Annotated in this window: 48 protein-coding genes and 1 pseudogene (1 of these 49 running past the window's edge); 30 read left to right on the forward strand and 19 right to left on the reverse strand. The window is 70.8% G+C overall.

Annotated features, from left to right (window positions below; all coding sequences use genetic code 11):
• From ACYQ8Q_RS45145 to ACYQ8Q_RS45205, 13 genes are all read left to right on the forward strand, one after another.
• Positions 1 to 537: the 3' portion of an Lsr2 family DNA-binding protein gene (locus ACYQ8Q_RS45145; protein WP_460074095.1), read on the forward strand. 414 nt of this gene lie to the left of the window's left edge; 537 of the gene's 951 nt are visible here — the last part of the coding sequence; its start codon lies beyond the left edge, outside the window; it ends in the stop codon at positions 535 to 537.
• Complete coding sequence (locus tag ACYQ8Q_RS45150; protein WP_460074096.1) at positions 534 to 1,610, forward strand: sigma-70 family RNA polymerase sigma factor; 1,077 nt, start codon at positions 534 to 536, stop codon at positions 1,608 to 1,610. Before ACYQ8Q_RS45145 ends, ACYQ8Q_RS45150 begins: the two co-directional genes overlap by 4 nt.
• Positions 1,610 to 2,392: a hypothetical protein gene (locus ACYQ8Q_RS45155; protein WP_460074098.1), complete on the forward strand. Its 783-nt coding sequence runs from the start codon at positions 1,610 to 1,612 to the stop codon at positions 2,390 to 2,392. The genes ACYQ8Q_RS45150 and ACYQ8Q_RS45155 overlap by 1 nt, the downstream gene beginning before the upstream one ends.
• A gap of 114 nt (positions 2,393 to 2,506) precedes the next feature.
• Positions 2,507 to 3,649 (forward strand): DNA polymerase III subunit beta, encoded by a 1,143-nt coding sequence (dnaN, locus tag ACYQ8Q_RS45160; RefSeq protein ID WP_460074100.1) that lies wholly within the window; start codon positions 2,507 to 2,509, stop codon positions 3,647 to 3,649.
• A 123-nt stretch (positions 3,650 to 3,772) separates the two neighbouring features.
• Positions 3,773 to 4,198, forward strand: a complete 426-nt coding sequence (locus ACYQ8Q_RS45165) for a hypothetical protein (RefSeq protein ID WP_460074101.1) — start codon at positions 3,773 to 3,775, stop codon at positions 4,196 to 4,198.
• The gene (locus ACYQ8Q_RS45170) at positions 4,191 to 5,192 is read left to right on the forward strand and encodes a DUF5131 family protein (RefSeq protein WP_460074103.1); all 1,002 of its coding nucleotides are present in this window, start codon (positions 4,191 to 4,193) and stop codon (positions 5,190 to 5,192) included. The genes ACYQ8Q_RS45165 and ACYQ8Q_RS45170 overlap by 8 nt, the downstream gene beginning before the upstream one ends.
• A 5-nt stretch (positions 5,193 to 5,197) precedes the next feature.
• Entirely contained in the window at positions 5,198 to 5,437 is a 240-nt protein-coding gene (locus tag ACYQ8Q_RS45175; protein ID WP_460074104.1) for a hypothetical protein, read from the forward strand.
• Positions 5,434 to 5,838 carry a hypothetical protein gene (locus ACYQ8Q_RS45180; RefSeq protein ID WP_460074106.1) on the forward strand — a complete coding sequence of 135 codons (405 nt, stop codon included), beginning with the start codon at positions 5,434 to 5,436 and terminating at the stop codon, positions 5,836 to 5,838. Before ACYQ8Q_RS45175 ends, ACYQ8Q_RS45180 begins: the two co-directional genes overlap by 4 nt.
• Positions 5,839 to 5,980: 142 nt before the next feature.
• Positions 5,981 to 6,550, forward strand: a complete 570-nt coding sequence (locus ACYQ8Q_RS45185) for a hypothetical protein (RefSeq protein WP_460074107.1) — start codon at positions 5,981 to 5,983, stop codon at positions 6,548 to 6,550.
• A gap of 49 nt (positions 6,551 to 6,599) precedes the next feature.
• Positions 6,600 to 7,319, forward strand: a complete 720-nt coding sequence (locus ACYQ8Q_RS45190; RefSeq protein ID WP_460074108.1) for a hypothetical protein — start codon at positions 6,600 to 6,602, stop codon at positions 7,317 to 7,319.
• A 69-nt stretch (positions 7,320 to 7,388) separates the two neighbouring features.
• A complete protein-coding gene (locus tag ACYQ8Q_RS45195; protein ID WP_460074110.1) occupies positions 7,389 to 7,817 on the forward strand; it encodes a RapZ C-terminal domain-containing protein in 429 nt (142 codons plus the stop codon).
• The gene (locus ACYQ8Q_RS45200) at positions 7,814 to 8,500 is read left to right on the forward strand and encodes a hypothetical protein (RefSeq protein WP_460074112.1); all 687 of its coding nucleotides are present in this window, start codon (positions 7,814 to 7,816) and stop codon (positions 8,498 to 8,500) included. The genes ACYQ8Q_RS45195 and ACYQ8Q_RS45200 overlap by 4 nt, the downstream gene beginning before the upstream one ends.
• Positions 8,497 to 8,676, forward strand: coding sequence for a hypothetical protein (locus ACYQ8Q_RS45205; RefSeq protein ID WP_460074114.1), 180 nt, complete (start codon positions 8,497 to 8,499; stop codon positions 8,674 to 8,676). The genes ACYQ8Q_RS45200 and ACYQ8Q_RS45205 overlap by 4 nt, the downstream gene beginning before the upstream one ends.
• Positions 8,677 to 8,767: 91 nt before the next feature.
• Here ACYQ8Q_RS45205 and ACYQ8Q_RS45210 read toward each other — a convergent pair whose 3' ends face one another.
• Positions 8,768 to 9,856: a ParB/RepB/Spo0J family partition protein gene (locus ACYQ8Q_RS45210; RefSeq protein ID WP_460074115.1), complete on the reverse strand. Its 1,089-nt coding sequence runs from the start codon at positions 9,854 to 9,856 to the stop codon at positions 8,768 to 8,770.
• Positions 9,853 to 11,001: a ParA family protein gene (locus tag ACYQ8Q_RS45215; RefSeq protein ID WP_460074118.1), complete on the reverse strand. Its 1,149-nt coding sequence runs from the start codon at positions 10,999 to 11,001 to the stop codon at positions 9,853 to 9,855. Before ACYQ8Q_RS45215 ends, ACYQ8Q_RS45210 begins: the two co-directional genes overlap by 4 nt.
• A 456-nt stretch (positions 11,002 to 11,457) precedes the next feature.
• Here ACYQ8Q_RS45215 and ACYQ8Q_RS45220 point away from each other — a divergent pair, with 456 nt between their 5' ends.
• From ACYQ8Q_RS45220 to ACYQ8Q_RS45235, 4 genes and pseudogenes are all read left to right on the forward strand, one after another.
• Positions 11,458 to 11,835, forward strand: coding sequence for a hypothetical protein (locus ACYQ8Q_RS45220; RefSeq protein WP_460074120.1), 378 nt, complete (start codon positions 11,458 to 11,460; stop codon positions 11,833 to 11,835).
• 262 nt (positions 11,836 to 12,097) lie between these two features.
• Positions 12,098 to 12,268: pseudogene (locus ACYQ8Q_RS45225) on the forward strand (excisionase family DNA-binding protein); the annotation flags it as partial.
• A gap of 228 nt (positions 12,269 to 12,496) precedes the next feature.
• Positions 12,497 to 14,269 carry a MobF family relaxase gene (gene mobF, locus ACYQ8Q_RS45230; protein WP_460074122.1) on the forward strand — a complete coding sequence of 591 codons (1,773 nt, stop codon included), beginning with the start codon at positions 12,497 to 12,499 and terminating at the stop codon, positions 14,267 to 14,269.
• Positions 14,266 to 14,613, forward strand: a complete 348-nt coding sequence (locus ACYQ8Q_RS45235; RefSeq protein WP_460074124.1) for a hypothetical protein — start codon at positions 14,266 to 14,268, stop codon at positions 14,611 to 14,613. Before mobF ends, ACYQ8Q_RS45235 begins: the two co-directional genes overlap by 4 nt.
• Before the next feature lie 577 nt (positions 14,614 to 15,190).
• Here ACYQ8Q_RS45235 and ACYQ8Q_RS45240 read toward each other — a convergent pair.
• Positions 15,191 to 15,634 carry a hypothetical protein gene (locus ACYQ8Q_RS45240; RefSeq protein WP_460074125.1) on the reverse strand — a complete coding sequence of 148 codons (444 nt, stop codon included), beginning with the start codon at positions 15,632 to 15,634 and terminating at the stop codon, positions 15,191 to 15,193.
• Positions 15,635 to 16,145: 511 nt separating this feature from the next.
• On the opposite strand from ACYQ8Q_RS45240, the gene ACYQ8Q_RS45245 reads away from it, so the two are divergent.
• The 3 genes from ACYQ8Q_RS45245 (at position 16,146) to ACYQ8Q_RS45255 (ending at position 18,591) form a co-directional block, all read left to right on the forward strand.
• The gene (locus ACYQ8Q_RS45245) at positions 16,146 to 17,363 is read left to right on the forward strand and encodes a hypothetical protein (protein ID WP_460074180.1); all 1,218 of its coding nucleotides are present in this window, start codon (positions 16,146 to 16,148) and stop codon (positions 17,361 to 17,363) included.
• Positions 17,364 to 17,526: 163 nt separating this feature from the next.
• Positions 17,527 to 17,955, forward strand: a complete 429-nt coding sequence (locus tag ACYQ8Q_RS45250; protein WP_460074127.1) for a hypothetical protein — start codon at positions 17,527 to 17,529, stop codon at positions 17,953 to 17,955.
• 120 nt (positions 17,956 to 18,075) lie between these two features.
• Positions 18,076 to 18,591, forward strand: a complete 516-nt coding sequence (locus ACYQ8Q_RS45255) for a hypothetical protein (RefSeq protein ID WP_460074129.1) — start codon at positions 18,076 to 18,078, stop codon at positions 18,589 to 18,591.
• 13 nt (positions 18,592 to 18,604) lie between these two features.
• Here the strand turns inward: ACYQ8Q_RS45255 and ACYQ8Q_RS45260 are convergent, their stop codons facing one another.
• The gene (locus ACYQ8Q_RS45260) at positions 18,605 to 19,438 is read right to left on the reverse strand and encodes an endonuclease/exonuclease/phosphatase family protein (RefSeq protein WP_460074131.1); all 834 of its coding nucleotides are present in this window, start codon (positions 19,436 to 19,438) and stop codon (positions 18,605 to 18,607) included.
• 90 nt (positions 19,439 to 19,528) lie between these two features.
• Here ACYQ8Q_RS45260 and ACYQ8Q_RS45265 point away from each other — a divergent pair, with 90 nt between their 5' ends.
• From ACYQ8Q_RS45265 to ACYQ8Q_RS45275, 3 genes are all read left to right on the forward strand, one after another.
• Positions 19,529 to 20,044 carry an AAA family ATPase gene (locus ACYQ8Q_RS45265; RefSeq protein WP_460074133.1) on the forward strand — a complete coding sequence of 172 codons (516 nt, stop codon included), beginning with the start codon at positions 19,529 to 19,531 and terminating at the stop codon, positions 20,042 to 20,044.
• 73 nt (positions 20,045 to 20,117) lie between these two features.
• A complete protein-coding gene (locus ACYQ8Q_RS45270) occupies positions 20,118 to 21,179 on the forward strand; it encodes a PIN domain-containing protein (protein ID WP_460074135.1) in 1,062 nt (353 codons plus the stop codon).
• A gap of 159 nt (positions 21,180 to 21,338) precedes the next feature.
• The gene (locus ACYQ8Q_RS45275) at positions 21,339 to 21,845 is read left to right on the forward strand and encodes a hypothetical protein (protein ID WP_460074137.1); all 507 of its coding nucleotides are present in this window, start codon (positions 21,339 to 21,341) and stop codon (positions 21,843 to 21,845) included.
• Here ACYQ8Q_RS45275 and ACYQ8Q_RS45280 read toward each other — a convergent pair.
• The 3 genes from ACYQ8Q_RS45280 to ACYQ8Q_RS45290 are packed head-to-tail and all read right to left on the reverse strand — an operon-like array spanning position 21,822 to position 24,639.
• On the reverse strand, positions 21,822 to 22,817 hold the full coding sequence (locus tag ACYQ8Q_RS45280) for a hypothetical protein (protein WP_460074139.1): 996 nt from the start codon (positions 22,815 to 22,817) through the stop codon (positions 21,822 to 21,824). The genes ACYQ8Q_RS45275 and ACYQ8Q_RS45280 overlap by 24 nt on opposite strands.
• A 29-nt stretch (positions 22,818 to 22,846) precedes the next feature.
• Positions 22,847 to 23,392, reverse strand: coding sequence for an N-acetyltransferase family protein (locus ACYQ8Q_RS45285; RefSeq protein WP_460074141.1), 546 nt, complete (start codon positions 23,390 to 23,392; stop codon positions 22,847 to 22,849).
• Complete coding sequence (locus tag ACYQ8Q_RS45290) at positions 23,377 to 24,639, reverse strand: hypothetical protein (RefSeq protein WP_460074143.1); 1,263 nt, start codon at positions 24,637 to 24,639, stop codon at positions 23,377 to 23,379. The genes ACYQ8Q_RS45285 and ACYQ8Q_RS45290 overlap by 16 nt, the downstream gene beginning before the upstream one ends.
• 455 nt (positions 24,640 to 25,094) lie before the next feature.
• On the opposite strand from ACYQ8Q_RS45290, the gene ACYQ8Q_RS45295 reads away from it, so the two are divergent.
• Together ACYQ8Q_RS45295 and ACYQ8Q_RS45300 are read left to right on the forward strand one after the other, a co-directional pair.
• Positions 25,095 to 25,265: a hypothetical protein gene (locus tag ACYQ8Q_RS45295; protein ID WP_460074145.1), complete on the forward strand. Its 171-nt coding sequence runs from the start codon at positions 25,095 to 25,097 to the stop codon at positions 25,263 to 25,265.
• A gap of 100 nt (positions 25,266 to 25,365) precedes the next feature.
• On the forward strand, positions 25,366 to 26,145 hold the full coding sequence (locus ACYQ8Q_RS45300) for a class I SAM-dependent methyltransferase (RefSeq protein ID WP_460074147.1): 780 nt from the start codon (positions 25,366 to 25,368) through the stop codon (positions 26,143 to 26,145).
• A 58-nt stretch (positions 26,146 to 26,203) separates the two neighbouring features.
• On the opposite strand, the gene ACYQ8Q_RS45305 is transcribed toward ACYQ8Q_RS45300, so the two are convergent.
• Genes ACYQ8Q_RS45305 through ACYQ8Q_RS45320 form a run of 4 tightly spaced genes read right to left on the reverse strand, consistent with a single transcriptional unit; the run spans position 26,204 to position 29,246 of the window.
• Positions 26,204 to 27,163 (reverse strand): D-alanine--D-alanine ligase family protein, encoded by a 960-nt coding sequence (locus ACYQ8Q_RS45305; protein ID WP_460074149.1) that lies wholly within the window; start codon positions 27,161 to 27,163, stop codon positions 26,204 to 26,206.
• A gap of 29 nt (positions 27,164 to 27,192) precedes the next feature.
• On the reverse strand, positions 27,193 to 28,425 hold the full coding sequence (locus ACYQ8Q_RS45310) for an aminotransferase-like domain-containing protein (RefSeq protein ID WP_460074151.1): 1,233 nt from the start codon (positions 28,423 to 28,425) through the stop codon (positions 27,193 to 27,195).
• Complete coding sequence (locus tag ACYQ8Q_RS45315; RefSeq protein WP_460074153.1) at positions 28,341 to 28,871, reverse strand: DUF6207 family protein; 531 nt, start codon at positions 28,869 to 28,871, stop codon at positions 28,341 to 28,343. Before ACYQ8Q_RS45315 ends, ACYQ8Q_RS45310 begins: the two co-directional genes overlap by 85 nt.
• A 36-nt stretch (positions 28,872 to 28,907) precedes the next feature.
• Entirely contained in the window at positions 28,908 to 29,246 is a 339-nt protein-coding gene (locus tag ACYQ8Q_RS45320) for a DUF6233 domain-containing protein (protein WP_460074155.1), read from the reverse strand.
• 88 nt (positions 29,247 to 29,334) lie between these two features.
• Here ACYQ8Q_RS45320 and ACYQ8Q_RS45325 point away from each other — a divergent pair, with 88 nt between their 5' ends.
• On the forward strand, positions 29,335 to 30,342 hold the full coding sequence (locus tag ACYQ8Q_RS45325; RefSeq protein ID WP_460074156.1) for a DNA polymerase Y family protein: 1,008 nt from the start codon (positions 29,335 to 29,337) through the stop codon (positions 30,340 to 30,342).
• Between the two features lie 215 nt (positions 30,343 to 30,557).
• The gene (locus ACYQ8Q_RS45330) at positions 30,558 to 32,573 is read left to right on the forward strand and encodes an ATP-binding protein (protein WP_460074158.1); all 2,016 of its coding nucleotides are present in this window, start codon (positions 30,558 to 30,560) and stop codon (positions 32,571 to 32,573) included.
• Between the two features lie 130 nt (positions 32,574 to 32,703).
• Here the strand turns inward: ACYQ8Q_RS45330 and ACYQ8Q_RS45335 are convergent, their stop codons facing one another.
• The 4 genes from ACYQ8Q_RS45335 to ACYQ8Q_RS45350 all read right to left on the reverse strand — a co-directional run bounded on the left by ACYQ8Q_RS45335 (position 32,704) and on the right by ACYQ8Q_RS45350 (position 36,606).
• On the reverse strand, positions 32,704 to 32,949 hold the full coding sequence (locus ACYQ8Q_RS45335; RefSeq protein ID WP_460074160.1) for a hypothetical protein: 246 nt from the start codon (positions 32,947 to 32,949) through the stop codon (positions 32,704 to 32,706).
• 92 nt (positions 32,950 to 33,041) lie between these two features.
• The gene (locus tag ACYQ8Q_RS45340; RefSeq protein ID WP_460074162.1) at positions 33,042 to 33,674 is read right to left on the reverse strand and encodes a hypothetical protein; all 633 of its coding nucleotides are present in this window, start codon (positions 33,672 to 33,674) and stop codon (positions 33,042 to 33,044) included.
• 211 nt (positions 33,675 to 33,885) lie between these two features.
• Positions 33,886 to 35,220 carry a 3'-5' exonuclease gene (locus ACYQ8Q_RS45345; RefSeq protein WP_460074164.1) on the reverse strand — a complete coding sequence of 445 codons (1,335 nt, stop codon included), beginning with the start codon at positions 35,218 to 35,220 and terminating at the stop codon, positions 33,886 to 33,888.
• A gap of 483 nt (positions 35,221 to 35,703) precedes the next feature.
• Complete coding sequence (locus ACYQ8Q_RS45350) at positions 35,704 to 36,606, reverse strand: replication-relaxation family protein (RefSeq protein WP_460074183.1); 903 nt, start codon at positions 36,604 to 36,606, stop codon at positions 35,704 to 35,706.
• A 626-nt stretch (positions 36,607 to 37,232) separates the two neighbouring features.
• Here ACYQ8Q_RS45350 and ACYQ8Q_RS45355 point away from each other — a divergent pair.
• On the forward strand, positions 37,233 to 37,706 hold the full coding sequence (locus ACYQ8Q_RS45355) for a 2'-5' RNA ligase family protein (protein ID WP_460074186.1): 474 nt from the start codon (positions 37,233 to 37,235) through the stop codon (positions 37,704 to 37,706).
• A 6-nt stretch (positions 37,707 to 37,712) separates the two neighbouring features.
• Here ACYQ8Q_RS45355 and ACYQ8Q_RS45360 read toward each other — a convergent pair whose 3' ends face one another.
• Complete coding sequence (locus ACYQ8Q_RS45360; RefSeq protein ID WP_460074165.1) at positions 37,713 to 37,985, reverse strand: hypothetical protein; 273 nt, start codon at positions 37,983 to 37,985, stop codon at positions 37,713 to 37,715.
• Positions 37,986 to 38,152: 167 nt separating this feature from the next.
• Here ACYQ8Q_RS45360 and ACYQ8Q_RS45365 point away from each other — a divergent pair, with 167 nt between their 5' ends.
• The gene (locus ACYQ8Q_RS45365; protein WP_460074166.1) at positions 38,153 to 38,479 is read left to right on the forward strand and encodes a hypothetical protein; all 327 of its coding nucleotides are present in this window, start codon (positions 38,153 to 38,155) and stop codon (positions 38,477 to 38,479) included.
• A 57-nt stretch (positions 38,480 to 38,536) separates the two neighbouring features.
• Here ACYQ8Q_RS45365 and ACYQ8Q_RS45370 read toward each other — a convergent pair whose 3' ends face one another.
• Positions 38,537 to 39,022 (reverse strand): hypothetical protein, encoded by a 486-nt coding sequence (locus ACYQ8Q_RS45370; protein ID WP_460074168.1) that lies wholly within the window; start codon positions 39,020 to 39,022, stop codon positions 38,537 to 38,539.
• Positions 39,023 to 39,292: 270 nt separating this feature from the next.
• On the opposite strand from ACYQ8Q_RS45370, the gene ACYQ8Q_RS45375 reads away from it, so the two are divergent.
• Positions 39,293 to 39,805 carry an AAA family ATPase gene (locus ACYQ8Q_RS45375; protein WP_460074170.1) on the forward strand — a complete coding sequence of 171 codons (513 nt, stop codon included), beginning with the start codon at positions 39,293 to 39,295 and terminating at the stop codon, positions 39,803 to 39,805.
• Between the two features lie 61 nt (positions 39,806 to 39,866).
• Here ACYQ8Q_RS45375 and ACYQ8Q_RS45380 read toward each other — a convergent pair whose 3' ends face one another.
• Together ACYQ8Q_RS45380 and ACYQ8Q_RS45385 are read right to left on the reverse strand one after the other, a co-directional pair.
• Positions 39,867 to 43,004: a helicase associated domain-containing protein gene (locus ACYQ8Q_RS45380; protein ID WP_460074172.1), complete on the reverse strand. Its 3,138-nt coding sequence runs from the start codon at positions 43,002 to 43,004 to the stop codon at positions 39,867 to 39,869.
• Positions 43,001 to 44,329 (reverse strand): hypothetical protein, encoded by a 1,329-nt coding sequence (locus ACYQ8Q_RS45385; protein ID WP_460074174.1) that lies wholly within the window; start codon positions 44,327 to 44,329, stop codon positions 43,001 to 43,003. Before ACYQ8Q_RS45385 ends, ACYQ8Q_RS45380 begins: the two co-directional genes overlap by 4 nt.
• Between the last annotated feature and the right edge of the window lie 448 nt (positions 44,330 to 44,777).

Consider the following 44,777-nt stretch of genomic DNA (forward strand, 5'->3'; position numbering starts at 1 on the left):
GGCACCGAGGACGGCAGCACCGAGGACGGTGCCAGGGACGGCAGCACCGAGGACGGTGCCGGGGACGGTGCCTGCTTCCCCGAGCCCGTAGCGCCCGAGACCGCGCAGACGACTCCGCAGGCCGGAATCGAGGCACTGCTCGCCTGGGGCGAGCAGCACACCGCGAAGGGTGTCCAGGCCCTCGCGGCCAAGGCCCGCAGCGCCCTGGCCGAACTCGCCACGCGCCGTGCCAACGAGCAGGCCGTCACCGACGCCGAAGGCCGCGTCGACCGGCTGGAGCGCGAACTCGCCCGGGCCAGGGAGGAACTGCGGCAGGCCAAGACCGGCAAGCCCGTCCCGGCCCCCGCCACCGCCCCGGCCCCCGACGGCAAGCTCAGCAAGGCGCAGCTGGCCGCGATCCGCACCTGGGCGCGGTGCAACGGCCACCAGGTCGCCGACCGGGGCAACCCGGCCAAGGCCGTCCTGGACGCGTACTTCGCCGCCAACCCGCACGCCCGCGGCCAGCTGGCCGCCACAGCACCGGGGGCCGACGCGTGACCGCCGTCGACACGACGACCCGGCACACCTTCGAGGCGGAAGAGCCGGTGACCGCCATCGTCGACCGCGCACGCCGGGGCGACCGCGAGGCCTTCGGGCTCCTGTACGCCCGCTACCAGCCCCAGATTTACGCCTACCTGCTGCGCCGTACCGGCGACCGGCAGCTGAGCGAGGACCTGACCGGCGACGTGTTCCTGCGCGCCCTGGCCCGCATCAGCGCGTTCACCTGGCGCGGCAGCGACATCGGGGCCTGGCTGTCCACGATCGCCCGCAACCTGCTGTTCGACTACTTCAGGAGTTCCCGGTTCCGCCGGGAGTGGCCGACCGCGGACATGCGCGACCACGACCAAGCCGTCGACGACGCCGTCGAACAGATCACGGAGAAGCTGGCCCTGGCGCCCGTCGTCGGAGAACTCCGTAAGGCGATCGCCGGCCTGACCCCCGACCAGCAGGAGTGCCTGCGGCTGCGGTCGTGGTACGACCTGCCGTTCGCCGAGGTCGGCCGCCGCATGAACCGCTCCCAGCATGCCGCCCAGATCCTCCACCGGCGCGCGCTGAGCAACCTGAAGGCCCCGCACATCAAGGCCGCGCTGTCCTGCCCTACCCGGCCCGATGCCGGGATCCCGTCCGGCGCCTTCGCTGCCGGCGCCGCCTCGCCCGTGCTTCCCGGCCAGAACACCCTCGGAAGGACCCCAGTCATGGCGACGTCCGCCGCCCCCGCCTCCAACGGTTCCACCGCGGTCGTCGCGTTAACGGCCGACCAGGCCGTGGCCCTGGTCCTGCTGCGCGACGGCTACTGCGAACGCAGCATCATCCAGCGCACCGGCATCGACGGCGACACCCTCTATGAGCTGGCCGCCGCCCACGACATCAGCGCCCCGCACGGCACGGTGGAAGGCCACCGCTGCCACGAGGCCGCTGACACCGAACCGTGCGATGAGTGCAGCCTTGCCGACGGCCGCGACCAGGCCCGCGCGCTCGCCCGGCACCGCAAGTCCGTCACTTCCCTGCCCCGCGCCCTGCAGCGCCAGGTCGGCTGCACCACCGGACGCAGGAAGGCGGGAACACGCTGATGGAACCCATCCCGTACGCGCTCACCGGCTACCTGGACAGCGCGGGCATACCCGGCACCGACCTCGAGGCTGCCGCCTGGCGGCTGACCTCCTCCCCTGAGGACTGCACCGACGTGCAAGAGGCGATCATTCCCTGCACCACCAGCCGGCCGGACCTCGCGCACATCCTGCTCACCGAGTGCCAGACCGGCGACCTGCTGCGCGTCACCGGCCACCTCACCCTCCCCGACACCGCCGACGGCCGCATCCAGATGGACGTCGACACCCTGGAGGTCCTGTGGGCGGTGGCGCTCGAACTGGACCAGCTCCAGGAGGAAGAAGACGACGGTGAGGGTGAGGACGCCGGCGTCCCGGAGCCCGCGGACCACGCAGCGCGGGCTCGGGCGATCCACGTCCTGGCCGAAGCCCTCACGGGCCTCGCCTGTGACCCCGCTGCCGGTGAACAGCCAGATGTCCGCATCCACATCGGACCCGTCGGCGGGAACGAACTGGACGCCTACTGCCACAGCATCGATGTCACCACGGCCATGACGCACATGCTCGCCGACGCAGTCGACGCCATGCTCGCCATGGTCAGCAGCCTGCCCCCGCAGGCCGGTGACGGCCTGGACCCGCTGGCCCTCGCCGACCTCGCCGCCTACTTCGACGGCCTGGATCTCACCGAACTCACCCGGGCCGTCCTCGATGAGACCCGGCCCGAGGACCGGCTCGCCGTCACCCGCGCCCTGGACAGCATGTTCGGCGACATCCCGGTCACCGGCATCGACGACAACGACCAGTAGACCGCCGTACCACGGCCTCACAGCAGCATCGACCGGCCCGGGCGGGCCGCCTCCACCTCGAGGCGGCCTGCCCGGGCCCTTTCACGCTCCCGTAGCCACGAGGAATAGGTCCTGATGAAACTCACCATCGACACCGAAAAGCTTGCCGACGCCGCCCAGTGGGCGCTGCGTGCCGTCCCCGGCAACCCGCCCACGCCGGTCATGGCCGGCATGCGGCTCGAAGCCGCCGACGACAACACCCTGGCCCTGGCCGGGTACGACTACTACCGCTCCGCCCGCGCGGCTGAGGACTGCGAGGTGTCCGAGCCCGGCACGCTCCTGGTCCCCGGCCGCGTCTTCACCGACATCGTCAAGGCCTTCCCCAAGGGCAAGCCCACCACGCTGGCCCTGGACGGCACCGACCTCGCCCTGTCCTGCGGCAGCGCGCACATCCTCCTGCCGACCCTGCCGCTGGACGACTACCCGACCCTGCCGACGATCTCCGCCGCGAGCGGCACGGTCGACGGCGCCACCCTGGCCGCTGCCGGCGCCCGGGTCGCGGCGGCCGCCACCACCGACGAGACCCTCGCGGCCCTGACCGGCGTCCAGTTCGGCCTCAGCGACACCACGATCACGCTGTCGGCGACCGACCGGTACACGTTCCACGTCGCCGACTTGGCCTGGACCCCCAACCCGGCCCCCAAGGGCAAGGGCAAGAACAGGCCCCGTGTCGCGGGCAACACGCTCGTACCGGCCGACGCCGTACGCGACGCCGCCCGCATCCTCGCCGACGCCGACCAGGCGGAACTCACCATCACCGAGTCCCAGTTCGCCATCAGCGTTCCCGGCCGGTGGGCCACCAGCAGCCTCATCGAAGGCGAACTTCCCAAGTACGCCGCTCTGTTCCCCACCGAGTTCGAGTCCGTCGCCACCACCAGCACCGAGGCCCTGACCGACGCCATCAAACACATCCAGCCGCTGCTGGGCAAAGCCGACCCGATGCTCCTCGAAGTCGCCGACGGTCAGATCACCGTGCGCGCCGGAACCGACGACAAGGGCCGCGGCCGCGACCAGGTCCACGCCGACCTCGAAGGCGACCCGCTGACCATCGCCTTCAACCCGGGGCTTCTGCTCAGGACCCTCCAGCAGATCGACGGGCCCTTCACCCAGTTCAACTTCACCACCCCGACCAAGCCCGTCCTGCTGCACGCTCCCGAGAAGGCCGACACGTTCCGGGGCCTGATCATGCCGATCCGCCTCACCAAGGGCAGCAGCTGAGCCACCCCGCCCGGACACGGGCGCCACCCTGCCTGCGGGGCGGCCGTCGACATCGCTCCGGCCGCCCCGCAGCACCACCTGTCCCGGCGCATCAGACCCCACGTCTCAGAGACGAGGAATCGCATGACTGTCCGCGCATTCTGGAAAGACGTCCTCCGCCTCACCGCCCTCGGTATCGACGGATACGTATGCGACCAGCAGGCCGCCCGCCGTCCGAGGGTCGTTGTGCTGTGCGGATCCACCAGGTACTGGGAGGAGTTCCAAGAGGCCAACCTGTACGAGACCGCGGCCGGCCGGATCGTCCTCGCGCCCGGCTGCAACCTCAAGCAGCCCCACCCCCTGTGGGCTGACCCCGCCCAGACTGACCGCCTCAAGGAAGTTCTGGACGACCTGCACCTGCGGAAGATCGACCTCGCTGACGACGTCCTCGTGGTCAACCCCGGCGGCTACATCGGCGAGAGCACCCGCCGCGAGATCGACTACGCCCGCGGCCTCGGCAAGTCCATCCGCTACACCCACCCCGTGGACGGCGGAGGCGGCCGTGGCTGACAGTACGTCGATCGAATGGACCGACAGCACCTGGAATCCGGTCACCGGCTGTACCAAGGTCAGCCCCGGATGCGACAACTGCTACGCGGAGACCTTCGCCGAACGGTGGCGCGGCACCGCTGGCCACCACTTCGAGAACGGCTTCGACATCACCCTGCGGCCGGACCGGCTGCGGCTGCCGATGACGTGGCGCACCCCGCGCCGCGTCTTCCTCAACAGCATGTCCGACCTGTTCCACACCGACATCCCCGACCACTACATCGCCCAGGTGTTCGCCGTCATGGCGCTCACCCCACAGCACACCTACCAGGTCCTCACCAAGCGGCACGGCCGCATGAAGACGCTGCTGTCCAGCCCGACCTTCTGGCATCTGGTGGCAGAGCAGGGCCGTGCGCACTTCATCGGCTGTCAGCAGGACTGGCTCGCCGTCGGCGCGATGCTGGGCGGCAAGCCGCTGCCCAACGTGTGGCTGGGCGTCTCGGTCGAAGACCAGAAGTGGGCTGACATCCGGATCCCCGCCCTGCTGGGCACCCCGGCCGCCGTGCGGTTCCTCTCCTGCGAACCCCTGCTGGGGCCCGTAGACCTCAAACGGGCCGTCATCACCATGGGCAGCGAGCGCGGTCACGGTCTCACCGCCTCCTTCGTCCACGCCGACGGATGTTGCGAGAGGGGCCTCCACGGCATCGACTGGGTGATCGCGGGAGGAGAGAGCGGGCCCCGGGCACGCCCCATGCACCCGCAGTGGGCCCGCCACCTGCGTGATCAGTGCGCATGGGCTGGGGTGCCGTTCTTCCTCAAACAGTGGGGGGAGTTCGCACCCGAGGACCACGGACACGACCGCGGCCGTGTCGTCCTCATCGACACCCAGGGCCGGAGCTGGACGGAACGGGATGCACCCGCCCTCAAGGACGCGGTCCGCATGCGCCGCGTGGGCAAGACGAAGGCCGGACGGCTCCTGGACGGCCGGCACCACGACGGCTTCCCGGACCGGTGAGCGGGATGGCCGGCCGCGTGTACCTCGAGCGCGGCCAGCCCGTCACCGTGCTCATCGCGTACTGCGCCCGCCGCGTACCCGACGTCACCGGCGACTGGCTGCACTTCCAGTGGCCCGGCCGGCGACCCGCCGCCGGGCCGCGCAACGTGGCGATCCTCCGCACCGACGGATCGATCGTCGTCCGGCCGTTCCGAGGCCTCACCCGCAGCGCTCCGACCGACAGCCCCCACCCGAGGAACCCATGACCATCCCCCACCTGAGCCCCTACAGCGCGGCCTCCGAGGCGGCCGGCGTCCTGCTCGCCGCGCACCCCGACCTCCCCGCCAGGTCGGTGGACGTCGCCCACGTGCGCGGCCTCGGACCGGCCGCCCTGATCCAGGTCGAGGACAAGCCCGCCCTGCGGTCCTGGGCGCAGGCACTGAACACCACCGCCCGCACCACGGGCGCCAGCGGCTACGGCACCCCCGAGCCCCACCAGCAGACCGGCCTGTCCGAGTGGCTGTGGTGGCGGATGACGTTCATCGACACGACCGTCGACCAGATACCCATCCGGCTGTGGACGCTCGAAACCACCGACCAGCCACGTGCCCTGGCCACCTTCCTCGCCTCCAGCGCGCACACCCCCGTCGGCACCACCACCGAGTAGCAGCCACGACCCCGGAGCGCCGTGCCCGCCATTGTGCGGGCGCGGCGCTCCCCCCTTTCAGCAATGCCTGTGGGGGCGGCCGCCGGTACCGATTCCGGCCGCCCCGCAACACCACCCCATCCGGAAGGAACCCGAGAAGCCGATGACCGCCTCCCCCTCCACCGGCCAGCCCACCGTGCCGGACTGGCTCGCCGCTGCCGAAGCCGCCCACCAGGAACAGCAGATCGACACAGTGGCCCAGGGCCTGCAGCGGGTACAGCGCCACGCCGACCTGATCAACGCCCGCCTCGCCGAACTCGGCATCGAGCCGCTCGAGGCCGCCGGCATCGACAACCACGGCAACCTGCAGCCCGCCCGACTGACCCAGCCCGAGTACGAGCCGTACGCCTACTACGAGGTCCGCGCGGCCTGGAGCGAGGCCGACAAGCAGGTCGAACTCCACACCGCCGACTGGGAGGCCGACCACCCCGAGTTCGGCCGCGTCCGTCTGCTGAATTCGCTCGCCGACGTCGCCGCCGCCCGCCGCGAGTGGCCCAAGATCCCCGCCCCCAGGCGCGACTACCGCCGCGAGGCGCTCCGCGCGATCGACGGCCTCAACGTCGACAGCCTCAGCAGCGCCGACGTCGAAGCGATCGCGAACGCCGTCCACGGCAACACCGCGGCGCTGCTGCACCTCGCCGACACCATCGCCCGCACCAACACGACCGTCTGAACACGCCCCCTCTCCCCGCAGCACCAGCTCACTCACCGAAAGAGCCCTCATGACGGACACCACCGACCTCACCCGCCTGCGCACCCGGCTGCTGAGCGCCGCCTACGCCAACGCGGACTTCTGGACGCAGCGCACGGCGCTCCTCACCGACCAGGCCCTGGCCGCCCTCGCCGACCGCGACCCGGCCGCCGCCGAAGACCTCGCCCACCGCCAGACGGACCCGGACTTCCTCAACGACACCCGGGTCCTGGGCGCGGCCATCCACGCCGGGATCGACACCAGCCACTGGAAGGACCGACGCGACAAGATCCGCGACTACGCCCGGGAGGCCGACTGGCTGAACACGGGGACCGACCCGGACACCGAGGCCAAACGGCTGTGGTCATCGCTGTACGGCCACTACCCCGCCATCGCGCAAGCCCTGGCCGCCTTCCTCACCGCCCTGCCGCCCACCTGGCGCGAGGACCTGTTCACCCGCACCCACCTCTTCCCCGCCCCCAACGGCCCGGCCAAGCCACAGTTCCCCGGACCGGAGACCGCTCCCTACGACGACATGAGCTGGGAGGACTGCCCGGCCTGCGCCGAAGCTCAAGACCAGTGCCGCTTCCACAAGGGCGTCAGCGCCGGCATGGACTACCAGGCCGACCTGATCAAAACCCTCCTGGCCGACCACCAGGCCACCGAGTTCGTCCAGCAGCGCCACGCCGAACTTGAGACGCGCGCTGCCCAGTCGGCGACGGCCGACACGAACACCTCCGCCACCCAGTGAACGCCCGGGGCGGCCGTCGACCTCGAGTCCGGCCGCCCCGGCGCCTCCCGGCACCACGAAGGGAAACCCGTGCCACCGACCCCCATCGAGCTGACCTCGTTCGGCTACCTCCACCAACCGACCGGCACCGACGGACAGCCCGTGCCGCCCACCGCCGACCGCACCGAGGACGTCCGCGAGCGCCTACGCGACCCCGCCGCCGCCCGCCACATCCTGGACCTGGACGGCCGCCACCCCGACGTCCAGGCCGTCGTCCTCGCCACCCCCGGCGCCCCCGAACTGCTCGACAACCTCACCGCCTACGCCCTGCTCCCCGCCGGACCCCGCCGCATCGCGATCGGATGCGCCGGCGGCAAGCACCGCGCATGCGCACTGGTCGAACTGCTCGCCCCGCGAATCCTGGAGCACGGCGTCCCGGTCACCATCCGGCACCTTCACGCCCACCTGCCGCGCGTGCTGGAAACCGCCACCCATCCCAAGCAGGAGCCCACACGATGAAGCGTCTCTTCCGCCGCTGCGGCCACGCGCCCGGCACCCTCACCCCCGAGGACCAGGCCGCCATCGACCAGTTCCGCGCGCTGCTCGCCGCACTGCGCACCCCGCAGCCCTGGACGCCCGGCGGCGCCCAGGACATCGCCGTGCGCGTCGGCCCGTTCATCGAGCGGGCGCACACCCGGCCCGGCGACGACCATGGACCCGACATGGTCGCCGTCGCCCTGGTCCACCCCGACACCCCGCACGCCGGCGCCTACCTCCACGGCCGCCAGCTCGGCTACACCGAACGCGGCTGGCTGCGCTGCAACACGACCGCGATTCTCGGCTTCTGGCAGCCCGGCTACGCGATGCTCACACACGCCGCCGCCGACCTGCCCCTGCCCGACGACGTCGGCATGGACCCCGCGCACTACGCCCTCTACATCGAGGCCCGCAAGCGCGACGACAGCCTCGACGGCTTCACCCTGTTGTGCCTCGGCCCGTACACCCAGACCCGGCACGCCCAGCAGGACTACGACCGGCTCACCGCCGCGCTGGACGGACAGGAGACCACCCTCGTGCCCGGTCACCGCGTCTCCGCGAGGTTCGGGCCGCTCGACGTGAGTGACCACCAGCTGTTCGCCGATCCGTACGAGGCCGACGTCACCGCGCTCCTGGACGCCGCCGTCGCGGGGGTGAGCGCGTGACCTCGGCTCTGTACGAGATCACGACCAGCAAAGCTGACGACTGGCTCATGATCTGGGCACCGCCCACCGAGCCTGGCGCGGTCCCGATCACCGTCATGCGGCACCCCGCCACCCCGGCAACCGCCACGGGCCTCCCCGACCCCGCCCAAGGAGCGCCCGCCGCCTGGGCGCCCTGACGCACACGGCTGAGCATGAAGAAGGCCCGTACTCCCCGCGCCAAGCGCTGCGGGGGGTACGGGCCTTCTTGCGTTTCGGAGCCCTGGTAACTCAGGCAGGCTGCTGCTCTTGCTGGTTCAGTTCCTGGAGCAGCGCGCCGTACGCGTCCGGGTGCTGCTCGCGCAGGATCCTCAGCCACACGCGAGCACCGTCAGCGAAGACTTCCGGCTCCATCTTCAGGTGCAGCTGGGTGACCACCGAGAGAGCATCGCCGTACGGCAGTTGACCCGGCTTTTCGGTCTCGGATTGTGCCGAGCTCTCAGGGGCCTGAGGCTCCTGGGTATTAACGGCGTTAACGGTTGGCGGTGCGGGAGAGCCTGTCGGCGTCCCGCCCTCGGGGGTATTAACGGCGTTAACGGTTGAGGGCTCGCTCGTCTGTTCCACCGTAGGCTTGCGCCGCTGGCGAGGGGCCTTCGCGGCCTCGATGGCCTTCTTCGCCTCGCCCGCCTGCTGAGCCTTGGGAAGTCGGCCGATTCGGCGAGCAGGTTCTACCTTCAGCTCGCCCGTCTCCACCTGCTCCTGGAGATCGGGTGTGAGCTCCAGGAGCGCCAAGCGCTGCGACACCCACGGGGGCGTCTTCCCCAGCCGCCTGGCCACCTCGCCCTGCGACCCGTGCACCTTCACGAGATCCTGGATCGCCTTCGCCTGGTCCATGGGAGCCACATCCTCGCGGTGGATGTTGGCGATCAGAGCGGACTCCAGAAGGTCCGCCGCACTTGCCGCGAGGTCATCGTTGACGTCGATCCGCAGCTCTTCGAGGCCGGCTAGATGAGCGGCAGCCAGACGCCGATTGCCGTCAATGACGACGTACTCGGCTTCAGCGAGCGCGTCTTCCTGCCCGGGGTGCGCCGTCAGGAAGGCAGCTCGCCGAGCCACGGTGACCGGTTGGATCTGTCCCTTGGCCCGCAATGAATCCGCGGTCTCTTCAAGGTTGGTGAGCTCTTCGCGCGGGTTGAACGGATTGTGCGCCAGCAGCTTCAGCGCCACCGAGGCCGGGGGCCTCTTGCCTTCCCCGTTCATGATCTGCGAGCGGGTCCGGATGCGACGGGGAGCTTCTTTCTCTCCGCCTTCCCCGTTCTCGTCAATGCTGAAGCCGCGGGTAACACGCGGCTGGCCGTCCTTCTTGCTGGTGTTCCTCATACCGCCAGTTCCTTCGCCAGCTCGCGCATCGCCTGCGCATGTTCACTGTCCGGTGCGTACTCAAGCAGCGGGATCTCGCCGTCCGCGGCTTCGCGGCCTTCCTTCAGGTCGCCGATCACGGCCAGAACGGGCGGGGAACTGCTCTTCTCCCACTCATCCTTGTTCTCCTTGACGAGCTTGCCGCGGCGACTGTCGTACGCGTTGATGATCAGCCCCAGGTAGTCGACCTGGATCCGGCCCTTCTTGCACAGGTCGTCCTTCTGAGACTTCAGCAGGCGGAAGGCACGGTGAGACGCCTTGTTGGCCCAGACCGGGGTGATGAGGCCTGATCGGTCCGCGAGCTCACCTTCGCGGCGGCGCACGTAGTACAGGGCGGTGTCCATGTTCAGACCGAGGCTGGGCGGGCCGTCGATGATGATGACGTCGTAGTCCTCTTCCAGCGGCTCCAGGGCGCGTTCCAGGGCGGCCTCGCTGAAGCTCACCTTGGACAGGGCGACGTCCCGGAGGAACGCGTCGTCGGACGCGGGAAGCAGGTGCAGCCGCTCACCGAAGCGCTTCTGGTCCAAGGCGACCAGCAGGTCGTGGATGTCACCCTTCGCGGTGCCGTCCATGTGCATCATCAGCGTCTCAACGTCGTCCTCGTACATGAGGTCTTCGAAGCCGAGCTCGGCAGTGAGGTGTCCCTGCGGGTCGTAGTCGATGATCAGGACGCGATGGCCGGCCTCCGCGAGAGCCTGGGCCATGCCGGAGGAGATGAACGTCTTGCCGACGCCGCCCTTCTGGTTGGCCACTATGACCCGCAGGACCGGCTGTGACACCAACGGGGTCGTGGGGGAGGGGTGGTTGCCGAGCCACAGGGTCAGTGCCTGTGCGAGCCCCTGTACGTAGGTGATGCCGCGCTGCGAGCAGATGGTCTTGAATTCGTCAGGGCCGCCGACTGGAAGGAACGTCCCCCAGGTCTTGGCTCCGTCGGTGTCGACTTCGGGGACGTCGTCGGCTTCGTACCAGGCCTTGATGGCGTGCTCGGTCGCGTCCTGGATGTCCATTCCGTGCTCAAAGGCGCGGATCTTCAGGTGCCTGCGTAGCTTCGGAGTGAGAGCAGTAACTAGCTTCTCTCGCTCTCCTCTGGGGCTCGGGATGCTCATGCGGCCGAACTTTACTAGGTCCGCTGCGAGCTGAGAGAGATGCCGGCTGACGCCTCACCCGTTGAGGCTTGCGCAGCGGGCGCACTGCCGGGGAAGCGAGGAACCGCCAACGACGGGTAGACACCCGAAATGACGTTGCCGCAGCGCGTGTTGACACAGCCCTCTCAACTCCGGCCGCAGGGGTGCGCTGGGTGGCAGTGGAGTCGACTTCTGGGGGTCGGCACAGCAGGTGTGGCGTGGGTGGCTGATTGCTCCGCAGTATTCGCACGATGCCGTCGACTGTCGCCGCAGAGCGTTCAGGAGCAGAGACGCGATCACCGTCTGGGGGCGGATCATCTGTCTGGATTCTGGCGGCTGGCTGACGAAGATGGCCGTCACCTCCCTCGTGGCTGCTGATGAGGCGCGTCATCCTGTCTCGGATACCGGATCGGTTTCGGCGGGGGAGGGGAGTCTCTGGTGCTGTGGTGGGTGGCGGCCCTGTGGGGATTGTCCGGCGCGGCCTCGGTGGAGAGCCTGGCGCTGTACCGCGCGATCCACCGGGTCAAAGACTTCCCCTGGCGAAAGAAGGGCGAAGTCGCCTTCACCGCCTACCTCGCCTCCGTGGTCATCCGGGTCGCACTGGGCGGGGGCCTGGCGGCCGCGTTCGGCGCGTCGGCACAAGTCGCCGGTCCGCTGGGCGCCCTCGCAGTCGGGATTGCCGCCCCGAAGATCGTTGAGCAGTTCCTCCGGCAAGGCCTCGCCCACCAGGCCGTGGAACCACTTCCGCAAGCAGCCTCCGGCACACCCGCTCAGACAGCCAACGCTTCCGCGCAAGGAGGACCCGGTGCGGCCTGACTCCTTCGGTTCCCAGCTCTGCGTCGCCCTTGCGCGCACCACCCTGGCCTTTCGGCCGGCACCGCGCCCTGCCCGCCAGGGCTTCCTCCGCCAACTGGTCGACGGGCTGGCGCGAGTAACCCCAGCGTTTCAGGACGGACCAGCCACCACACAGCCGCGCACGGACGGATCCCCCGCGTCGCAGCCCGGTGCGGAGCAGCCTGTACCGGCTGCCCGGCAAAGGCCCGCGGAGCCAGAGCCGCCCCAGCCGCGATATGGAGGACGGCTCCTCACCGTCGCCGAAGTCGCCGCCATCATGAGGTCCTCGAAACTTGCCGTGTACCGGCTGGTTCACAGCGGAGAGCTCCCGGCCATCCGTGTGGGGCGAGCCTTCAGGGTGCCGGAGGAAGCCGTGCATGACTACCTGCGTGACAGCCTGCGCAGCGTGAGCTGATCAAGCGGCGCCTCTAGCCTCGGTGCCAGGCAGGGTCTCCCGTCCTCGGCTGCTGTGACAGCCCGCCTGGCGGGCGCGGCGGCAAAATTCTGGTGATGGCCTCCCGCCCGGCGGGAAGGACCCGGGATCGCGCTTTTTTGCAGGTCAGCGCCGGAGTTCCATGGGCCGGTGATCAGCAAAGCGGATGTTCGCCCGGGGAACGGGTGGCGCTATCTCTTTCGTGGCGTGATGGTCGGCGACGGCCGCCGTGCCGCAGGGACGCCGCTGCGCGCCGCGCAGGACGAAGCCGGTGTCCCGCCCGGTGTCTGGAAGGGCCGGGGCTTGGCGGCGGTCGGCCTCACGGCCGGGGACGTGGTGACCGAGCGGCAGGCCGAACTGCTCCTGGGGGAAGGCCGGCACCCGGATGCCGACCGGATCGAGCGCGAGCGCCTGGAGGCGGGCGACGATCCGGCGACGGCGAGGCGGGCGACCGTGCTGGGCAGGCCCATTGAGCACAACCGCTCACCGAAGACCGAGAAGGCCAAGGAGCGCACCCCCTGGCTGGCCATGGACCTGGTGTTCCGGCCTCCGTCGACGGCACACATCGCGTGGGCGCTCGGGGATGACGAGACCCGGCTGGTGCTGGAGCTGTGCCAGGACATCGCCAGGGACAAGACGCTGGCGTGGTTTGAGGATTCGGTCGCGGAGATCCGCTGGAAGAGCGGCGGCAAGATCCGCAAGCCGGTTCGGGACGGGCTGATTGTCGCGGTGTTCCGGCACTACGAGTCGAGAGCTACCGAATCGAAGCCACTTCTTCACGATCATGCGGTGGTGTCGATCCGCGCCCGGCGGCCGGATGACAAGGGAACATGGGGCAACCTGTCGGCGGACTCGCTGATGACCCACATAGTCGCCGCCGACACCCTCTACCTCCTGCATTTCATGGAGGAGGTGTCGGCGCGGCTCGGGTGGGCGTGGGAGCCGCGCGAGGTGACGCCCGGCCGCCGGCCTGTCATGGAGATCGCGGGCATCGACCAGCGGCTCATCGGCTGGCAGTCCACCCGCCGCCAGCAGATCGAGGACGCGCTGCCCGTCCTCACGGCCAAGTACGAAGAGAAGCACGGGCACACGCCGGGGGAGCGGGCCGCCTACGAGCTGGCCTGCCAGGCCGCCGACCAGACGCGCCCGCCCAAGCGCACGGAGCTGCGCTCGCTGACCGAGCTGCGCAAGCGATGGCGGGCCTCGGGGATCCGGGCCTACGGTGCTGACGTCGTCGACCGGCTGGCGGAGCGGGCGCGGGCGGCGGCCGCGGTCGTGTGGGCGCGGGTGCGGCCGGTGGTCGACATAGCTCTGGCGGCCGTCGACGTCGTCGCCGTGGTGTACGTGATGCGCGGCGCGTTCAAGCGCCACCATCTGCTCGCCGAAGCCCGTCGCCACCTCGCCTACGTCCTCCGCGGTCGGCCTCACCAGCCCGGCCTGGACGAACAGATCGTGCAGACGGTCGTCGACGACTACACCCGCCCCGTCGGGCGCGGCCTGAAGATGACCGCCGACCTACGCGCCCTCTACCCGCGCGACACTGAGGACCAGGCCGTGCTGCGCCCGCTGACCCGCAGGCGCACCGCGGCCCCGTACGAGCGGGCCCGCCTCGCTGCCGGCGCCCTGGCCGCCCGGGTCCGCGCCGCGCGTCGTGCGGAGCGCCTGGGTTCCCGCTCTCGGCCGTACGCCGTCGACGTGCCCGCCGCCTCGAGGTCGCAGCCGCGGCCGCGGCCGTTCCGGACCGGCGAGAAGGACGGCGGTCTCCTGGAGCCGGAGACCGGTGTGGTCACGGTGGAGCAGACGCGCCAGACCTTGGAGGCCGCCGCCGCGCAGGTGGCCGCCACGATCCAGGACAGCCGACGGGCGCGCGAAGCCGCCCACGGCCTGCGTCCGCAGCCCGCCCCGGTGGCGGTCCCGTCGCCGCATGCCCAGCAGCCCGGCACCCAGCACACGCCAGGCCGGAGTTCAGGAGGAGTCGCGTGAGCACCCCGGAAGAACAGCCCAATGCCGAAGAGGCCCTCGCCCGCGCCCGCGCCGCCCGCGCGGAGATGGCCGCCGCGCTCGATGAGGACCAGGAGCCCGAGGCCGATGAGCCCGCGGGGTGGCAGCCGATCTGGAAGCGGCCCCGGACACCGAAGTCGAAGGCGGCCAAGAAGAAGGAGTTGCACAAGCAGCGCCGGCGGCTCCAGGTCGCCGCCAAGCGCCGCCTCGCCGCGGGGAACTCGCGTCGGCCCCGCTCCCGGCAGAGCCGCATCGGCAACGCGGCCGCGCGCCGCGATGCCCGCGCCCTGTCCCGGGTGCGGCACTCCAGTGCATGGCTGTGGTGACGATGCCGGGCATCGTCCACCGAGTGGGGGTCCACCCGATGTCGCGCATCGCCACCGGATGCAGAACACCCGGTGGGCTCCACTCAGTGGGCTCCACCGAGTGGACTCCGCTCCGGTGCGCCGGACGACGATGGACTCCACCGTGATGCGCGCCGTGATGGTGCGCCACCGCGCCTGGCACCGCACCACCCGACGATGCCCGGCACTCTCGCGCGCGCCGGTGCGGCGCACCCGATGCTCCGCACCGCACCAGTTCGCGCGCGGCTGGCGACCCGTGGTCCGGGTGCGGTCGGGCGCGCGCGTCCCCCTTGTCGGGCTCCGCTACACCCCCTTGTCGGGCTCTGATACCGCGACGTTTCCCCTGGACAGCGCAGGTTTCGGCTTGCGATCAGGTCGCGGCCAAGGGGGTCTGTGATATAGGAGCCCGCCCGGTCGTGGCGCGAGCCCAGTGCGGTGCGGCGACGCGGGCGCACCGCACCGCCGGGCGCCGGTGCGGTGCGGTGAAGCGCACCACGGTGGCGCGGTGGTGCGCCGGGGACGCGCGCCGGACCGCACCACCGCCGTCCCGGAGGTGCGGCTACGCGGTGGTGCGGTGCGCCGGGTGCGCCTCCATCGCCTGCTTCACCCCCGCGGCCTCCAGCTGGCGCAGGACGTCGGCGACGTCGCCGTTGTCCTCGGTGAGGATGTTCTCGGTGAAGCGGCTGATGGCGTCGGCCACGCCCGGCAGACCGCCCAGGCACACGCCGTGGCACAGGAGCTCCAGCAGCAGCCGTCCGAGCGCGGCGGCCAGGAAGGAATGCGCACACGGCTCCTCGTCGTGGTCGTCCACGGCGGTGATGGGGATGAAGACGCGCGCGGCGACGTCCAGGAGCAGCCGGTGCAGCTCCGGGCCCGTGTCGTCGGCGACCACGCAGGCGGTGTCGATGTCGCTGGCCTGCATCGCCCGGATGTAGGCGAAGGCGGCGAGGACGTCCTCCGGCTCCATCGGGGCGAGCGTCGTGGTGACGGTGTTCTCGGGCATGACAGCTCCTCATCTGCGGGCCGCCCCGCTGATCGCGGCGGCCTCAACAGGAGCCTCGGGCCGCGACCCTGTGGACAGAGTCCGGCCGCTGACGGGGGAGATCTCTCCCCCCTCCGGGTTGATCACGATGCGGTCACAACGCGAGGTTTTCCGAGGTCGGCGTCACACGAAGCCCGAATTTCCAACCTGTACACGGTGAATGGCGGGATAGGCCCGCCCCACCTTGCAGGAGCACCCTGTGGCGAGCACCGCAGACGACCCCGAGCAGCCCCTTGACCGGACCGGAGAGACCCCCTCCGTGGACCCCTCCATCACCCCCTCCGCGCCCCGTCGCCAACATTCGGGAGTTTCCGCAGGTCAGCCCCGGCGAACAGGGGGCCGCCGCAGGTCCGACAACCCTCGTGTACCGAGGAAGCCACAGCACAGGAGGACTTCGACCGAGCCTCGACGCCGGGAGCTCCTGCAAGCGCTCGGGATCTTCCAGCGGGCTACGCCCGACCAGCTCTGGAAGCTGACCCGCCCCGGCAACAAGCACGACAAGCTCGTACGGGACAACCTCCTGGATCTGGAGGACCACCACCTGGTGAGGCCCGAACTGGTCCGGGACGACCAGCGGCAGGTGTGGGTGCTGACCAAGCGCGGACACGGCGAGGCGAAGCAGCTGCTGGAGCCGAAGGGCATACGGGTCTCGGCGCTGCGCGAGAAGAAGTACGACCCGGTGACCGGGAAGCTGCTCGGTGCCAGCTACGACGACCACGCCGCCGCGGTCACCTCGACGGCCGCCGAACTGCACGTCGCAGGCATCGGGCACCGGCTCGGCTTCCAGACGGAGATCGGTCACCGGCTCGGCAACGGCTACGTGCAGCGGGCGGACCTGGTGGTGCGGGCGCCGGAGGCCGGGGTGCCGGTGCTGCTGCTGGAGATCGACCGCCGTAGTGAGGACGCGCACGATCTGGTCGTCAAGCTGCACCGGTACTGGGAGTGGGGTCGGCTGCTGCCGAAGGACGCGGACAAGCGCACCGTGGACCTGGTCCGCTCGCGGCCGGACGCGATCGAGCACGTCGACCACGAAAAGCGGCTGTGGCGCCGGGTCTACCCGCCGACCGGCAGGGAGGGCCTGGTGCCGGTGGCGTTCGTGTTCGCGGACACCACCGAGGCGAAGGTCGACAACGCGGTCGCCGCGCTGGAGGAGGCCGGCCGCCGCTACTGGGCGCCGCGCCGGTACGACTCCTTCTATGAGAAGGCGGTCACCGCGCGGGACTACCGCCAGGCGGTGCCCGTCGTCGTCACCACCCTGGAGCGGCTCCAGGAGCGCGGCGCCGGTGCGGCGGTGTGGCGGCGGCTGGGACGTGAGGGTGAGCAGACGCTGACGGCCGCGCTCGACAACCCCGACGGCGACGCCCTCTACCGCCGCCAAGCCGCCCGCGCCGAAGCGGAGGAGAAGCAGCTCCGGGCTGCTGAGCGGGAGGCGCGGCGGCCGGTGTGCACGCGGTGCGGGGCGAAGTTCACCGACGAACGCTGGGAGGAGACCAGCATGCGCAGCCGTCAGTGGGAAGCGGGGGACCTGAGCGTGTGTGCGACCTGCCACGCCGACGACGTCGCCCGCGAGAAGGCCGCCGCTGAAGCAGCCGAAGCCGCCCGAGCGGCTGCGGCCGCACAGCCGGAGGCGGAGGCGGACGACGGCCAGGAACCCGGCGGGCTCCGCAGCCTGTTCCGCCGGCGGGCCTGATACCGGCGGGCCCGGCCGGGCTGGATCCACCACCACGGCCGGCGCGGGCCGATAGGGTTCCCGGAGCCGCAGACACCGTGGACGCCTCGCGCGAGGACGCGCAGCTGCACCACCAGGCGGTGCCAGAACCCGTGACGCGTAGCTGCCTTGGAGGAGATCCCCGGTGACCGACGTGCCCCGAGAGGAACGCGCGCCGTACTTCGCGTGCAAGGCGTGCGGGTTGATCGGGGAGCCGGATTCCGCGGACTACACCCTCACCGCCGACCGGGAACACGTCGACCGGAGTCGGCCGATGACCGTGGGCTGCGGCTTCTGCCGCACACACACCCAGATCACCAGCACCGACGTCCTGGACCGCGACACCGAACACGCCTGCTCCCGCTGCGAAACCCGCACCGCCTGCCCGGCCGCCGCCGACCGGGTCGTCTGCTGGGGCTGCGGCCTCAACGAGCCCGGTCCCGGTTCGGTCGGGGACCGTGCCGTCTACCGGCAGGACGTTGAGCGCGGTGCCGATCAGTGGGCCGCGGCCCGTGTCCGCGTCGCCAAGCAGGACGCACGCGCCCGTGGGGCACTGCCCGGCTGGGCTTCGTAGCCACCGGCAGCCGACGGACCCGACGGCAACGGTCAAGTGCCCGCACCGGCGGCCGGGTTGCCGTGCACGGCGCACGGACACGGGAGACAGTGCAGTGCCGCGGGCCATAGGTTGGGCGGCATGACGGACGTGCGGGATCTGTGGTGGCGGGCCGGGAAGACGGTGTTCCCGGTGTCGACGGAGTCGTGGGAGCAGGCGGTGCATCGGTCGGCCACCCTGCTCGAACCGGCCTGGCCCAAGGACTACAGCGGCGGCCCCTTCGTGCACGCCCTGCCCACCGTCGCGCTCGTGCTCTACGCCGGTGTGGGCGAGATCGGCAGGCCCGAGTACGCCCCGGTGGACAAGCTCGTGCAAGCGCTCACGCCCCCGCAGCCCGGCTCGGGGGAGACCGTCTCCCTCGAGGACGCCGTCCGCGCCGGGCTGACGGAGCGCGGACACGACCCGGACGACGACTCGCAGCTGTCCGTCCTGTTCCGCTACCTCACGGAGTACCGGGAGCCGATCACCCACGGCTTCGGCGGGATGGAGCTCCCGTCCCTGGACCAGTGGCCGGGCGGGACGCTGATGGCCGACGCGGCACGGTGGGCGCAGCACAAGCTCACCTGCCATCACCTCCGCGCCGACCACACGGCCTGAGGGCTGCGGGGCGTCACCCGGCCAGGTCGAAGTCGGCGACGACGGCGGCGTGATCCGACAGCCCGTCGTCCACCGGCTCCATGAACACCCGGTAGCTGACCAGAGCGGGAGCCAGGGCCGGGCTCGCCAGGATGAGGTCCTGGCGGCGCGGCACGTCGTCCACGCCGAACGCGGCCGTGGGAACCGTCTCCTGCCCGAAGCGGGCGGCGGCGTCGACGAACCCGGCGCGGGCGAGCAGTTCCACCGTCTCGCGGTCGGCGATCTGCTCGGGGCCGTGGCTGGGGGGCCGCAGATGGCAGTCGAGCAGGTGCGGCGGCAGCCGTGTCCAGTCCGGTTCGGGGAAGCCGAGCCCGATGGAGTTCAGGTCCCCGACGATCAGAGACTTCCGCCCGGGGCCGGCGAGGAACTTCAGCGGGCTGACCTCCCGTGTCCGGTTGCGCGGGTCGGACGGGTCCAGATGCAGGTTGCGCAGCTCCACCAGCCCGTCCACGCCCGCCAGTCGCAGGTTCGCCCAGCCCATGACGTGGTGGTAGCGGGTACGGTCCGCGTCCTCAGCATCGGCGGCCACCCGGCTGCTGAGCAGGATCGCGGAGTGGAAGCGGTGGCCGGCCGTCGTGACGTTGGCCTCCGCGAGGAATCCCCGGGCCATGCCCAGCTGGCGGACCGCACGGTGCAGGCGCTGCCTGCCCAGCACCTCCCAGAAGTTGCACTCCTGGAGGGCGAGGATGTCCGGCTTCAAGGAGCGCAGGAACGCCATCTGCCCGTCCCAGCGGTCGGCGGGCCCGAACCCGGAATTCGTGTGCCCGCCGAAGAGCGTGTTGAAGGTGACAACCCGCAGGACGGGCATGGAGATCTCCTCTGCGTAGTCGGCCAGCAGGCAGCAGGCCGGGCTGGCCGTGCGACATAAGCGCTACACGGCCACGCGATCCTGCGGGACATGAGCATCCTCTCCCAGGAACTGGCCTCCGTAATCGGCGAGATGAGGCCGGGCCGGTGCGTGCTGCTGATGGGCGCCAGCGGGTCGGGCAAGTCCACCCTCGCTGCCCGGCTCGCCGCGGCGACGGGCGCCGTGGTCATCTCCTACGACAGCCACCAGCGCCTCACCGAGGGCGACACCGGCACCGAACCGGTCGGCGAGCGGGCGCTGGCCGCGGCGTGGGCGGAACTGGAAGACCCCTGCGCCGCCGGGAGACTGACGATCGTGGACGGCACCCACTGCCAGCCCGAACGCCGCGCGGCCGTACGCGCCATCACGGCCGCGCACGGCATGGACACCGTCGTCCTCGTACTGAGGGCATCCCTTCCGACGTGCCGGGCCCGCCAGGGGCTGCGGCAGCGACAGGTTCCCGACGCGGATGTGGCGCATCAGCACGCGGCCATCACCGCGGCGTTGCCCGCCCTGGTCGGCGAGGGCCATACGGTCGTGCTCCAGCTGACGGCCGACGGGCTCTGACGATTCGCCGCCCAGGCCGGTCCGGGCCCGAAAATCCCGCACGGATGTCAGTGGCGACGATCACACTTGATCCATGACGCTCGACCGTGCCGACGCGGCACCGCTCCTGCTGATCCCCTCCGGGTCGGCGTTCAACCCGATGGTGCTGGACCGGCGGATGCTGCTGCCCGTCCTCGACACCAACGCGCTGCTGGTCGAAGCCTGCGCCCTGTCCAAGCACGGCGGTCGGCAGGACCGGGTCACCGCGCTGGCCGTCACCGGCCGCGCCACCCCGTACATCGCCGCGCACGTCCCCGGCGAAGCCGACGAACACCTCGCCAAGGTTGCCGCCGACCTCGAGGCGCCGGAACGGCAGGCGCGTCGCGTACTCAATGAGCAGATCCTGCCTGCCCTTCGAGTGGTCGACCTGGAGATCCGCGACCACCTGGCCCCGCAGACCCGCCACATCCTGCGGGTCGACCGGGAGGTGCCGAAGCGGCACCGGGGCGACCCGGACGACGCGCCCACGATGGCGCTCGCGGAGTTTCTGGGGCCGTGCGTCATCGTCTCCAAGGACAGCGTCTTCTCCCGCTTCGGGTTCGCCGTCATCGACTGGATCCCCGTCGCGGAGTGCATGCTGCGCCTGGCCGGCCTGGAGGCCACCGCCGCGGACGCGCTGGTTCTCATCGACATCGCGTTCCAGCTGTTCGGTGCCGGCGTTCACCGCCTGGTGGTCCTCGCTGCGAACAACCCGCTGGCCGCGACGGCCGCCGTGGGCGGGCTGCTGTGGTGGTGCCACCGCCAGGGCTACCTGACCCGCGACAACTGGAGACGTCGCCTGTCGCAGGCAGGGGGTGTGGCGAAGCCGCTGCTGGAGCTGGCGGAAGCCGGGATGAGCGAGCACCGGGCGCTCAGCGACTCGCTCCTGGTGGTGGAGCCGCCGGTCTATCCCACCCGCGAGCAGCTCGCGGCCCGGTACCTCGCGCGCTGCGGCCGGCCCCTGACGCCCGGCGAGCTGCGTGACGCGCTCGCCCGGCGCGGCCACATCATCTCCGCCGCGCAGCTGAAGCGAGACATGCAGGCCCACGGCGCGTTCGTCCGAGCTCGCGGCGACCTGTGGACCGTCGGCCGTCCGGTGTTGCGCCGACAGGCCTGACCCGGGCACGCCCGAGACACCACACCGCCGCAGGGCCGCCCGCCGGGACAGCTCCCCAAGTCGCCGCGCCGCCCGGCGGGATGACGAGGGCCAGGGCGCGCACTGCGCCCTGGCCACGGCGTACTCAGGTAGTCCGACGTCATCAACCGGAAGGCAGCCATGGAGCCCAGCAAGCAGCAGAACAAGGAAGCGCCGGCCAGGAACGGCGACCCGGAAGACCTGTGGCACGCGATGGCCCGTCTGCACGCCGCCCATCCCGATCTGGTCGGCCTCGGCTGGCGGTTCGAGCGGCCAGTGGCACGGCTGTCGATCGTGAAGCCGGAGGACATCGTCCTCTCGGCGCGGGTGGAACTGTTCGAGGGCGAGCCGGTGCACAGCCTTCACGACGTGCTCGATACGGTGACGCGCGACCTCGACAGGGGCAGTGGGTTCGGCGAGTACGCTCTCGTGCCCGAAGTCGCGCTGGAGCTCATGATCGGTGTGCGGGAGGAACTGCCGCTGCACACCGGCCACGTCGCAGGCATCACCCAGCTCCTGCGGGACGCCAACGGCACCCTCGGCGCCCGCAGCACACCAGGGGGCGGCCTGTGCTTCCACTGCCAGGGGACCGGGCGTGCCCGCCCCCTGTGGGAGCGGTCGCTGTCAGCTGGCCACGACGTCGCGTAGTTCCCTTACGGCGCGTTCGCGGTGGTGCTGTGCGGGGATCGCCTCGTACAGGTCCAGTGCGCGGTGGCGGACCAGGCCGGTGCGGTAGCCGTCCGGCAGCCCGGTGAGCGCGGCGACCGCACGACGGCACGCCTGCTCGGTGTCGCCGTCGTGATGGGAACACGCCGCCGCGTCGATGTTCAGCAGGGTGCGCGTCATTGTGCTGGTCGGCGCGGACAGTTCCAGCGCCCGCTGCTGGCTCTCCCTGGCACGGCGGGTGTCCCCGAGCGTGGTCAGCGCGTGGCTCAAGTGCACGTGGTGTTTCTGCTCGGAGTACGTCAGCCAGGTGTCCGACCGCTCGGACTCCGGGAGCCGGCCCATGAGGGCGTCGGCGGCATCGAGCGCGGCGCGGGTCTGCTCGGCCTGGTGGTTGAGGGCGTAGGCGCGGGCGGCGACGGCGGCCGCGAGCACCGCGGCGGCGGTCGGCCGGGTACCGGCGGCGTGCCGGGCCTGGTCGGCGAGTTCGGCCGCCGCTTTCGGTGCGCCGTAGTTGAGCGGCACCATCGCCTCCCGGGCCAGCACCCACGCGCGCAGTTGGTCGTCGCCGGATTCGGCGGCGGCCCGGGCGGCGGTGGCGAACCAGGCGCGAGACTCGCGGCGGCTGCCGAGGTCGTGCAGGACGATCGCGGTCATCCCGGCCATCTGCCCGGTTGTCCGGCACAGCCTGGCCCGGACGGGGGCGGGCTGCGGGACGGTGAGCAGTGGGCGCAGGGTCGTGAAGTCGGTGACCAGGTCGGCCAGCACGCGGGTGGGGGCCTGTCCGTGGTAGCCGTATCCGTAGCTCTCGGCTGCGGCCTCGAGGTCGGCCAGGTCCTGGGGAGCGCTGGGGGAGAGGGTCTGGTCGACGTCGGTCCGGGCGGCGGTGAGCGCGGCGATCGCTGGTGCGGTGAGGCCGGCGGCCAGCGCGCCGCGCAGCAGGTTGCGGCGCTTCATCGGATCTTCTCCACGACCGGTGGCGCCAGTCAGGCCGTGTGCGTTCGATCGAGCAGCATCACGGCGTACAGCGGGGAGTCCGGGAACGGCTGGCGCTCGCCGACCTTCCGGTACCCCCAGCCCTCGTACAGCGCCTGGAGCCGTGGCCTCCGGGTGTCCACGGTGAGCACGGCCAGGGCCTCCGCCCGTTCGGCGAGCAGCGCGGTGTGCAGCCGTTGTCCGAGGCCCTGCTTGCGCCATCGAGGCCTGAGCATCAGTTCCGAGACGGAGAACGTCGACGGGTCGGCCGGCTCTTCGGCCAGGTACTCACGCCACCACTCGCGGCCCGGCTCGCCTGGCGCCCCGTAGGTGAACCCGACTGGCTGCCCGCTCTCGTAGGCGACCACGCACGCGAATCCTTCGCGGCCTCCCCAGTGGTCCACGAACCAGGGGAAGCGCTGGACGAACTCTTCGTGCCGCCGATCGTGGTAGGCGTCGGCGTGGACATCGAGCAGGGTCTGCCGGATGCCTGGCAGGTCGTCGTGTCCGTAGCGGCGCAGGTCGATGGCGGGTGCCGTGGTCACGCGGGGCTCCATTCGGATCGGTAACGGTCGGCCCACTCGCGCGCCACGGTGGTGGAGGGCGCGAGCGTGAGGAGATCACGGTAGAAGTCGCCGAGAAGGACGCGCAGGCGGCCGGGCAGCGGGCCCCCGGACATCAGGGTGAAGGCGTCCTCGGTCGTGGCGCAGGCCTGTTCGGCGTCGCCCTGGTGGAGCTGGGCGATGGCGAGGTCCACGGTCGTCATCGACCTGTTGCGCCGGTACGTCGCCGGCAGCGTGGCCAGCGCACGGTGGGAGGCTGCTTCCGCCTCCGCGGGCTGGCCGAGACGGCTGTAGACGATCCCGGTCAGGGCGTGCAGTTCCGCGGGCCCGTAGAAGGCGACCCAGGACGGTCGGGGGCGCATCTCGGCTCGCACCAGGGCCTCTTCGGCGTATCCGATCGAGCGGACGGCGGCCTGGCCGTCGCCCCGGTAGGCGTGCCCCACTGCGGCACGGGCGTGCCCGAGGGATCCGAACAGCGGATCGCGACGCGTGATCGCACAGGACTGAGCCGCCTGCGCGGCCGCCACGCCTTCGGCGTAGTGACCGAGCTGGTGCGCGAGGATCGAGGTGGAGTTCCACACCCGCATCAGTGCCACGGGGTCCTGTGACAGCCCGGCCAGGCGAAGAGCCTCGTTCAGGTGCAGGCGGGCGTTGTCGAGCTGGCGGGCGTCGATGCACGACCAGGCGGCGGCCGTGGTGTAGTCGGCGGCGACGCCGAACAGCCGTTGCCGGATCGTCTGCGAGGCGGAGCGGGTCTGGAGGCCGACCGCCTCGGCTGCGCCGGCAAGTGCGGCGCGTTCGAGGGCGGCGTGCCCGCCGCGTTTCTGATCGAGCAGGGTGAGCCGGTCCAGGCCGTCCCGCAGGCGGATCACGTCGGAGGTGCCCACGGCGGTGGGACGGGCGTCGACGGTCGGCAGGGTGGTGGCGGCGAGCGCGGATGTGGCGGCGGTGCAGAAGCGGCGGCGGAGCATGGCGTCGGGGTCCTCGTAGGGCGGTGCGGGCATGCCCGGGGGATAGAAGCCGAGGCATAGGGGTGTGCATCCGAATACTGCCGTGAGGGCGTCTCGCTGGCGCTGGTGCGGCCAGCGGGATTTTCCGGTGACCCAGTTGCGGACCGTGCGGTCGCCGACGGTGCCCTTGTGGCCGGCCGCCTTCAGCTCATCGTTCACCCGGTCGGCCAACGGCCCCTGTTTGAAGCCGTGTTCGATCATGTGGGCGTGCAACCGGAAATTTCCTTCCACACACTCACCGTAGCCGCGTGATCATGCAGCGTGGAGGGGTTGCGCAGATCCCGACCGCCGAAATTTCCGGTCACCGCGAGTAGCAACCGGCCCACTTTTCCTACCCGTTGACCACGCGCTGGCGTTGGACTGGACACGCGCCCCGGTGAACACCCCGGCGCCGGCGGCCGTCTCTCGTTCCCCCGTGGGAGATGGCCGCCACAAGCTTCCCGACCGCAAGCGCGAGGCACCAACATGACGACGCGCAGCACGCAGCCCATGGCCGGCGCCTACGTGGACGCCCCGGCGATTCACCGCGAGCGGCTGAGCCCGCAGCAGATCGCAGGACTCTCGTGCTGCTGGTGCAGCGGGACTCCGGACCCCAAATTCCCGGTGCCGATACTGCGCGGTGACGCCCTGTTCGCCTGCGACCCGTGCGCGTCCATGTACGGCGTCCCGGCCGTTGAGGCTGACCGATGACCGGCGACGACTTCCCGGCCGCGCTGGACGACTGGACCGCCAGTGACTGGGCGGACTACCGGGCCAGGGTCGAAGACGGCGAGGGCAGCGCGCACGCGATCGACGCTGTCCAGCGGCGCCGCCGTCGCCAGGCGCAGAGCAAGACGCCGCAGGAGAGCACGCCGTGACCAGCACAACGGTGCCCGGCACAGCGGGTGTGGGTGACCTCGTACAGCTGACGGACTTCCAAGACAGCCATCTCCCAACTGCCCGACGAAGGGAATCTTCATGACGTACGGCAGCGACACCTACGGCGAGCGCACCGCCGACGAGTACGACGTGCTGTACGGCGACTTCGTGCCGCCGGCTTCGCAGATCCGATTACTGGCCGAGCTGGCGGGCGCCACGCCCACCGTGGAGATCGGCTCCGGCACCGGGCGGATCACCCTGCTGCTGGCCGAGCATGTTCCGGTCCTCGCGGTCGACGCCTCTGAGGAGATGACCCGCCAGCTGACGAAGAAGACGGGCACCCTGCCCATCACCCCGATCACCGCGGACGCCGCCCACTACCTGTCCGGCAGGCGCGTGGATCTCGTGTTCGCCTGCTTCAACACGTTCTTCCTGCTGGCCTCCGAGGCAACGCAGCGGGCGTTCCTGCGCAACGCGGCGCGCATGCTCACCGACACCGGCACGCTCCTGATCGAGACGTTCGTACCGCGGCCCGGCCAGCGTCTGCCCGACGGGCCGCATCCGGGGGTGTTCCCCGAGGGGCGCAGCGTGGTCGCGCTCAAACGGCGTACCACCGACACCGTGGTGGTCTTCGCCGCCGAGAACCACGACGAAGAGCAGGAGTTCCACTACTCCGAGGTCGTCCTGCGGGACGGAGCACCGGTGCGGGTGCTGCCCGGCCAGATGCGCTACTGGCGGCCCGAGCAGATCGACGCGCTCGCCGGCGAGGCGGGGCTGCTGCTGCGGGAGCGGTGGGAGGACTGGGACCGCACTCCGTACGACGCGGACACCAGCGGCCGGCACATCTCGCTGTACCGGCTCGCCGGGCAGGACCAGTAGCACGCACGAAGGCCGCCGCACCCCGCTGCGCCCGGGGTGCGGCGGCCTTCGTGTGCCGTCAGGCAGACGGGTCGTATCGGTGGGCGGCCAGGGCCGCGAGATCGCGGCAGAAGACACCGAAGTCGAGCCCCGCTTCCGCGAGCGCCATGGGGTAGGTGCTGGTCTCGGTCATCCCGGGCGCGACGTTCGTCTCCAGGACGAAGACCTCCCCGGCCTCGGTGACGATCGCGTCCGTGCGCGACAGGTCCAGCAGCCCCAGCGCCTCGTGCGCAGCGACGGCCACCCGGGCGGCCTCCTTGGCCACTTCAGCGGGCAAGCGGGCCGGGCAGTGGAACTCGACAGCGCCGGGGGTGTAGCGGGCGGTGTAGTCGTACAGGCCCGTCCCCGCGTCGATCTCGACTGCAGGCAGCGCGCGCGGCCCGTCGCCCAGATCGGCCACCCCGACGGCGATCTCCGTGCCCATCACGCGCCGCTCGATCAGCGCTTCATCGTGGTACGCGAAGCACGACATCAGGGCCTGCGGGAGGTCCCCCGCGGACTCCACCCGGCTCACGCCGAACGCGCTGCCGCACGCGCGCGGCTTGACGAACAGCTCGGACCCCAGCCGTTCGACGATCCGGGCGGTCAATGCGGCCGCGCCCAGGTCGTGGAAGGCCTGCTTCGGCAGCGTCACCGACTCGGGAGTCTTCAGCCCGGCCTGGTCCAGGATCGCTTTGGCGGTGGTCTTGTCGAATGCGGTACGGCACGCGTGCGGGCGGGCACCGACGTACGGCACCCCGGCCAGCTCCAGGACCTCCTTTATGGTCCCGTCCTCCCCGGCGATGCCGTGCAGCACGGGGAAGACCACACCTGGCGAGTCCTGCGCCAGCGCGGGCAGCAGGTCCTTGCCCACGTCGCGGAGTTCCACCTCGACGCCGGCCCGCCGCAGCGCGTCGGCCACCCTCGACCCGGAGCGCAGTGACACCTCGCGCTCCGGCGACAGGCCCCCGGCGATGACGGTGACGATCAGGTCGCTCATGCTCATCCGTTCCTCTGCGATCAGGGGCGTCAGGAGTGGTCCGGGCCTGGGGTCTGCGGGCCAGGGCTGCGCGGGTGCGCGGTGGTGCCGAAGGTCTCCCACAGCTCCAGCTCGGTGCCGATCACGTCGGCGAGGGTCCGGACACCCTCCCGGATGCGCTCCGGTGGCGGATAGCAGTACGACAGGCGCATGGCCCGGCGGCCGTCGCCGTCGGCGTAGAAGCCGGTGCCGGGCACGTAGGCCACCCGCGCCTGGACCGCCCGGGGCAGCATGGCCTTCGAGTCCAGCCCCTCGGGCAGCGTTACCCATACGAAGAACCCGCCGTCCGGCCGCGTCCACGACACCCCCGCTGGCATGTGCTCCTCCAGGGCCCCGAGCATCGCATCACGGCGCTCCCGGTACATCTCCCGGAAGTTCTTCAGCTGCTCCTGCCACGGCTGGGTGCGCAGGTACCGGTCCACGGCGAGCTGGGCGAAGGCGGAGTGGGACAGCATCGCGCTCTCGGCAGCCAGCACCAACTTGTCCCGCACGGCAGACGGCGCCAGGGCCCAGCCCACCCGCAATCCCGGGGCCAGGGTCTTGGAGAACGACCCCAGATAGACGACGTCCGCGGGGGCGTCGGCGCGCAGGGCCCGCATCGGCTCGCCCTCCAGGTGCAGCAGTCCGTACGGGTTGTCCTCCAGCACCAGCACCCCAGCCCGCCGGCACACCTCCAGAACGCGTAAACGCCGCTCGGCAGCCAGCGTCACCCCAGCCGGGTTCTGGAAGGTAGGCACCGTGTAGAACAACTTCGCCGGCCGCCCGGCGCGCTCCAGCCGCGCGAACGTCTCCGCCAAGGATTCAGGCAGCACGCCCCGTTCATCCATGTCGACGTGGACTGCGCGAGCCTGATACGCGGCGAACGTCCCCAACGCGGTGACATAGGTCGGGCCTTCGGTGACCACCGTGTCGCCCGGATCGAGGAACACCCGCGCCACCAGGTCCAGCGCCTGCTGCGAGCCGACGGTGACCACCACGTCATCCGGGTGAGCGTCGATGCCCTCTTCGGCCATCACCGTGCAGATCGCCTCCCGCAGGCTCGGATCCCCCTGAGCGGATCCGTACTGCAGGGCGACGGGCCCGCGCTCCGTCACCAGGTCGGCCATCAGCCCGGCGACGGCCTCCATGGGCAAGGCACTCACGTTGGGCATCCCGCCGGCCAGCGACACGATCTCCGGGCGCGACGCCACCGCGAAGAGCGCACGCACCTCCGACGCGACCATCCCCGCCGCCCGCTCCGCGTAGTGGCCGAGCCATGGATCGGTGCCCCGCCGGGATGGTTCATCAGGCTGCATTCACGCGCTCCCTGTCCGTCACCACTGGAGGCCACAGACACTACTGGCCTGCGCTCGGCCACCGCGCCCTGTACGTGCCCCCTGCCCGACAGCGTCGGCCAGGAACTCGCCGATCTCATACAGCCGGGGGATGCTGACCGGTGGACAGAACCAAGCCGTCCTGCCGCGACTCGTTCCCGGAGGTGGCGCCCACAGGCCCGACCACGGTCGGCGACGCCCCGACCATGAGCCCAACCACGGCAGGTCAGCGCGCAGGGAATCGGGAAGAGACGCAGCCGCACGCCGGGCTCGCCTGGATGCCGGGTCTTGCGGGACGCTGGCGCGTGCGCACACTGTGCCGCGAGCAGCTCCTGCACCGCGAACGCTGTCCGCACGACCGCCTTCGCTCCGGCGACGTTGTCTTCCAGGGATCAGTCGATGATCTGCAGCTGGGTGTCGGGATGGCAGATCGGGCACGCCGGGACTCCGTGTTCGGTGAGGAGCCGGCGGGCTTCGTCACGGCCGATCGCGCGGTGGCGTCTGCCCGTCATGCCGCACGCGCCGTCGTGGACCTGGAACGGCTCGCCCTTGTCGTTGGTGAGTTCCAGGATCCAGTCCGGGGGCCGGGGCCGGTGGCGCCGTCCGTACTCCTCTTCAGCCTGCCGCTGCCGGAGCTGGGCGATCTTGCGGTCGATCTGTTCGAGGCACCGGGCCGTCCAGATCCGCAAGGTCTGCAGTCGCTCCAGGTCAGGCGGAAGATCATCGAACACATTTGCGATTCTATGCCCTTGCGACATACTTCGCGTCTCGCGTGTTCGAATATATGTTCGGTAGTGTCGAGTGCGGGAGGTGGGTGCCGTGAGCGGGGACGGTCGTGCTGGTGAGGTGGCGACAGTGATGCATGTGCGCTGCCCGCGGGGCGTGCGGGAGGAGACGTACCGGCAGGTCCTGGAGCTGCTCGCGGATCTGTCTCCCGTCGTGCAGGCCCGGCCGCCCTCCGCGGCCCTGGTGGAGCTGAAGGGGGCGCTGCGCTATCACGGGGCCGATGGGCGCCAGCTGGCGGAGGTGGCCCGGCTGAGGTCGGTGGCGCGACTGGGGGTGGATCTTCAAATCGGGGTCGGGAGCTCATGGACGGTCGCGGCGACGGCTTCGGCGCAGGCGCCGGCGTCGGGCGGCATCGTGGCGGTGGCCCCGGAGACCACCGCGCAGTGGCTGGGTGCGCTGGAGGTGGAGGCCCTGCACGGGATCGGCCCCCGGCATGCGGCGGTGCTGCGCCGGTATGGCGTCGACACGGTGGCGCGGTTGGCCGCGCTGCCGACGGGGACGGTGCAGCGGATCCTGGGAGCACGTGCCGGGCGGACTGCCTCGGAACGCGCCCGCGGCTGGGATCCCCGCCCCGTCACCCCTACCTCCCTGCCGGTGTCCGTGAGCGTCGGCACCCGTTTCGAGCGGGATCTGCTGGACGGAGCGGAGGTGCGGGCCCGGCTGCTGGAGCTGGTCGTACGGCTTGGCGTCACGCTGCGCGGCCGGGGCCAGGCCGCCCGGGCCGTCACGCTCACCCTGCACTTCTCCGGCGGCGCGCGGTGGGACAAGAGCCGCCGCCTGCGGGAACCGTCCGCGCACGAGGACGACCTGCGTACGGCGGTCTCCCAGCTGATGGACGCAGCCGGTCTCCAGCGCGGGCGCCTGAGAGGGATCGTGCTGAAGGGCGACGACGCGGTCCCCGCCGACACCGCTGCCGAGCAGCTCAGTCTCGATCCCCGACGGGAGGCCCGGCTGGTTATGGAGGAGGCGGCTGACCGTGTCCGCGCGAAGTTCGGGCCCCACGCGATCGGCCCGGCCGGCGCGGCCCGGCGCGCCTCCTGACCACCCACGAGGGGGGACGACAAAGCCTCCGGGCCCAACCGGCCCCGGAGGCTTTGTCCCTGGTTCCGCAGACCCGTCCAGCGAACGGGGCCCGCCCACGCCGCGCTCCGAAGGCATCCGTGCCGTCGAAACTGCCGGGCCGCACCGCGCGCAAGATTACGCGGTGTTGATGCGGGATGGACAATGCGTTCCGGTCTGCTGAAGGATGCGCTGTTATGGCGGATCACGTACTTCTGGAAGCCGGGGACGACCTGGTTCGGCAGCTCTCGCATGAGCGGGAGGCGGTCAAGGCCGTGCTTGAGCTGGTGTGGAACTCTCTTGACGCTGACGCCGACGAAGTCAACGTGATCATCGAGCGATCCGCCACCGAGGGCGTGGACAAGGTGGTTGTCACCGACACTGGCGACGGCATCTCACCTGAGAAGGCACGAACCGCGTTCAAGCAGGTCGGAAACTCCGACAAGCGCATGGGCGGCACGACAGAGCGGCTGAAGCGGCCGCTGCACGGAAAGGCTGGCCGCGGGCGGCTGCGGGCCTTCGCGTTGGGGGATTCAACACGCTGGACAAGCACGGCACGTGCAGTGGATGGCCGCCTGATGCGCACGACCATCGAGTCCGAGATCAGCCGACGGACGACGTGGCGCATCGACTCACAGCCAGCACCTGAGACCGACCAGCCGGCCACGAAGGTTGAGCTGTGGGGGAAGCAGTCCAGCCACCTCCTTCGACTTCTGGAGCCCAAAGCCGTCGCCCAGATCACGGCAGCTCTCGCGCCCTATCTCCTGACCTGGACTGATGTCCGGGTCACTTACGACGGCCATCGGATCGACCCGCGTACGCAGATCCAGGAGGAAGAACACTCCGAGGACCTGACATTCGAGTACGACGGGCAGACACACTCGATCACGGTCCGCCTGATCCACTGGCGCACTGGCACGGAACGCACCATCGCCCTGTGCGACGCCGCCAGTTCTCCTGTAGAGAGCATCGACGCTTCCGCTGAGCACACCGACTTCTCCTACACCGCCTACGTGCTGTGGGAACCCATGCCGCAGCACCGCAACGAGATCCCCTTGATCATGCTGGGCGGTGACACACCCCTGGCACCCCTGCTTCGTGTCGCCCGGGACTGGATCGGTGGCCGTCTCGAAGAACGGCGTCGGCGCGAGCGCCGCCGGCTCGTGGACAGGTGGATCGACGAAGGCGTCTACCCCTATCCGCGCCACGCCGAAGGTGACCAGGCTCGTGCCGAACAGGCGACGTTCGACCTGGTCGCGACCTCCATCAACCGCCACATCACGGGTGACAGGGCCAAGAAGCGACTCACGCTGTCCTTGCTGCAGAACTCCCTCCGCCACAACCCGGACGAGATGGTGGAGATCCTGGAGAAGGTCCTGAGCCTGAGCGGCGACGACGTCAGCCACCTGCACGGTCTCCTCCAGCAGACGAGCCTTTCCAACATCATCCGCGCATCATCGATCGTCACCTCACGGCTTCAGTTCCTGACCGCCCTCGAGCACCTGGTCTTCGACGTGGAGACCTACGGAGCGGTCAAGGAACGCGATCACCTCCACAAGATCCTCGAACGCGAACTGTGGGTGTTCGGCGAAGAGTTCAACATGATGCGCAGCAGTGAGATCGGCCTGACCCGAGTGCTGGAACACCACCGGCGTGCCGTCGGCTGGGACCCCACCCCGGACGGGCCCGTCCACGCAGTCGACGGCAGCACCCGGCGAGTCGATCTCATGCTTTCCGCCGAAAGCCACGAGCACGACCGGGTGCGGCACCTCGTCATCGAACTCAAGGCGCCCAAAGTCGATGCAGACCGCGAACAGGCCAACCAAGTCGACGACTACATGCAGGCCGTCCTCAACGAACCCCGCTTCGCCAACGTCGAAACCACCTGGGACTTCTACCTTGTCGTCCGTTCGATCAAGGACAGGCTGAAGCCCTCCCTCCGGCAGGCCAACCAACCCGAGGGCCTGTACAGCGAACCCACGAACTATGAGCACGCACACGTCCGGGTCTGGGTGCGCACGTGGTCCGAAATCCTGCGAGAAGCCAAGCAGCGCCTGGAGTTCGTCAAGAACGGAATCGACCACAACCCCTCCCTGGAACAGGCCCTCGACTACCTCCGGCAACGCCACGGCGACCTCATCCCTGACCAGCTGCGCCACCCGACAGCCGTTCCCACACCTCGCCCTGAGGCAGCTCACAACCCTGCCGTCTGAATCAACGTGAGCGACGGCTGGCGGTGCTGGTGCAGGAGATGATCGGCGTCGACGACAGCGTGGACCACGACGGGTACGCCCACGCCCTGGAGCAGCTGGTCGACGCCGCCATCGCGGGAGACGCTCCTGATCAGCCCGCCCATCCGATGTCCCGGACCTCGATTGCTCCGACGTGCGGCATGTACTGAATCCAGCACCGCCGGCCGAATGCCTCCCGGATCTCTTCCACCGAGCCCGGGTCACGGACGTCGGGCCAGGCCCGTGGATCCATCCGTGCGACCTCCACGAGCGCCATCACCTCCCGCCGCGCCCGGTCGTCCGGCAGCTGCGCCATGACCTCCACCGCGAGCTCCTCCACCACCACGCCGTACCGCATCCCGTACACCCCCGTGTGATCGACTCGGGCAGCAGCGTACGAAAGAGCCGCTGATCGCGTTCGGGCCTGTGGATAACCCGCGTCCGCGCTGCTCAACTGCCCCGGAGCGCAGCACGGATGGCGTCGACGTGGGGCCGGATGAACTCCTGCGCCCGCTTTTCGGCCCGGGCGTGCTCTTCGTCGGTCAGGGCCCGCCGTACGCACAGCTCGGTGATCTCGACTTCGTACGAGCGGTAGTCGTCCGCGGGCCGGGGCAGCGGGACGGGGTACAGGTGCCAGCCGTGCGCGGTCGCCCGCCACAGCTGCCGGTCGCCCTCGGCGAGGCCGCCGTAGTGCTCGATGAACATCGCCACGACGTCCGCGGTGAAGTACATCGACGGCCGGTCGCCCGCCGCGCACCCCGGGCAGCCGTCCTTGCCGGTACACACCGCCAGACGCCGGTCGTAGCGCGGCGGCCAGAAGCGCGGGTGGGCGCGCTGCTGGGTGTAGGTGCGGCCGACGGGCCGACGGTGGACTTCGACGTGGCCGTCGGCCTCGAGGCGGCGCACCGCCCGCCGTACGGCGGCACGCTGGGCGTCGGTCGGCTGCTCGACTCCGTAGACGACGCGGGCGAGACCGGTGACCGAGGCGGCCAGCGGGGTCCCGTCGACGGTGCTGAGGCCGCCGGGCTCGCTGCGCACGTACGCCAGCACAGCCCGCTGTACCCGCCCGAGTCCTCGTGACACGCCTCCAGTGTCCCGCTCCGCCCGGGTCTGGGATACGAGCGCTTACGGCTGTGCCGGGATGATCGGAATGAAGGTGTTGGGCATCTGAGCAACGAACGCTTATGCCGCGCTGCCGGTGGGGTGGGACGACGAAGCCTCCGGAACCTGGCCGGTCCCGGAGGCTCATCCCTTGCTCCGCAAGCACGGTTCAACGAGCGCGGCCCTGACGGCGTCACGCGGCAGCGGGCTCCGGCGCGTTCTCGAAGGGGCTGGGGTAGGCGGCCATCTCCTCAAGCCGCGAGATGACGGCACGAGCATCGCCCAGGGCCCGGTGACCGCCGCGCAGCTTCTGCCAGGTGTAGCTGCCCCAGTAGTCGTGCCAGTCGCCGAAGAACGCTGCGTACTGCTCCATCGCGCACTCCTCCCACGCCTGCGCGTCCAGCCAGGCCTGCGCGGCCGCGTGCCGCCGGGCGCCGTACCGCGGGTGCCTGGCCAGGTCGACGGTGCCCTGGGCGAGGTGGTGCAGGTGGAGCTCCCACCCCAGGCGCCCGGTGTCGTACTCCCGGTTGTAGATCACGATCCGGCGCCCGGCGAGAGCCTCGGTGAGACGGGGGAGGACCTCGGAGAAGGTGGGCGCGTCTTCGACCATGTTGTCGGTGATTTTGTGAATCGCCGTGGCCTCCGCGGGGATCGGCTCGCCGCCGGGGTTGAGCAGCGTGTCGAGCAGCACCGTCCCGGACACCGTGGTGACGGCGATCTCCACGATCCGTGACGTCGCGGTCAGGCCGGTCGTCTCGGTGTCCAGGACCGCGTAGCCGTCCGGGTCGGCGAGGATCTTCTGCGCCCACGCGATGGTGGGCCCGAGGTCGTCCCACCGGGCGCGGTCCGCGAGCTGCTGCGCCTCGATGCGTTCCTGCTCGATCTCCTGGTCGCACGGGGTGCAGTGCCAGTCGGCCATCGTCTGCTCGCGCTCGCTCATTCCCGCCCACACGGTGAGCGGGTACAGCTGCACCAGGCACCGCCGGCAGGAGCGTTCCACCAGCGACAGCGCCACCCGCCGTCCGCGCTCACGGCGTTCCTCGCACGCCAGGCACATCCCGTTGCCCCAGCTCCTGGCGGGCGCTGGCGTCTGGAAGACGGTGCCGCAGTCCTGGCACGTCCGGCGGTGCAGATCAGCCAGGCGCCGGTCCTCCCGGTCCCGGCACACGCCGCACATCCCCCACACCGGGACCTCGAACGCCTCACCGCAGTCGGTGCAGGTCCGCCGCTGCTGCATCTGCCGACGCTGTAGAGCCGACAGCGGCCGCATCTTCACCGACTGCTCCGGGTCCCACAGAGCGACCCGGGTCCTGTACCAGTGCACGTAGATGTACGCGGCCGGCCGCTGTCCCACAGCGGGCTTGCGCCGTACCGCGCCCAGTTGGGCCTTCGTCCGCAGGTACGCCGGTGCCCGGCCGGTGGCGTACACCGGCACTCCCTTCACGAACTTCAGCGGCTCACCCCGGGCCACCCGGTCCGGGTCGACGCCGTCCTCCTGGCCCGCCGACGCGGTCAACACCTCGTTCACGAATTGCCTCCTTCGGCCTAGCGGCGACCAATCGCAATGGAACGTGACATAAAGTATGAATCAGTGTCAAGTGACATGGAAAATGGGCAAGTTGCGCGTATGCGCTTAGATACCCGCTCGCGTATGCGAGGGAAAAAGTCACCCGCTCGGGCGTCCTGCGGAGCCCGGGAGCCGCCGCGGTGGTCGGCAGCGTGGTCGGCCCCGACCATGACCCCGACCACGCCTCCGGCTGTGCCGTGTCCAGCCCCGACCACGGCTGGTTGCTTCTCGTGTTGCCCTTCTTGGCGCCCCTCGTGGTGTCCCTCGTAGTGCTTCTCGTGGTGCCCCTCGTATGGCCTCGGCTGGTGAGAAGTTGGCGTTAGCGCACGCGACTGACCAGGTCGACAAGGGGCGGATACGTGCCTGTCCGGTGGCCGACTACTTCGCTACGGAGGGTCTGCGGGCGAAGTACAGACCCGTGCCGTCGTCTGCTGCGGCCGTGCGTCAGGTCTGGCGGTGCCCGGACTCCGTCCAGCGGACTCGGTGGCCGGGGTCGTGGACGGGGCGCCACACGGGTGCGGAGGGGCCGCGCTGGAGCAGATCGGCCAGCGGCGCCGCGAGGACGGGGACGTCGTGCGGGAAGCGGGACGGCGCCAGCAGCCCGGCCCCCGCGCGCAGGGCGCTGATCCGGTTCTCCACACCGGCCGGTCCGGTGGCGTCCAGGACGAACAGGACGCGGGGGAAGAGCGGGTAGCGCCGGCGCCACTCCTCAACCGCCGTCTCCCGGACGGTCGGCCGGCGCCCCGGGACCACGGGCACGTAGCGGTGGAGGCGCTCGTACGCGGTCAGCTTGGCGGCCAGGCGTTCGGGACCCATGGTGGCCCGGTCGACCTCCACGAACGCCCGCAGCATCGACCCGTTGTCGCCGTCAGCGGGACCGCGCCGGTAGTACAGGAGCGCGTCGGGGATGACGGCCTCGCCGCTCCCGATCGGATGGTGGACCTCGGGGATCCAGTCCAGCGGCTCGCACACATCGCCGCGGCGGCGGGCGTCCTCGAGGAAGACGAGCGCCGTCTCGGTCACAGTCAGCGTGTGGCCGGCCTTCAACCGCACGGCGGTCGGATCGGACACGGTCCGGGAGGGCCGGCGCCCGCGCAGCTCGGGCCACTCCGAGGCGAGCTGCACGCCGTACGCGGTCGGGAACCACACCCTCATCCGACCGGCCTGCGGCAGGGTGATCCGGTCGACCAGCCCCTCCACACGCAGCCGGGCCAGCCGCCGCCGGGTCTGCTCGATACGCACCGAGGGAGCGATCACCCGGTGCATCTGCTCTGTGGTGGCCATCCGGTACTGCGCCAGCACGCCCAGCGCCAGCCGGTCCCCGCTGCCTGCGTCCACGCCGATCATCTCTGCTCGCTTCCCGTACGGTGCGGCGCCGTCCTGCGCGGCGCCGCGCGTACCGGTCACAGCAGCAGCCGGCCCCGACCAGAACCCCGACCACGAAGGCCCGACCACGGTCACGAAGCGACAACACCTCCGTGGACCCGGCCCGCATCCCCGCCGACAACCCGTCCGACAACCGCCCGCATGCCCTGCCGCACCCGTCCGCGAATCCGCAGGTCACCACGCTGACCCTGCCGTGGTCGGGAGGCCGACATCCCCTCTACGCCCCCGAGTCCACGCCCCACAGCAGGAAGAACAGAGAAGTGGGTGGGTGGGACAGGCCCTGGGCGGCGGGCGAGGGGATCGGGCGCCGCGGTGTTGCTCGCGCGCGACGGCGGGGCCGCGCGCGACGCCGGACGGTTGTTCGGAACCGCGCCGGGGAAGATCCGAATCCCGGCGCGTGTGCGCGGATTGCCAACGAGAGGCGAGATCTCGTGGACGACTTCTTTGCCAGAGTCGAAGGCCGTGCCCACGCGTGGCCTCCAGGGCGTAGAGATCTGCACTGGCTGATCGTTCCCGGCGAGGACTTCGCCCGTACGCACTTGTACGAGCCCTACCGCCTGCTGTCCGAGCAACCTGGCCTGTGTCCGGTGAGGCCGCAGTGGATGCACATCACCGTGCTGCATGCCGGGCCGCAGGACAGCGCGAGCGCCGGGGAAGTCGACCAGATCACCCGGGAGGTGGGCCGCCGGGCCGCCGACACCGACGCGTTCGAGGTGACGCTGTCCCGCCCGGACATCGGCACCGTGGCGATCGAGAGCAAGGGCTACCCCGGCCGGCCCCACCGGAAGTTGTGGGAGATGACCTGGCAGGCGCACCGTACGGTGGTCGGCGACCGGTGGCCGCGCATCCCGTCGGCCTCCTATCCCCATCTCTCCCACGCCTACGCCGGGGCGGAAGGGCACCTGGCGGACCGCGGCGCGCTCAAGGTGCTGCTGTCCGACCTGCCCGGCAGCCCGGTCACGGTGCCGGTCACCGCCCTCACGCTGGTGGCCGAATGGCACGACCGCCGCGAGATCGTGTGGGACGTCCTCGCCGAAGTACCGCTGGGACGGCAGCTCTGAACCGCCTCAGCTGCCTTCCGCGCCGGGCATCACCGGCTGCACCGAGGCGACCTTGACCCACATCTCCGCCAGGGCGACCGCCTGCTCAACACCCAGCCGCTGGTCCTTGAGGTAGTCCAGAAGCCACCGCTGCCACGTGCTCAGCTCGCCAGGAGAGGAGTTGCTCAGTTCCCTCGCCTGTTCCCGCTCCTTCCACGCGCGCTCCGGGCTCCCGGCGACCCGCGCCCAGTTGTAGGCCTGAAGTGCGGCGTCGGCACGCCGGTCCCCGGACGGGTCCATCAGCAATCCCCCTGCTCCAGCTGGCGGTTCGGTGCCCAGACCCTACCCACGATCACCGTGTCCGGTTCGTCGAACATCCTTCCCACGGCGCGCACGGAGGGGCTGGCGCGGACGCATGAGCCACCGAGAGGATGAGGCCGGACCATCCGACAGCAGGAGGGGCGCAGATGGACGGGGCGCAGTACGAGGTACGGTCCGCCGGTGAGGCGTGGTTCTACGACTCACGAGCGGGGTTCCGCTCCCGTACGCCGGTGACCTGCCGCGAGTGCGGTGCACGGACCGGGCTGACGCTGACGGCACACGGCGAGGACACGGCGATCACCTGCCCGCAGGGACACACGACCCAGGACTGGCGGCTGACCCCCATGGCCGTACGCGACGTCGCCAGGGCGGCCGCCGACGCCGGCGTCGGCGTGGTCCCGGCTGACGCTGAGATCCGGCTCCGGGTGAGGACGGAGACGCCGATCCTGCCCGAATACGAGGACATCGCCTGAGCACCCGTCACGCAGCCGCGGCCCCGGGCATCCTCGCCCGGGGCCGCGCGCATGCCGTCACGGCCCTGGGCTGCCTTCGGGCCCGCGCACACCGCTGCCCCACAGAGCGGTCTGCCCCGCCACCTCGGGCGCCAGCGCGAGTTGCTCGGGACCCGGCCCGCGGACGTCGCGGGGATCGGTGCCGTTGGCTCCCATGAGGTCCTCGGACACCCGGAGGTCCAGAGCGGTCACGGCCGCGTCGATCCGGTCCCACTGCTGATCGGTGAGATCAGGCAGCAGGGGCCGCAGGTGGTGGAGAGCGAAAGCGACGATGCTGTTCGCTGTGCAGTGCAGGAGGTTGGTGACGGCGACGGAGTGCGCGTCCTCGTGGAACTCCCTGCCGCCGGACAGGGCGTAGGCGTTCTCGTACGCGTACGAGGCCCGCTCGGTGATGGTGTCGTGCGCGATGGCCCGCACCTCCGCGAGCCAGTCCTCGGTGAACAGCAGCTGCTCGATCGCGGCGCCGGGCACGATGGTGCCGGCCGCGGTGGTGACGTCTTTCATGCCCGACCAACTTACGGCTCCGCCTGCGCGACACGCCCCGGACCGCCTCGAAAGCCCGGAGACGACGGCGGCCGACGCGGTCCGTACGACTGCGCCGACAGCATGAGGCCCCGGGGCGCGTCGTGCAGTCCCCGCTCCTGGTCCGGCACAGCTGCTCACGTCTCGAACGGGCCCGGTCAATCTGTGCCGTGATGACATCCATGCCTCCGCCTTCGCCGGCGAACGTGCTGGACTGTTCGCGTCCCGTACGCAGCTCCCAGGGGAGGGACCATGGGCGAGGTCGCCACGGCCGTGTCCGACGAAGCGTTCTCCGCGCTTGCCGAGAACCTGCGCCACATCCTTGAGGTCCGCGCGCTGCTGTGCGTCATCGCGCCGGAGGACGTCCAGGGCGAAGCTGTGGTGGAGGCCGCTCTCAGCCGCTGCGACGGGGCCGACCCCGTCGTGGTCACGACCGCCGCACCCGCCAGCCTCGCGGCGCTCCTGGACGCGTTCCACGCCGCTCTGTACCTCGGTGCCAGGCCGCGACGGCTGGCCGACGCTCAGCAGGCTGTCGAGAACGAGCTCGCACGGCGTTCCTGGCCAGTGGTGGTCGTACGCGATGCCCATCTGCTGCGGACCGAGGCCCTGCAGTACGTCTACGCGCTGTGGAGCCTGTTCCAAGAGCGTGAGCGACGGATGCCCGTCGTCCTGGTGGGCCCCGAGCGGATCCGGTCCGTGCTGCGTCGGCCGTCACTCGCCAGCCTGCAGAGCTGCGTCTTCATCTGGCACCGCCTCATCCCGTGAACGCACAAGACTCCGGGCCTCGACAGGCCCGGAGTCCGGTGGGGAGCGGCCAGAGGTCGTCTCAGTAGGAGTCCTCCCGTTCGGAGGGCGGCCCGTACTGCTCGATCAGGTCGCAGGTGCAGGCGCCGCCCTCGTACAGCACCGTGTCGCACTCGTCATGGTGGTGCCGTACCCGCGGCCGCTTCGGCGGGGCGGCCGACGCGGGAGGGACGGGAGGCTGGTCGGTCCCGGCCCGGGCGGCGGCCCGGAGTTCCTGGTCCACGATGGCGGAGGCGATCTCATCCTTGCGCCACTGCTCGGGGGAGTTGTGGCGTACCAGGCCGCCCGCGTAGGCCATGCGCAGAAGTTCGGCCTTGGTGTGCTTCCGGGTCAGCTCGGTGAGGCGCTTCATGCGCGCCAGGCCGCGGGCCGCCTCGGATTCGCGCTCCTGGTCCGTCATCGCGTCGGCGTCGCGCTGCTCCGGCACGGACGTCTCCGTCGGCGCCGGCTGCTCGGAGCCTCTGTCTGCGGGGGCCGGGGCGGCCGGGGCCGGGCCTGCCCAGTCGACGCCCAACGCGGCCAGGGCGGCGAGCTGTTCGGCACTGAGCTTGTCCCGCCTCGCCCGGGTGTTCGAAACCCACACGCCCAGCTTCACCGTCACCGGCTCCGCCTCGCCGTCGGCCGCGATCTCCTCGCTGGCCCCGCGCGGCACCGGCCGGTCCGCGCCTTCCCGCTCCACCCACTGCGCGAGGGCCTGTACGCCCCGCTGGAAGGCCTGTTGGGCCTTGCTCGGGCCCTTCCTCGACCGCGTGGCCGCCGGTGCGGGAGACGGCGCCTCAAGCGGTGTGACGCCCAGCTGGGACAGGCGCTCCTGCTGCTCGGTGGACAACTGCGCCCAGGTGCTCGCCTCGCGTTGCCGTGCGAGCCACTTGCCCAGGTCATCGCCCTCGAACAGGACACCCGGCTGGATGGCCGGCAGGACGCCGTCGGCGTCGACCAGGTCCGCGAGGACGCGGTAGTGGCGCTGCCAGTCGAGCGGCCACGGGCAGTCCCAGTCCGGGTCGATCGCCGCCAGCTGTGCCGCCCGCACCGTGGCGCGCTCAGGGTCCTTCCCGAGGCCGCCCTTCCTGCGGAGATTGGCCGCATGCTGCCCGACGGGCACCATCGCCTCGCCCTCTCCCCACACCTGGTCCTGGCGGGGGGCGAGGTGTCCGGTGGCCCGGTGGTACGAGCGCAGCGCGGAGAGCTTGTTCTCCCACGCTTCCTCACCCGGTTCCCACACCATGCCAGCCTCTTCGGCGTCCAGCAGCTCCTTGCGCCGCTCCTCCATCTCCCCGGCCCGCAGTGCCTTCCGCTGCTGGTGGACCCATCGCCCAAGGGGAAAATCTTTCGTCACCCCGACCTGGGTCTCTGTGTCGTAGGGAACGGCGTAGAGGCCGGTGATCTCGTTCTCCGCCCGCCAGCGGATGAGGGCCTGGTAGCCCTCCAGCCACACCAGGGAGTCCGGCCGGTAGACGCGGGTGCGCAGGAACGCGGCGATCGTGGCGGCGTCCCGGGGCGTGGAGAAGTGGAGCAGTGCCGATTCGGCGGCGGCCTGGGTGTCGTCGTGCTCCTGGCCCTCGCCGTCGCCCTCGCCGTCGGCGCCGATGATCTGGCCGTTCTCGTCGCGCTGGACGTGGACCTTGCGCTTGCCGCTGGTGAGGGCGCGGGAGGCGAGCTGCTCAACGAGTCGTTCATCATGACTGCGGAGCCCTTGCAAAACGGCTACAAGGGGGCGAAAACTGGCGCTGGCGACCATGTCGGTGGGGTCCTCGTTCGGCTCCAGGAAGATCGGCACGATGATCCTGGCCACCTTGGTGGAGCCGTCGCGGTTCAGCCGGAGTGCGCGGCCGATGTTCTGCACGATCTCCACCTGGGAGCCGCGGGTGTCCGCGAAGCAGATCGCCTCCACCCCACGCTCGCCCGTGATGTCCACGCCCTCCCCGAGAACGCGAACGCTCGCGAGGAACGCCCTGTGTACGCGCCGGTTATTGGCGTCGATGCCGTTGGCGAACTGCCGGATGACCTCGCGGCGTTCGGCCACCAGGTGGTCGCCGCACAGCCACGCCGACCACACCCGGTCCGGCGGGACGTGGCGGCCGGCCTCCAGGCCGTAGAACTCCGCGTCGATCGAGGACGCGGGGAGCGACTTCTCCGCCTTGACCATGGTCTCGTCATCGGTCTCGGTGACGTACAGCTCGGCAGCGGTCTTCGGCAGCGCCTCCGCGAACGCCGCGGCTTCCTCGACCTTCTGGTGGAACGTCATGACCGTACGCAGGTTGTACGCGGCGGCGTGCTCCAGGAGGGCGGTCTGCAGCAGCGCGAGGCGCCGGCCCCGCAGTGCCTCCTCCGACAGCCCGAGGACGGGGGAGGGGTCGCGGATCTCCAGCACGTCGATCTCGAACGCGGCGAGGATCTCCCGCTCGATCGCCTCCGAGAGCCCGAGTTCGGCCAGCCACGGCCCGTAGGTCTGCGAGTCCTGGCCCATCGATGCGATCTCCAGCTCCTGGCCGTCCTTCCCGCGCTGCGGGCGGGGCGAGGCCAGGATGCGCGGGGTCGCGGTCAGGTAGAGCCTGAAGTCCGCCGGGATGCGGGCGTTGTCGTGGATCGCCGCCCACGGCCTCCCAAGATCACCGGCGGTTCCGTGCGCCTCATCGACGATGGCGAGCGAAAAACCGTCCATGCGCTGCCCGTAGAGCCGGTCTCCACCCGCCAGAGCGGCCTCCAGCGGCCCGCGAACGCTGCCCTGGCCCGATGGGTCGTCGAAGTCCTCGCGGTCCACGAGAGAGGCGTACGTGGCGAACACGATGACAGGCCCGTGCCCGGCCCACAGGGCCAGCTGGATCGGGTTGGTGGTGGTGCGCACGCCCAGTTCGTTCAGCACCGGGTCGTTCTCCAGCGAGCACACCGCGACCATCGGGGACTGGTGCCCCACGGCCCGCCACGCCTGGGCGGTCTGCACGAGCAGGTCCAGGGTCGGCACGGTCACGAGGATCCGGCCGTCCGGGAAGCACTCCAGCGCGCACGCAGAAGCCATGATCGTTTTTCCGGACCCGGTCGCTGACACGATCGTGCCACGGGCACCCTGAGGGGGCACAGATGACCTTGCAGGGAATCCGACCCACCGACGGAAACTCGACTTCTGGTCGATCTGGTGTTTCTTGAGCGGAATCCTGCTCATCGCCCGTCCTCCTCACTCGTGTCGTAGAGCCAGCTGTGGTGAAGCCTTTCCAGCGCGTTTTCCTCCTGGCCCTGTTTCGACCAGACACCTTCGAGCCAGAGCGGTGTTTTCTCGATCCTCTCGCACAGCATGAAGCAGGCGGGCAGGTCGATCAGCACGAGCTCGCCCGCGAACACCCCGTCGGGCCCGTAGCGGCGCCACAGCCGCTCCAGCCGCGCCCGGTGCTCGTGCAGGTAGGTCTCCAGCGCCCGCGGGTAGCTCTCCGGCTCCGCCAGGCGCACGGTCCGCAAGGCGAGGACCACGAGCTCCCGGGACGACTCCCGGTCCCACTGCTCGGAGTTGGTGCCGGTCACGGCCGCGTAGTGCTGCTCGCAGAGGTCCAGGACGCGCTCGACAAATTCCGCCGACGGCTCGGTCTCTTCCGCTGCACGAGCCGAAGGCCGGCCGACCTCCACCGGCGGCAGAGTGGACCCGTCGCCACTACGGACGGCTGCCCTCGCCAGGTCCAGGCCGTGGTGATCGAGGTAGGCCAGGAGGAACAGGGCCAGGGCGCGGCCGGGGTCGCTGGCGTGCTCGATCCCGGGCGGCGTGGTGGTCCAGCCGAACGTGGCCTGGTGGGGCCGGGGATGTACACCAGGGGTGTGCGGGTCGGGGAAGGTGACGGCGCGGGTGAAGAAGTCGTCCAGGCGGCTGACCATGTCCGCATCCGGGTCCTCCGGCTCACGGCCGCGCACGGTGGCGGTGGCGTTCTCCAGGATGGCGGTCAGGTACCGCCGGCGGGCCTCCTCCTGCTGCCGCACCTCGCTGTCCGGGCTCTCCTCCACCACCTCCACCACGCGATACAGGTCCTGGTCCCCGTACACCCCGCCCGGCTTCTCATGAGCCTTGCGGACCTTGGTGACGGCCTCCTCGACCGACCGCCCGTAGGCGTAGTGCGTCAGCCTGGACGCGCCCGGGTGCTCCGGATCGGTCCGCTGCGCCACGATCCGGTAGCGGATCTGCTCAAGGGTCGGCCCCTGCTCACCGCTCTCGCGCTCCTGACGCTCCCGCTGCGCCTGGCGCCAGCGGTGCACCTCCGGGTCGTTGTCGGGGGAGTAGGTCTCCCACCCTGCGGTGGCCATCAGATTCGAGATGCGCAGCAGTTCGTTCCGCCGGACTGCTGCCAGCCGGTCTTCCGTGCTGAGCGGACCCGGCCGGTCCTCGCGGCTTTCCAGCCCACCCGCAGCCACATACCGTTCGTGGATTTCTGCCGAGGTAAAGCCGGTAACCTCACGGTGGATTTCCTCCCGCGCCTTGAGGCGCATTTCGAAACTCAACGAATTCAAGGTGCCTCCCTCCCTCTACCCCGCCCCGTGTGGTTGGGGGGTGTCTCGTGTTTCCGCCAACGGTACATGCTGCATCAACCTGATGCACACGCTATACTGGAACCCGACACGAACGAGTGACCCCCACCCCCATAGCCAGCCCCGCCCGCACCAGCGGGCCCCAAGGTTCTGGAGGCGCAGCCGGAAGGACCGTCAGGCGGGGGAGCGCAGCGGACCCGCCCGGAGTCCGCAGGACTCCCCAACTCCCCAACGAAAGGCCCCCACTAGCCGTACCTGACACCCTCTCAGCCGCCCGGCGCGCACCGCGCGCCCGCCGCGCCGCATCGCGGCCGGCCCCACCGGATCCCGGAGCGCAGCGCAGGGATCCGCCCGTGCTCCGCACGGGCAGCGGGAGCGCAGCGACCGCCCCGCTTGCACATCGCGCAGCGATGTGGTACCCGCTCCGCGG

Source organism: Streptomyces sp. YKOK-I1, from assembly GCF_054660435.1.

Bases quoted from the DNA above. Each gene is read 5' to 3' on its own strand.
- ACYQ8Q_RS45330 (WP_460074158.1), top strand. From the start codon at position 30,558: ATGGCGGATCACGTACTTCTGGAAGCCGGGGACGACCTGGTTCGGCAG.
- ACYQ8Q_RS45365 (WP_460074166.1), top strand. From the start codon at position 38,153: ATGGACGGGGCGCAGTACGAGGTACGGTCCGCCGGTGAGGCGTGGTTC.
- ACYQ8Q_RS45255 (WP_460074129.1), top strand. From the start codon at position 18,076: ATGACGGACGTGCGGGATCTGTGGTGGCGGGCCGGGAAGACGGTGTTC.
- ACYQ8Q_RS45285 (WP_460074141.1), bottom strand. From the start codon at position 23,392: ATGGAGCCCCGCGTGACCACGGCACCCGCCATCGACCTGCGCCGCTAC.
- ACYQ8Q_RS45190 (WP_460074108.1), top strand. From the start codon at position 6,600: ATGACGGACACCACCGACCTCACCCGCCTGCGCACCCGGCTGCTGAGC.
- ACYQ8Q_RS45175 (WP_460074104.1), top strand. From the start codon at position 5,198: ATGGCCGGCCGCGTGTACCTCGAGCGCGGCCAGCCCGTCACCGTGCTC.
- ACYQ8Q_RS45300 (WP_460074147.1), top strand. From the start codon at position 25,366: ATGACGTACGGCAGCGACACCTACGGCGAGCGCACCGCCGACGAGTAC.
- ACYQ8Q_RS45240 (WP_460074125.1), bottom strand. From the start codon at position 15,634: ATGCCCGAGAACACCGTCACCACGACGCTCGCCCCGATGGAGCCGGAG.
- ACYQ8Q_RS45215 (WP_460074118.1), bottom strand. From the start codon at position 11,001: ATGAGCATCCCGAGCCCCAGAGGAGAGCGAGAGAAGCTAGTTACTGCT.
- ACYQ8Q_RS45370 (WP_460074168.1), bottom strand. From the start codon at position 39,022: ATGAAAGACGTCACCACCGCGGCCGGCACCATCGTGCCCGGCGCCGCG.
- ACYQ8Q_RS45265 (WP_460074133.1), top strand. From the start codon at position 19,529: ATGAGCATCCTCTCCCAGGAACTGGCCTCCGTAATCGGCGAGATGAGG.
- ACYQ8Q_RS45270 (WP_460074135.1), top strand. From the start codon at position 20,118: ATGACGCTCGACCGTGCCGACGCGGCACCGCTCCTGCTGATCCCCTCC.
- ACYQ8Q_RS45380 (WP_460074172.1), bottom strand. From the start codon at position 43,004: ATGAGCAGGATTCCGCTCAAGAAACACCAGATCGACCAGAAGTCGAGT.
- ACYQ8Q_RS45310 (WP_460074151.1), bottom strand. From the start codon at position 28,425: ATGGTCGCGTCGGAGGTGCGTGCGCTCTTCGCGGTGGCGTCGCGCCCG.
- ACYQ8Q_RS45350 (WP_460074183.1), bottom strand. From the start codon at position 36,606: ATGATCGGCGTGGACGCAGGCAGCGGGGACCGGCTGGCGCTGGGCGTG.
- ACYQ8Q_RS45305 (WP_460074149.1), bottom strand. From the start codon at position 27,163: ATGAGCGACCTGATCGTCACCGTCATCGCCGGGGGCCTGTCGCCGGAG.
- ACYQ8Q_RS45200 (WP_460074112.1), top strand. From the start codon at position 7,814: ATGAAGCGTCTCTTCCGCCGCTGCGGCCACGCGCCCGGCACCCTCACC.
- ACYQ8Q_RS45155 (WP_460074098.1), top strand. From the start codon at position 1,610: ATGGAACCCATCCCGTACGCGCTCACCGGCTACCTGGACAGCGCGGGC.
- mobF (WP_460074122.1), top strand. From the start codon at position 12,497: ATGGTCGGCGACGGCCGCCGTGCCGCAGGGACGCCGCTGCGCGCCGCG.
- ACYQ8Q_RS45280 (WP_460074139.1), bottom strand. From the start codon at position 22,817: ATGAAGCGCCGCAACCTGCTGCGCGGCGCGCTGGCCGCCGGCCTCACC.
- ACYQ8Q_RS45335 (WP_460074160.1), bottom strand. From the start codon at position 32,949: ATGCGGTACGGCGTGGTGGTGGAGGAGCTCGCGGTGGAGGTCATGGCG.
- ACYQ8Q_RS45165 (WP_460074101.1), top strand. From the start codon at position 3,773: ATGACTGTCCGCGCATTCTGGAAAGACGTCCTCCGCCTCACCGCCCTC.
- ACYQ8Q_RS45260 (WP_460074131.1), bottom strand. From the start codon at position 19,438: ATGCCCGTCCTGCGGGTTGTCACCTTCAACACGCTCTTCGGCGGGCAC.
- ACYQ8Q_RS45275 (WP_460074137.1), top strand. From the start codon at position 21,339: ATGGAGCCCAGCAAGCAGCAGAACAAGGAAGCGCCGGCCAGGAACGGC.
- ACYQ8Q_RS45180 (WP_460074106.1), top strand. From the start codon at position 5,434: ATGACCATCCCCCACCTGAGCCCCTACAGCGCGGCCTCCGAGGCGGCC.
- ACYQ8Q_RS45210 (WP_460074115.1), bottom strand. From the start codon at position 9,856: ATGAGGAACACCAGCAAGAAGGACGGCCAGCCGCGTGTTACCCGCGGC.
- ACYQ8Q_RS45360 (WP_460074165.1), bottom strand. From the start codon at position 37,985: ATGGACCCGTCCGGGGACCGGCGTGCCGACGCCGCACTTCAGGCCTAC.
- ACYQ8Q_RS45295 (WP_460074145.1), top strand. From the start codon at position 25,095: ATGACCGGCGACGACTTCCCGGCCGCGCTGGACGACTGGACCGCCAGT.
- ACYQ8Q_RS45185 (WP_460074107.1), top strand. From the start codon at position 5,981: ATGACCGCCTCCCCCTCCACCGGCCAGCCCACCGTGCCGGACTGGCTC.
- dnaN (WP_460074100.1), top strand. From the start codon at position 2,507: ATGAAACTCACCATCGACACCGAAAAGCTTGCCGACGCCGCCCAGTGG.
- ACYQ8Q_RS45375 (WP_460074170.1), top strand. From the start codon at position 39,293: ATGGGCGAGGTCGCCACGGCCGTGTCCGACGAAGCGTTCTCCGCGCTT.